This is a genomic window from Roseicyclus amphidinii (assembly GCF_030163755.1).
Lineage (GTDB): Bacteria > Pseudomonadota > Alphaproteobacteria > Rhodobacterales > Rhodobacteraceae > Roseicyclus > Roseicyclus amphidinii.
On the sequence record NZ_JASJOE010000017.1, the window covers coordinates 1 to 54,860 of the forward strand.

59 protein-coding genes (1 of these 59 running past the window's edge) are annotated in these 54,860 nt (G+C 67.9%); 17 read left to right on the top strand and 42 right to left on the bottom strand.

Annotated features, from left to right (window positions below):
• Positions 1-151 precede the first annotated feature (151 nt).
• The 25 genes from nuoN to QQK83_RS07990 form a co-directional block, all read right to left on the bottom strand.
• Positions 152-1,600 (bottom strand): NADH-quinone oxidoreductase subunit NuoN, encoded by a 1,449-nt coding sequence (nuoN, locus tag QQK83_RS07870; RefSeq protein WP_284263210.1) that lies wholly within the window; start codon positions 1,598-1,600, stop codon positions 152-154.
• Positions 1,601-1,609: 9 nt separating this feature from the next.
• On the bottom strand, positions 1,610-3,154 hold the full coding sequence (locus tag QQK83_RS07875) for an NADH-quinone oxidoreductase subunit M (RefSeq protein ID WP_284263211.1): 1,545 nt from the start codon (positions 3,152-3,154) through the stop codon (positions 1,610-1,612).
• A gap of 9 nt (positions 3,155-3,163) precedes the next feature.
• Positions 3,164-5,278, bottom strand: coding sequence for an NADH-quinone oxidoreductase subunit L (gene nuoL / locus QQK83_RS07880; RefSeq protein WP_284263212.1), 2,115 nt, complete (start codon positions 5,276-5,278; stop codon positions 3,164-3,166).
• A 7-nt stretch (positions 5,279-5,285) separates the two neighbouring features.
• The gene (gene nuoK, locus QQK83_RS07885; protein ID WP_284263213.1) at positions 5,286-5,594 is read right to left on the bottom strand and encodes an NADH-quinone oxidoreductase subunit NuoK; all 309 of its coding nucleotides are present in this window, start codon (positions 5,592-5,594) and stop codon (positions 5,286-5,288) included.
• A gap of 134 nt (positions 5,595-5,728) precedes the next feature.
• The gene (locus QQK83_RS07890) at positions 5,729-6,337 is read right to left on the bottom strand and encodes an NADH-quinone oxidoreductase subunit J (RefSeq protein ID WP_284263281.1); all 609 of its coding nucleotides are present in this window, start codon (positions 6,335-6,337) and stop codon (positions 5,729-5,731) included.
• Between the two features lie 7 nt (positions 6,338-6,344).
• Complete coding sequence (locus QQK83_RS07895; RefSeq protein WP_284263214.1) at positions 6,345-6,761, bottom strand: carboxymuconolactone decarboxylase family protein; 417 nt, start codon at positions 6,759-6,761, stop codon at positions 6,345-6,347.
• Entirely contained in the window at positions 6,758-7,252 is a 495-nt protein-coding gene (nuoI, locus tag QQK83_RS07900; RefSeq protein ID WP_284263215.1) for an NADH-quinone oxidoreductase subunit NuoI, read from the bottom strand. The genes QQK83_RS07895 and nuoI overlap by 4 nt, the downstream gene beginning before the upstream one ends.
• A 1-nt stretch (position 7,253) precedes the next feature.
• Complete coding sequence (gene nuoH, locus QQK83_RS07905) at positions 7,254-8,291, bottom strand: NADH-quinone oxidoreductase subunit NuoH (protein WP_284263216.1); 1,038 nt, start codon at positions 8,289-8,291, stop codon at positions 7,254-7,256.
• A 10-nt stretch (positions 8,292-8,301) separates the two neighbouring features.
• The gene (locus QQK83_RS07910) at positions 8,302-8,721 is read right to left on the bottom strand and encodes a hypothetical protein (RefSeq protein ID WP_284263217.1); all 420 of its coding nucleotides are present in this window, start codon (positions 8,719-8,721) and stop codon (positions 8,302-8,304) included.
• Positions 8,722-8,726: 5 nt separating this feature from the next.
• Positions 8,727-10,760, bottom strand: a complete 2,034-nt coding sequence (gene nuoG, locus QQK83_RS07915) for an NADH-quinone oxidoreductase subunit NuoG (RefSeq protein ID WP_284263218.1) — start codon at positions 10,758-10,760, stop codon at positions 8,727-8,729.
• Positions 10,761-10,839: 79 nt separating this feature from the next.
• A complete protein-coding gene (locus tag QQK83_RS07920; RefSeq protein ID WP_284263219.1) occupies positions 10,840-11,274 on the bottom strand; it encodes a DUF5333 domain-containing protein in 435 nt (144 codons plus the stop codon).
• A 145-nt stretch (positions 11,275-11,419) separates the two neighbouring features.
• A complete protein-coding gene (locus tag QQK83_RS07925; protein WP_284263220.1) occupies positions 11,420-11,674 on the bottom strand; it encodes a hypothetical protein in 255 nt (84 codons plus the stop codon).
• A 156-nt stretch (positions 11,675-11,830) separates the two neighbouring features.
• Positions 11,831-12,178 (bottom strand): hypothetical protein, encoded by a 348-nt coding sequence (locus QQK83_RS07930; protein ID WP_284263221.1) that lies wholly within the window; start codon positions 12,176-12,178, stop codon positions 11,831-11,833.
• A 123-nt stretch (positions 12,179-12,301) separates the two neighbouring features.
• Entirely contained in the window at positions 12,302-12,493 is a 192-nt protein-coding gene (locus QQK83_RS07935) for a hypothetical protein (protein ID WP_284263222.1), read from the bottom strand.
• Positions 12,494-12,520: 27 nt separating this feature from the next.
• Positions 12,521-13,816 (bottom strand): NADH-quinone oxidoreductase subunit NuoF, encoded by a 1,296-nt coding sequence (gene nuoF, locus QQK83_RS07940; RefSeq protein ID WP_284263223.1) that lies wholly within the window; start codon positions 13,814-13,816, stop codon positions 12,521-12,523.
• Between the two features lie 58 nt (positions 13,817-13,874).
• On the bottom strand, positions 13,875-14,120 hold the full coding sequence (locus QQK83_RS07945) for a DUF5337 domain-containing protein (protein ID WP_284263224.1): 246 nt from the start codon (positions 14,118-14,120) through the stop codon (positions 13,875-13,877).
• A 79-nt stretch (positions 14,121-14,199) separates the two neighbouring features.
• Positions 14,200-14,820, bottom strand: a complete 621-nt coding sequence (locus QQK83_RS07950; RefSeq protein ID WP_284263225.1) for a hypothetical protein — start codon at positions 14,818-14,820, stop codon at positions 14,200-14,202.
• Positions 14,821-14,870: 50 nt separating this feature from the next.
• Positions 14,871-15,581: a hypothetical protein gene (locus QQK83_RS19365; RefSeq protein WP_349816222.1), complete on the bottom strand. Its 711-nt coding sequence runs from the start codon at positions 15,579-15,581 to the stop codon at positions 14,871-14,873.
• 68 nt (positions 15,582-15,649) lie between these two features.
• Positions 15,650-15,892 carry a hypothetical protein gene (locus tag QQK83_RS07960; RefSeq protein WP_284263226.1) on the bottom strand — a complete coding sequence of 81 codons (243 nt, stop codon included), beginning with the start codon at positions 15,890-15,892 and terminating at the stop codon, positions 15,650-15,652.
• Between the two features lie 109 nt (positions 15,893-16,001).
• The gene (locus QQK83_RS07965; protein WP_284263227.1) at positions 16,002-17,108 is read right to left on the bottom strand and encodes an NADH-quinone oxidoreductase subunit E; all 1,107 of its coding nucleotides are present in this window, start codon (positions 17,106-17,108) and stop codon (positions 16,002-16,004) included.
• Between the two features lie 98 nt (positions 17,109-17,206).
• Entirely contained in the window at positions 17,207-18,424 is a 1,218-nt protein-coding gene (locus QQK83_RS07970) for an NADH-quinone oxidoreductase subunit D (protein WP_284263228.1), read from the bottom strand.
• A gap of 2 nt (positions 18,425-18,426) precedes the next feature.
• The gene (locus QQK83_RS07975) at positions 18,427-19,326 is read right to left on the bottom strand and encodes a sulfotransferase (RefSeq protein ID WP_284263229.1); all 900 of its coding nucleotides are present in this window, start codon (positions 19,324-19,326) and stop codon (positions 18,427-18,429) included.
• On the bottom strand, positions 19,323-19,943 hold the full coding sequence (locus QQK83_RS07980) for an NADH-quinone oxidoreductase subunit C (RefSeq protein WP_284263230.1): 621 nt from the start codon (positions 19,941-19,943) through the stop codon (positions 19,323-19,325). The genes QQK83_RS07975 and QQK83_RS07980 overlap by 4 nt, the downstream gene beginning before the upstream one ends.
• Positions 19,944-19,971: 28 nt before the next feature.
• On the bottom strand, positions 19,972-20,505 hold the full coding sequence (locus QQK83_RS07985) for a NuoB/complex I 20 kDa subunit family protein (protein WP_284263231.1): 534 nt from the start codon (positions 20,503-20,505) through the stop codon (positions 19,972-19,974).
• Positions 20,496-20,861, bottom strand: coding sequence for an NADH-quinone oxidoreductase subunit A (locus tag QQK83_RS07990; protein WP_284263232.1), 366 nt, complete (start codon positions 20,859-20,861; stop codon positions 20,496-20,498). The genes QQK83_RS07985 and QQK83_RS07990 overlap by 10 nt, the downstream gene beginning before the upstream one ends.
• 236 nt (positions 20,862-21,097) lie before the next feature.
• On the opposite strand from QQK83_RS07990, the gene QQK83_RS07995 reads away from it, so the two are divergent.
• Both QQK83_RS07995 and QQK83_RS08000 read left to right on the top strand, forming a co-directional pair.
• Positions 21,098-21,325 (top strand): hypothetical protein, encoded by a 228-nt coding sequence (locus QQK83_RS07995; RefSeq protein WP_284263233.1) that lies wholly within the window; start codon positions 21,098-21,100, stop codon positions 21,323-21,325.
• Positions 21,315-22,067, top strand: a complete 753-nt coding sequence (locus QQK83_RS08000) for an FkbM family methyltransferase (RefSeq protein ID WP_284263234.1) — start codon at positions 21,315-21,317, stop codon at positions 22,065-22,067. The genes QQK83_RS07995 and QQK83_RS08000 overlap by 11 nt, the downstream gene beginning before the upstream one ends.
• 84 nt (positions 22,068-22,151) lie before the next feature.
• Here QQK83_RS08000 and QQK83_RS08005 read toward each other — a convergent pair whose 3' ends face one another.
• From QQK83_RS08005 to QQK83_RS08055, 11 genes are all read right to left on the bottom strand, one after another.
• Positions 22,152-23,699, bottom strand: coding sequence for an AMP-binding protein (locus QQK83_RS08005; protein ID WP_284263235.1), 1,548 nt, complete (start codon positions 23,697-23,699; stop codon positions 22,152-22,154).
• Positions 23,700-23,774: 75 nt separating this feature from the next.
• On the bottom strand, positions 23,775-24,752 hold the full coding sequence (locus QQK83_RS08010) for an NADPH:quinone reductase (RefSeq protein ID WP_284263236.1): 978 nt from the start codon (positions 24,750-24,752) through the stop codon (positions 23,775-23,777).
• Positions 24,753-24,901: 149 nt separating this feature from the next.
• Positions 24,902-25,681: a crotonase/enoyl-CoA hydratase family protein gene (locus QQK83_RS08015; protein ID WP_284263237.1), complete on the bottom strand. Its 780-nt coding sequence runs from the start codon at positions 25,679-25,681 to the stop codon at positions 24,902-24,904.
• Positions 25,668-26,528 carry a hydroxymethylglutaryl-CoA lyase gene (locus QQK83_RS08020; protein ID WP_284263238.1) on the bottom strand — a complete coding sequence of 287 codons (861 nt, stop codon included), beginning with the start codon at positions 26,526-26,528 and terminating at the stop codon, positions 25,668-25,670. The genes QQK83_RS08015 and QQK83_RS08020 overlap by 14 nt, the downstream gene beginning before the upstream one ends.
• Before the next feature lie 108 nt (positions 26,529-26,636).
• Positions 26,637-27,299 (bottom strand): glutathione S-transferase family protein, encoded by a 663-nt coding sequence (locus tag QQK83_RS08025; protein WP_284263239.1) that lies wholly within the window; start codon positions 27,297-27,299, stop codon positions 26,637-26,639.
• 106 nt (positions 27,300-27,405) lie between these two features.
• Positions 27,406-29,349: an ATP-binding protein gene (locus tag QQK83_RS08030; RefSeq protein WP_284263240.1), complete on the bottom strand. Its 1,944-nt coding sequence runs from the start codon at positions 29,347-29,349 to the stop codon at positions 27,406-27,408.
• Complete coding sequence (locus tag QQK83_RS08035; protein ID WP_284263241.1) at positions 29,349-29,783, bottom strand: ASCH domain-containing protein; 435 nt, start codon at positions 29,781-29,783, stop codon at positions 29,349-29,351. The genes QQK83_RS08030 and QQK83_RS08035 overlap by 1 nt, the downstream gene beginning before the upstream one ends.
• Before the next feature lie 132 nt (positions 29,784-29,915).
• Complete coding sequence (locus QQK83_RS08040) at positions 29,916-31,514, bottom strand: carboxyl transferase domain-containing protein (RefSeq protein ID WP_284263242.1); 1,599 nt, start codon at positions 31,512-31,514, stop codon at positions 29,916-29,918.
• On the bottom strand, positions 31,511-32,086 hold the full coding sequence (locus tag QQK83_RS08045) for a hypothetical protein (protein ID WP_284263243.1): 576 nt from the start codon (positions 32,084-32,086) through the stop codon (positions 31,511-31,513). Before QQK83_RS08045 ends, QQK83_RS08040 begins: the two co-directional genes overlap by 4 nt.
• 11 nt (positions 32,087-32,097) lie before the next feature.
• Positions 32,098-32,379 (bottom strand): hypothetical protein, encoded by a 282-nt coding sequence (locus QQK83_RS08050; protein WP_284263244.1) that lies wholly within the window; start codon positions 32,377-32,379, stop codon positions 32,098-32,100.
• Between the two features lie 66 nt (positions 32,380-32,445).
• Positions 32,446-33,609 (bottom strand): isovaleryl-CoA dehydrogenase, encoded by a 1,164-nt coding sequence (locus QQK83_RS08055; RefSeq protein WP_284263245.1) that lies wholly within the window; start codon positions 33,607-33,609, stop codon positions 32,446-32,448.
• An 888-nt stretch (positions 33,610-34,497) separates the two neighbouring features.
• On the opposite strand from QQK83_RS08055, the gene QQK83_RS08060 reads away from it, so the two are divergent.
• From QQK83_RS08060 to QQK83_RS08120, 13 genes are all read left to right on the top strand, one after another.
• Complete coding sequence (locus QQK83_RS08060; RefSeq protein ID WP_284263246.1) at positions 34,498-35,364, top strand: PhzF family phenazine biosynthesis protein; 867 nt, start codon at positions 34,498-34,500, stop codon at positions 35,362-35,364.
• A gap of 40 nt (positions 35,365-35,404) precedes the next feature.
• Positions 35,405-35,854 carry a tellurite resistance TerB family protein gene (locus QQK83_RS08065; protein WP_284263247.1) on the top strand — a complete coding sequence of 150 codons (450 nt, stop codon included), beginning with the start codon at positions 35,405-35,407 and terminating at the stop codon, positions 35,852-35,854.
• Positions 35,855-35,861: 7 nt separating this feature from the next.
• Positions 35,862-36,587, top strand: a complete 726-nt coding sequence (locus QQK83_RS08070) for a PhnD/SsuA/transferrin family substrate-binding protein (protein WP_284263248.1) — start codon at positions 35,862-35,864, stop codon at positions 36,585-36,587.
• Between the two features lie 117 nt (positions 36,588-36,704).
• On the top strand, positions 36,705-37,484 hold the full coding sequence (locus tag QQK83_RS08075) for an ABC transporter ATP-binding protein (protein WP_284263249.1): 780 nt from the start codon (positions 36,705-36,707) through the stop codon (positions 37,482-37,484).
• A 43-nt stretch (positions 37,485-37,527) separates the two neighbouring features.
• On the top strand, positions 37,528-38,256 hold the full coding sequence (locus QQK83_RS08080) for a transporter substrate-binding domain-containing protein (protein WP_284263250.1): 729 nt from the start codon (positions 37,528-37,530) through the stop codon (positions 38,254-38,256).
• A 164-nt stretch (positions 38,257-38,420) separates the two neighbouring features.
• Complete coding sequence (locus tag QQK83_RS08085; RefSeq protein ID WP_284263251.1) at positions 38,421-39,302, top strand: ABC transporter permease; 882 nt, start codon at positions 38,421-38,423, stop codon at positions 39,300-39,302.
• Complete coding sequence (locus QQK83_RS08090; RefSeq protein ID WP_284263252.1) at positions 39,299-40,138, top strand: ABC transporter permease; 840 nt, start codon at positions 39,299-39,301, stop codon at positions 40,136-40,138. Before QQK83_RS08085 ends, QQK83_RS08090 begins: the two co-directional genes overlap by 4 nt.
• Complete coding sequence (locus tag QQK83_RS08095; RefSeq protein ID WP_284263253.1) at positions 40,135-41,472, top strand: glutamine synthetase family protein; 1,338 nt, start codon at positions 40,135-40,137, stop codon at positions 41,470-41,472. The genes QQK83_RS08090 and QQK83_RS08095 overlap by 4 nt, the downstream gene beginning before the upstream one ends.
• A 162-nt stretch (positions 41,473-41,634) precedes the next feature.
• Positions 41,635-42,345, top strand: coding sequence for a type 1 glutamine amidotransferase (locus QQK83_RS08100; RefSeq protein WP_284263254.1), 711 nt, complete (start codon positions 41,635-41,637; stop codon positions 42,343-42,345).
• Positions 42,342-43,712: a glutamine synthetase family protein gene (locus tag QQK83_RS08105; protein ID WP_284263256.1), complete on the top strand. Its 1,371-nt coding sequence runs from the start codon at positions 42,342-42,344 to the stop codon at positions 43,710-43,712. The genes QQK83_RS08100 and QQK83_RS08105 overlap by 4 nt, the downstream gene beginning before the upstream one ends.
• Positions 43,709-45,010, top strand: a complete 1,302-nt coding sequence (locus QQK83_RS08110) for an NAD(P)/FAD-dependent oxidoreductase (protein ID WP_284263258.1) — start codon at positions 43,709-43,711, stop codon at positions 45,008-45,010. Before QQK83_RS08105 ends, QQK83_RS08110 begins: the two co-directional genes overlap by 4 nt.
• Positions 45,011-45,118: 108 nt before the next feature.
• Positions 45,119-46,342 carry a DegT/DnrJ/EryC1/StrS family aminotransferase gene (locus QQK83_RS08115; protein ID WP_284263260.1) on the top strand — a complete coding sequence of 408 codons (1,224 nt, stop codon included), beginning with the start codon at positions 45,119-45,121 and terminating at the stop codon, positions 46,340-46,342.
• A gap of 140 nt (positions 46,343-46,482) precedes the next feature.
• Positions 46,483-47,850, top strand: a complete 1,368-nt coding sequence (locus QQK83_RS08120) for an aminotransferase (RefSeq protein WP_284263262.1) — start codon at positions 46,483-46,485, stop codon at positions 47,848-47,850.
• A 153-nt stretch (positions 47,851-48,003) separates the two neighbouring features.
• Here the strand turns inward: QQK83_RS08120 and QQK83_RS08125 are convergent, their stop codons facing one another.
• From QQK83_RS08125 to phaC, 4 genes are all read right to left on the bottom strand, one after another.
• A complete protein-coding gene (locus tag QQK83_RS08125; RefSeq protein ID WP_284263264.1) occupies positions 48,004-48,294 on the bottom strand; it encodes a hypothetical protein in 291 nt (96 codons plus the stop codon).
• Between the two features lie 27 nt (positions 48,295-48,321).
• Complete coding sequence (phaR, locus tag QQK83_RS08130) at positions 48,322-48,888, bottom strand: polyhydroxyalkanoate synthesis repressor PhaR (RefSeq protein ID WP_284263266.1); 567 nt, start codon at positions 48,886-48,888, stop codon at positions 48,322-48,324.
• Positions 48,889-49,065: 177 nt separating this feature from the next.
• Positions 49,066-49,515, bottom strand: coding sequence for a phasin family protein (locus QQK83_RS08135; RefSeq protein WP_284263267.1), 450 nt, complete (start codon positions 49,513-49,515; stop codon positions 49,066-49,068).
• 125 nt (positions 49,516-49,640) lie between these two features.
• Positions 49,641-51,416 carry a class I poly(R)-hydroxyalkanoic acid synthase gene (gene phaC / locus QQK83_RS08140; protein WP_284263268.1) on the bottom strand — a complete coding sequence of 592 codons (1,776 nt, stop codon included), beginning with the start codon at positions 51,414-51,416 and terminating at the stop codon, positions 49,641-49,643.
• A 148-nt stretch (positions 51,417-51,564) separates the two neighbouring features.
• Between phaC and phaZ the strand changes: the two genes are divergently transcribed.
• A complete protein-coding gene (gene phaZ / locus QQK83_RS08145) occupies positions 51,565-52,827 on the top strand; it encodes a polyhydroxyalkanoate depolymerase (RefSeq protein ID WP_284263269.1) in 1,263 nt (420 codons plus the stop codon).
• 6 nt (positions 52,828-52,833) lie between these two features.
• Positions 52,834-53,394 (top strand): DUF6151 family protein, encoded by a 561-nt coding sequence (locus tag QQK83_RS08150; RefSeq protein ID WP_284263270.1) that lies wholly within the window; start codon positions 52,834-52,836, stop codon positions 53,392-53,394.
• Positions 53,395-53,496: 102 nt separating this feature from the next.
• Here QQK83_RS08150 and QQK83_RS08155 read toward each other — a convergent pair whose 3' ends face one another.
• Entirely contained in the window at positions 53,497-54,252 is a 756-nt protein-coding gene (locus tag QQK83_RS08155) for an SDR family NAD(P)-dependent oxidoreductase (RefSeq protein WP_284263271.1), read from the bottom strand.
• Between the two features lie 161 nt (positions 54,253-54,413).
• A protein-coding gene (gene hisD, locus QQK83_RS08160; RefSeq protein ID WP_284263272.1) for a histidinol dehydrogenase crosses the window boundary here: on the bottom strand, positions 54,414-54,860 show its final stretch. 879 nt of this gene lie beyond the right edge of the window; only the last 447 of its 1,326 coding nucleotides appear in the window; the start codon falls outside the window, past its right edge — the gene reads right to left on this strand; its stop codon occupies positions 54,414-54,416.

Here is a 54,860-nt window from a genome sequence, read left to right on the forward strand (position 1 = left end):
CCGCCCGCGGCGGCCGCGCGCGGCGGTCTGCTGCAGCGCGCAGATCCAGGTGGGGCCGGAGAGCGAGGCCGCCTGTCGGGCGGCCTCGGCCATGGTGCTGTCGGTGGAGGGCAGGACCTGCCGGCCCACGCCCGCGGGCCAGTCCGCCACCCTAGCGGACCAGCGTCTCGGCGGCGGCCGCCGCCATCCCCTCGAGGCCCAGCAGGTTGATGCCCGGCAGCCAGGCCAGCGCGATCAGCGCGGCCATGACCATGAGCCCCGCGTATTGCAGCACGCCCATCCGGCCATCCAGCCCCTCGCGGTCTTCGCCGAAATACATCAGGTAGACGATGCGCAGGTAATAATAGGCACCGATCACCGAGGCGATCACCCCCGCGATGGCAAGCCAGGCCATGCCCGCCTCGACCGCGGCCCAGAGCACGGCATACTTGCCGAAGAAGCCCACCAGCGGCGGGACACCGGCCAGCGAGAACATCAACACCAGAAGCGCCAGTGCCTTGGTCCCCTCGCGGCTGGCGAAGGACGACAGCGCGCTGATTTCCGTGACCGGGCGGCCATCCTTTTCCATCGACAGGATGAAGGCGAAGGTGCCGATGTTCATGGTGACGTAGATCGCCATGTAGATCAGCATCGCCTCGACGCCCTGCTGGGTGCCCGAGGCCAGGCCCATCAGCGCGAACCCCATGTGGCTGATCGAGGAATAGGCCATCAGGCGCTTGATGTCGGTCTGCCCGATCGCGGCGATTGCGCCGAGGAACATGGACACCACGGCGAGAAAGGCCACGATCTGCTGCCAGTCGCCCACCGCGCCGCCGAAGGCGTCATGCACGACGCGCGCGAAGAGCGCCATGGCGGCGACCTTGGGTGCCGTGGCGAAGAGCGCGGTGATGGGGGTCGGTGCCCCCTCGTAGACATCCGGCGTCCACATGTGGAAGGGCACGGCCGAGACCTTGAAGGCAAGGCCCGCCATCACGAAGACCAGGCCGATCAGAAGGCCCACGGGCATCTCGCCCGCGGTCGCGGTCTCGATGATGCCGGAAAACAGCGTCGTGCCCGCGTAGCCATAGACCAGCGACGCGCCATACAGCAGCAGGCCCGACGACAGCGCGCCGAGGATGAAGTATTTCAGGCCCGCTTCGGTCGAGCGCACGCTGTCGCGCCGGAGCGAGGCCACGACGTATAGCGCCAGCGATTGCAGCTCGAGCCCCATGTAGAGCGCCATCAGGTCGCCCGCGGAGACCATCATCATCATGCCGATCACGGCCAGCGTGACGAGGATCGGATATTCGAACCGCAGGATGTCGCTGCGCGCCATGCGGTCGAGGCCGATCAGCAGCACCGCCGCCGCAGACAAAAGGATCGTCACCTTGGCGAAGCGCGCGAAGGCGTCGTCGACGAACATGCCGCCAAAGGCCTCGCGCGTGCCGGTGCCGGTCACGCCGATGTAGAAGGCCATGACCACGAACAGGATCGCCGTGCCCCATGTCAGCGCAGGCGCAAGCCCGTCCTTCGAGGTGTAGACCGCCCCCAGAAGCGCGCCCATGGCAAAGAGGGCAAGGACGATCTCGGGGATCAGGATGGCAAGGTCGGAACCGATCATCTGCTCACCTCAATGGGTCGCTGCGACATGGGTGTCGGGCACGTGATTGGCCAACGCCGTGTCGTAATGGGAAACGAGCGCCTCGACCGAGGGGCCGATCATGTCGGTCACAAGGCTGGGATAGACGCCCAGAAGTAGGGTCATGACGATGAGCGGCGCAAAAATCGCGCGCTCGCGCCGGTCCATGTCGGTGATCGACTTGAGGCTCTCCTTGATCAGGTCGCCGAAGACGACCCGGCGGTAGAGCCAGAGCGCGTAAGCCGCCGACAGGATCACGCCGGTCGCGGCGAAGACGCCGACCCAGGTGTTGACCTGGAAGACGCCGATCAGCGTCAGGAACTCGCCCACGAAGCCCGAGGTGCCCGGCAGGCCCACGTTGGCCATGGTGAAGAGCATGAAAACCGCGGCATAGGCCGGCATCCGCACGACGAGGCCACCGTAGGCGTCTATGTCGCGCGTGTGCATCCGGTCGTAGATCACGCCCACGCAAAGGAACAGCGCGCCCGAGATGAAGCCGTGGCTGATCATCTGGAAGATCGCGCCATCGACACCCTGCTGGTTCGCGGCGAAGATGCCCATGGTCACGAAGCCCATGTGCGCGACCGAGGAATAGGCGATCAGCTTCTTCATGTCCTCCTGCACCATCGCCACGAGCGAGGTGTAGACGATGGCGATGACCGACAGCCACAGCACCAGCGGCGCCATGATGTCCGAGCCCACGGGGAACATCGGCAGGCTGAAGCGCAGGAAGCCGTAGCCGCCCATCTTCAGCAGGATCGCCGCCAGCACGACCGAGCCCGCGGTGGGGGCTTGCACGTGCGCGTCGGGCAGCCAGGTGTGGACCGGCCACATCGGCATCTTGACCGCGAAGCTTGCGAAGAAGGCGAGCCACAGAAGCGTCTGCATGCCGCCCGCGATCTGCCAGCCCATGATCGACATCGGGCCTGCGTCGAACTGGTGGTTCAGCAGCGTCGGAATGTCGGTGGTGCCCGCGTCCACATACATGGCGATCATGGCGACCAGCATCAGAACCGAGCCGAGGAAGGTGTAGAGGAAGAACTTGAAGGCCGCGTAGATACGATCCTTGCCGCCCCAGATGCCGATGATCAGGAACATCGGGATCAGGCCCGCCTCGAAGAACAGGTAGAACAGCACCATGTCGAGCGCCACGAAGACGCCGATCATCAGCGTTTCCAGCACCAGCATGGCGATCATGTATTCCTTCACGCGATGCGTGACGCCCCAGCACGACGCGATGGTGATCGGCATGAGGAACGTGGTCAGCAGAACGAAGAGCACCGAGATGCCGTCAACGCCCACCTTGTAGGTCAGCCCGAAGAGCCACTCGCTCTCTTCGACCAGCTGGAAACCGGTGTCGTTCGGGTCGAACTGCACCAGGATCGCCAGCGAGATCACGAAGGTGAAGGAGGTGGCCGCCAGCGCAAGCCGCTTGGCGTTCAGCTGCGCCGCGGCATCCTCGCCGCGCAGGAAGACGGCAAGGATCACGGCCGCGACCAGCGGCAGGAAGGTGACGATGGAAAGCAGGTTGTCCATGGATGTCTCTCAGCCTCCTGCGCGCAGCGTGACCCAGGTGACGAGGATGACGATCCCCAACACCATGGCGAAGGCATAGGTGAAGATGTAGCCCGACTGCGCCCGCCCCGCGAGGCGCGTGAAGAAGGGGATGATCCCGAGCGCCAGCCCGTTGATGCCGCCGTCGATGATCGCGCCGTCCCCGCCCTTCCAGAGCGTGCGGCCCAGCCAGCGCGCGGGCTTCACGAAGAGGAAGTCGTAGATCTCGTCGAAATACCACTTGTTCAGCAGGAACTCGTAGAGCGGGCGCTGTGCCGCCGCGAGGCGACCGGGCAGCGACGGGTTCAGGATGTAGAACCACAGCGCGGTCAGGAAGCCGATGATCATCGCCGCGAAGGGGCTGACCTTGACCCACAGGGGCACGTAATGCGCCTCGTTCAGGATGTCGTTGTCCGGCGCGGCGTGGATCGCGCCCTCGCCCGGCGGGCTGGTGAAGACGTAGTGGTGGTCGGAGCCGTGGCTGTCGCCCTCGGTCGCGTGGGTGTCGGCGGCTGCCTCGCCGTGGGCCGCTTCTTCGCCGCCGTGGTCGCCGCTGGCATAGGTGTCGACGTATTCGACCCCGAAGAAGGTGGCGACCTGATCGGTCTTGCCGAAGAAGCTGTTGTACCAGACCACACCGGCAAAGACCGCGCCGAGCGCCAGGACAGCCAGCGGCGCAAGCATGGTCCAGGGGCTTTCATGGGCATGCTCATGGGTGTGCTTGCTGCCGCGCGCCTCGCCGAAGAAGGTCAGGAACATCAGCCGCCACGAGTAGAAGCTGGTGAACATCGCCGCCACGATCAGCGCCCAGAAGGCGAAGCTGCCCAGCTCGCCGCCGAAGGCGAAGGCCGACTCGACAACCGCGTCCTTCGAGAAGAAGCCGGCGAAGCCGATATAGGTGGTCGGGATGCCGACGCCGGTGATCGCCAGCGTGCCGATCATCATCGCCCAGAAGGTCAGCGGGATCTTCTTGCGCAGCGCACCGTAGTTCCGCATGTCCTGCTCGTGGTGCATCGCGTGGATGACCGAGCCCGCGCCGAGGAACAGCATCGCCTTGAAGAAGGCGTGGGTGAAGAGGTGGAACATCGCCACCGAGTAGACGCCCACGCCCGCGGCCACGAACATGTAGCCCAGCTGCGAACAGGTCGAATAGGCGATCACGCGCTTGATGTCGTTCTGCACGAGGCCCACGGTCGCCGCGAAAAAGGCTGTGATCGCGCCGATGATGATGATGAAATTGCCCGCCATGGGCGCGTATTCGATCACCGGCGACATGCGGCAGACAAGGAACACACCCGCCGTCACCATGGTCGCGGCGTGGATCAGCGCCGAGACCGGCGTCGGGCCTTCCATCGCGTCGGGCAGCCAGGTGTGCAACAGAAGCTGCGCCGATTTGCCCATCGCGCCGATGAAGAGCAGGAAGGCGATGGTTTCCGCCGCGTTCAGCTCCATCCCGAGGAAGGTGATGGTCATCTGCGCCAGCTCGGCCCCCATCGGCAGGATCACGTCGAACTGGATCGAATCCGTCATCCAGAACAGCGCGAAGATGCCCAGGAGGAAACCGAAGTCGCCCACCCGGTTGACGATGAAGGCCTTCATGGCCGCCGCCCCCGCGGACGGCTTGCGGTAATAGAAGCCGATCAGCAGGTAGGAGGCGACGCCGACGCCCTCCCAGCCGAAGAACAGCTGCAGCAGGTTGTCGGCCGTCACCAGCATGAGCATGGTGAAGGTGAAGAACGACAGGTAGGCGAAGAACCGCGGGCGGTAGCTTTCGCCTTCCTTGAAGTTCTCGTCATGCGCCATGTAGCCGAAGGAATAGAGGTGCACGAGCGCCGAGACCGTGGTGATCACGATCAGCATGATCGCCGTCAGCCGGTCGATGCGGATCGCCCAGTCGGTGAAGAGCGTGCCGCTTTCGATCCAGGTCAGAAGCGGGACGGTGTAGGTCTCACCGTCGAAGCCGAGGAAGATCACCCAGCTCAGCAGGCAGGACAGGAACAACAGGGCGGTCGCCGCCGCCTGTGCGCCGGTTTCGCCGATCAGCCGCCAGGTGAAGCCCGCGATGAGCGCGCCGACCAGCGGCGAGAAGAGGAGGATCGTTTCCATGTGCCGCTCAGCCCTTCATCACGTTGATGTCTTCCACCGCGATGGTGCCGCGGTTGCGGAAGAAGCAGACGAGGATCGCCAGACCGATCGCCGCCTCTGCGGCGGCCACGGTCAGGATGAACAGGGTGAAGACCTGCCCCGTCAGGTCGCCCAGGAAGGCCGAGAAGGCGACGAGGTTTATGTTGACGGACAGAAGCATCAGTTCGACCGACATCAGGATGATGATGACGTTCTTCCGGTTCAGGAAGATGCCGAAGATGCCGATGACGAACAGCGCAGCGGCCACCGTCAGGTAGTGTTCAAGACCAATCGTCATGTCGTCCCTCCGCGAGGCCCAACCGCCCCGCCTGGTCGTTCATCTCGTGCCGCGGTTCACCGCGGTCTTCATTCGAATTTTCGTACGAAAATTCGCATCATGCGATTATTCGTACGAATAATCGGAACAGCCGCTCACAGCCCCTGTCCCGGTTTCACGTCCTTCAGCTCCATCGCCTTCTTCGGGTCGCGCATCATCTGCGCGATGACGTCCTGCCGCTTGACGTCGGCGCGGTGACGCAGCGTCAGCACGATGGCCCCGATCATCGCAACCAGCAGGATCAGCCCCGACAGCTGGAACAGGAGCAGGTATTGATCGTAGATGATCATCCCCAGCGCCTGCGTGTTATGCGCCTCGGCGAGGGGAGGAATGGGGTTGCCCAGCCGCGCGTCCACACCCTCCGAGAATGTCCAGGGCCCGAAGGCCAGCACCAGCTGCATCAACAGCACCACGCCGATCAGCCCCGCCAGCGGCATGTAGCGCGCCATCTCGGCCTTGAGCGCGGCGAAGTCGATGTCGAGCATCATCACCACGAACAGGAACAGCACCGCGACCGCGCCCACGTAGACGATGATCAGAAGCATCGCCACGAATTCCGCGCCCACCAGCACGAAAAGCCCCGCCGCCGACAGGAAGGCGAGGATCAGCCACAGCACCGAATGGACCGGGTTCTTCGCCGTCACGGTCAGAAGCCCGCCGGTCACGAGGGAGACCGCGAAGAGGTAGAAGGTGAATACGCCCATGCTCATCTCAGCTCTCCCCGCCCGCGTTCAGGGCGTCGTTCGCCAGTTCCATCGCCTTGTTCATCGCCGGCACGCCGCCGAACATCGCCGCAAGGCCGATGGTCTCGGCGATCTCCTGCTTGGTCGCGCCCGCCGCCGCCGCGTGGCGCACGGTCAGGCGGATCTGCGCCTCGGCCACGGCGCCCTGGATCGTCAGCCCCAGCAGCGTCAGCAGAAGCCGCGTCTTGGCCTCCAGCCCCTCGGGGTTGAACTGGCGGCCAAGGAAGGCCTCCAGCATCTCGGCGGGCACGGTCGGCCACATCTTGTCCATCTGCGCCGGGTTGAAATTGGCCATGGCCGGGTTGACGGCGCGGACCCAGTCCTGCGCCATCTCCTGCGTCTGGCGCATCAGCGCCTCGAAAGGGTTCTGGGGGGCATCGCTCATCGGTAGGGCGCATCCAGTTCGAGGTTGCGCGCAATCGCGGCTTCCCAGCGTTCGCCGTTCTCCAGAAGCTTGGCCTTGTCGTAATAGAGCTCTTCCCGCGTCTCGGTGGCGAATTCGAAATTCGGCCCCTCGACGATGGCATCGACCGGGCAGGCCTCCTGGCAGAAGCCGCAGTAGATGCACTTGGTCATGTCGATGTCATAGCGCGTGGTGCGGCGCGAGCCGTCCTCGCGCGGTTCGGCGTCGATGGTGATCGCCTGCGCCGGGCAGATCGCCTCGCAGAGCTTGCAGGCGATGCAGCGTTCTTCGCCGTTGGGATAGCGGCGCAGCGCGTGTTCGCCGCGGAAGCGGGGCGAAAGCGGCCCCTTTTCATGCGGGTAGTTCACCGTGACCTTGGGCGAGAAGAAATACTTCAGGCCCAGCCGCATCCCCGCCCAGATATCCCCGAGCAGGAAATATTTCGTCGCGCGGTTCCAGTCGATCTGGGTCATCTCAGCCTCCGATCGCCCAGCGGGCATAGGCGCCGCCGAAAAGTTCGAATTTCGCCATGAAGGCCACGAACACCACCCAGCCCAGCGAGAAGGGCAGGAACACCTTCCAGCCCAGCCGCATCAGCTGGTCGTAGCGGTAGCGCGGCACAATCGCCTTCACCATGGCGAAGAGGAAGAAGAAGAAGGCCATCTTGGCGATCATCCACAGCGGGCTGTCGGGGATGAACGGGATGGGCGAAAGCCAGCCGCCGAAGAACAGGAGCGTCATCAGCGCGCACATCAGGAAGATGGCGATGTATTCGCCCGCCATGAACAGCAGGAACGGCGTCGAGGAATATTCCACCTGGTAGCCCGCCACCAGTTCCGATTCCGCCTCCGGCAGGTCGAAGGGCGGGCGGTTGGTTTCCGCCAGGGCGCTGATGAAGAACAGGAACACCATCGGCAGGTGCGGCAGCCAGTACCAGCCGAACAGGCCCCAGCCCGTATCCTGCGCGTTGACGATAGCGCCGAAGTTGAGCGAGCCGGTCGAGATGATCACCCCGATGATGATCAGGCCGATCGACACCTCGTATGAGATCATCTGCGCCGCCGAGCGGAGCGAGCCGAGGAACGGGTATTTCGAGTTCGACGCCCAGCCGCCCATGATCACGCCGTAAACCTCGAGCGAGGACATGGCGAAGACATAGAGGATGGCGACATTGATGTCGGCCAGCACCCAGGTGTCGTTGAAGGGGATCACCGCCCAGGCAAGCACCGCCAGAACGAAGCTTGTCATCGGCGCCAGAAGGAAGACCGGGCGGTCGGCCCCGGCGGGGATGACGACCTCTTTCACCACGTATTTCAACGCGTCGGCCACCGTCTGCAGCAGGCCGAAGACCCCCACGACGTTGGGGCCGCGCCGCATCATCACGGCGGCCCAGATCTTGCGGTCCCCGTAAACGAGGAACAGCAGGCTGACCATCACGAAGCCGATCACAAGCAGGCTTTGCGCCGCCATGATCGTCATCAGGCCAAGCGTGGTCGAAAAGAAGCCGTCCATGGGTCGTTCCCTAAACCGTCGGTATCCCCTGTTCGGCGCACGCGGCCGCCACTACTTCGGCGTCGAGCGTCTGCAACCCCCGCGGGAGCGCCGGCGAGATGGTGTAAACCGCATCTCCGACCCAAACGCCACCCTGTTCCTGCACATTTGTGCGGACATGTCGCGCAAAGCCGAAGCCGCGGATAAGTGCGTATTGCGCAGCTGCGCAGCGGGCGTAAGCGGCCACGTCGTCGCGGTCGCGTGCGCCGGTCATTTCGACGCGGAAGTTGACCAGGTCGTCGTCGAGCAACCGGGTTTCCACGCCCTCGAAGGACACGCCGGCGGGCACGGCCCGGCCAGCGGTGTTCCCGTCCGCGACGCAGCCGACCGCCGCCAAGGCGGCAAGCACGGCCGCGACCGGGCCGGGCGAAAGGACGCGCAGGCGCGCCATGCCCGTTACTCCGCCGCGATCCGGGTCTCGGCCCGCGCCTTGGCCATGGCGCTGAGTTCCGCCATCAGGCTCGAGGCGCGCGCGATGGGGTTCACGAGGTAGTGGTCGGCAACCGCCTGCACGAAGCTTGCGTCCCCCAGGGGCCCGAGCGGTAGCGCCTCGCCCTCGTTCTCGGGCACCTCGTCGATCATGGCGAGATGCGGCACCTCGGCCACCAGCGCGCGGCGCAGCTCGGCCAGGGTGTTCCAGGGCTGCGTCGCCCCGATCTCGGCCGACAGCGCCCGCAGGATCGCCCAGTTCTCGCGCGCCTCGCCGGGCGGGAAGCCCGCGCGCAGCGCCAGCTGGGGCCGCCCCTCGGTGTTGACGAACAGGCCCTGCTCCTCGGTATAGGCGGCACCCGGCAGGATCAGGTCGGCGCGATGCGCGCCCCGGTCGCCGTGGCTGCCCTGGTAGATGACGAAGGGTCGGCCATCGGCCGACGGCTCGATTTCAACTTCGTCCGCGCCGAGGTTCCAGATCACGTCCGCCCCCTCGACCGCGGCGGTCATGCCGCCCGCGGTCACGGCACCCACGTCCATCGCACCGACGCGGCCCGCGGCGGTGTGCAGGATCAGCAGCCGCGCGCCGGTTTCGGCACAGAGCTTTTGCGCATGGCCCAGAACGGCAGCGCCATCGGCCTCTCTCAAGGCACCCTGCCCGACGATGACGAGGCTGTCGCGCCCCTCCATCTTCGGATGCGCGACGCCGATCTGCGCGGCCAGCGCGGCCCGGTCGGTGCCGAGGTGATCGTAGTCATAGGTGAGGTCCACGGCCTCGCCGATCAGGCCCACGTTTGCCCCCTTCAGCCACGCCTTGCGGATGCGGGCGTTCAGCACGGGCGCTTCGGCGCGCGGGTTGGTGCCGATCAGCAGGATCGCCCCGGCGGTGTCGATATCCTCGATCGCCGCCGTGCCGACATAGCCCGCGCGGTTGCCCGCGGGCAGCTTCGCGCCATCGACGCGGCACTCGACCGCCCCGCCCTGCCCTTCGACAAGCTGCTTCAGCGCGAAAGCGGCCTCGGTCGGAACCAGGTCACCGACAAGACCCGCCAGCTTCGACGCGCCCTTGATCTTCGACGCGGCCAGCGCCAGCGCCTCGCCCCAGCTTGCGGGGCGCAGGCGGCCGTTTTCGCGGATGTAGGGCGTGTCGAGCCGCTGGCGGCGCAGACCGTCCCAGACATAGCGCGAGCGGTCGGCCAGCCATTCCTCGTTCACGCCGTCATGGTTGCGCGGCAGGATGCGCATGACTTCGCGGCCCTTGGTGTCGATGCGGATGTTCGAACCCAACGCATCCATCACGTCGATGGATTCGGTCTTGGTCAGCTCCCACGGCCGGGCGGTGAAGCTGTAGGGCTTCGAGGTCAGCGCGCCCACGGGGCACAGGTCGACGATATTGCCCTGCAGCTCGCTTTCGAGCGTCTGGCCGAGGTAGGAGGTGATCTCCGAATCCTCGCCGCGGCCGGTCTGGCCCATCTGGGTGATGCCCGCCACCTCGGTCGTGAAGCGCACGCAGCGCGTGCAGGAGATGCAGCGCGTCATCGCCGTGCCGACGAGCGGCCCGAGATCCAGCTCGGTCGCGGCGCGCTTGGGCTCGCGGTAGCGGCTGAAATCGACGCCATAGGCCATCGCCTGATCCTGCAGGTCGCATTCCCCGCCCTGGTCGCAGATCGGGCAGTCGAGCGGGTGGTTGATCAGGAGGAACTCCATCACCCCCTCGCGCGCCTTCTTGACCATCGGGCTGTTGGTCTTGACCACGGGGGGCTGTCCCTCGGGGCCGGGGCGCAGGTCACGCACCTGCATCGCGCAGGAGGCGGCGGGCTTGGGCGGGCCGCCCACGACCTCGACAAGGCACATCCGGCAATTGCCGGCGATGGTCAGGCGCTCATGGTAGCAGAAGCGGGGGATCTCGATCCCGGCCTGTTCACAGGCCTGGATCAGCGTCATCGCTGGATCCACCTCGATCTCCCGACCGTCGATGATGATCTTGCGCAGGTCGCTCATGGGGTGCGGTCCTCTGTCCGGCGCGGGGCGGCTGGTCTGATGCATTCGCCGCCCGGCGCGTTCACGGTTGCGCCGCCTTTTAGCCCCCGCGAAGCAGTCTGCCAATGGGCGAGCCCGCGGCGATTTCGTCGCGCCCCACGCGGCAGGCCCCGTCGACGTCATCCTCGCCCGTCACGCCCCTCTCGGCGAAGTAGCGCCGCGCAAGCTCGGCATAGCGGTCCTGCTCGGCCTCGTCCTCGACATAGGCCGTCACCTCGGCCCGGCTGTAGCCCAGCGACATCGCATGGGTGGCCAGCCCGAGCAGAAAGGCATTCGCCGCGAACCCGCGGCGTTCGATGGTCGGGCAGGTCGTCTCGATATGCCGCCCGATGGTGATCACCAGAAGGCCGTTGTGCAGCCGCTCGTCGGTGCGCAACGCGTCGAACCCGTCGGCGCGCGCGGCCCCGAGCGTGGTCAGAAGCCCGGTCGCCGTCACCAGCAGGGAAACGGCCAACACCTTGGCATAGGTCTTCATCGTGATGTCGCCTTCTTGTGCGTGGTCCCACGGCAGGACATGGGCGCGGCACCTGAGGTTATGCAATAACAGCGCCCGTTTTCCGCGGATCGGGCGGCGGAGGATCGCCGATCACGCCCCGCCCCGCCGCGCAGCCGTCATGCCGTCACAGGCGCACGCCCCAGAAGGTGACGATCAGCCAGACCAGCCCGGTCACGAAGACGACGGAGAGGATGCCGTAGATCGCCGCCTCCATCCGTTCGGGGGTGTTGAGCGCCATCGCAACGCCCGAGGCGACCATCGCGCCAAGCACGGTGCCAAGGATCGACCCGCCGATGCCCCAAGTGTAGCCCATCAACATGCCCGTCACGCAGCAGGCGAGATAGACCACCGCCAGCCCATACCAGTAAAGACGCACCATTCACGCTGCCCTCTGCCATGCCTCGTCCGGGCCTCGTTCGTCGGGCCCGGCATCGAAGTGTCGCAAGCATACGCAAAAGGGGGGGATGTCGCAACGCCGCGCGCGGCGTGCCGCGGCTGTCCTGTGGCCTACCTGCAGCAGCGCGGGCCGGGAAACCTAGCGTTCCGCGCAGCGTCCCGAGACGACGGGCTCGCCCCTGTCGGTGCGGCTGACGGCCCAGTCGCCGGTCGCGGGGTCGAGCACCCAGTCCACCTCGGACGAGCCGGTGCGGCCGATGCAATGCCGCGTCGCCATGAACCGCGCGCTTTCGCGGGCGTCGGCAAGCGTCGCGCCGGGCGCGCGCACGAGAACCGTGAAATCGCGCCACGTCTCGCCGGTGTTCAGTCGCGCATCGAAAGGCAGCTCCGCGGCCCGCGGGCCACGATCACTGAGCGCGGCGCAACCCGTGACAAGGAACAGGACAACCCCCGACAGGATCGTGCGTCGCATCAGTGTGCTGGTCATGGCTGCTCCGTTCACGTGGCTTCGGCGCGCTGACGCCGCCGTGCCCTGCCTGCATATCCGGCCAAAGCCCCGTGTCGCAAGCCCCGAGGCGGCATCGGCGCACCTGCCGGGCCCGGCCGGGCCCTAGACGCGCGCGGCGCGCGTGATCCCGAAGGTCGCCCGCAGGCGCGCGACGACCCCGGCCACCCCCCCGATCAGCTCGGGCGGCGGGCCATCCTCGGGCCGGGCCTCGGCCACCGTCACGGGGCGTGCAGCGCGCAGGCGATCCATCGCCTCGCGCTCCAGCGTTTTCGCATCCACCGCGGCATGGCACATCGGAACGCCCTCCCCTGCAGCCGGGCCTTACTCGGCCGCGATCTCGACCGTTCCGCCGCGCTTGACGCGGATGCGGTCCTCGATCTCGTGGCGGAAATGGCGCACGAGGCCCTGGATCGGCCAGGCCGCCGCGTCACCCAGCGCGCAGATCGTGTGGCCCTCGACCTGCTTGGTCACGTCGAGCAGCATGTCGATCTCCTCGACCTGCGCCTCGCCCTTCACCAGCCGGTCCATGACCCGCATCATCCAGCCCGTCCCCTCGCGGCAGGGCGTGCATTGGCCGCAGCTCTCGTGCTTGTAGAACTTGGACAGCCGCCAGATCGCCTTGATGATGTCGGTGGACTGATCCATCACGATCACCGCCGCGGTGCCCAGCCCCGACCGCTGCTCGCGCAGCCAGTCGAAGTCCATGATCGCGCCCTCGCGCATCACCGAGCCGGGCAGCATCGGCACCGAGGAGCCGCCGGGGATCACCGCCTTGAGATTGTCCCAGCCGCCGCGGATGCCGCCGCAATGGCGGTCGATCAGCTCGTCGAAGGGGATGCTCATCTCCTCCTCGACGACGCAGGGGTTGTTCACGTGGCCCGAGATGGCGAACAGCTTGGTGCCCGCGTTGTTCGGACGGCCGAAGCCCGCGAACCACTCGGCCCCGCGGCGCAGGATCGTGGGAACGACGGCGATGGATTCGACGTTGTTCACGGTGGTCGGGCAGCCATAGAGGCCCGCTCCCGCCGGGAAGGGCGGCTTCATCCGCGGCATCCCCTTCTTGCCCTCGAGGCTTTCCAGAAGCGCGGTTTCCTCGCCGCAGATATAGGCGCCCGCGCCGTGATGCAGGTAGAGGTCGAAATCCCAGCCCGACTTGGCGGCGTTCTTGCCCAGAAGCCCGGCCTCGTAGGCCTCGTCGATGGCGGCCTGCAGCGCCTCGCGCTCGCGGATGTATTCGCCGCGGATGTAGATGTAGCAGGCATGCGCCTGCATGGCGAAGGAGGCGATCAGGCAGCCCTCGATCAGCGTGTGGGGATCATTGCGCATGATCTCCCGGTCCTTGCAGGTGCCGGGCTCCGATTCGTCGGCGTTCACGACAAGGTAGCTGGGCCGCCCGTCCGATTCCTTGGGCATGAAGGACCACTTCAGCCCCGTCGGGAAACCCGCGCCGCCACGCCCGCGCAAACCGCTGGCCTTCATGATCTCGACGATCTTGTCGCGGCCCAGACCGATCAGGTCCTTCGTGCCGTCCCAGTGCCCGCGCGCTTTCGCGCCCGCCAGCGTCCGGTCATGCATCCCGTAGATATTCGTGAAGATCCGGTCTTTGTCCTGAAGCATCTGGCCTCTCTCGCGTCTCTCTCGGCCCGGGTCCGTCGGGCGTCACTGTCGGGTGGCGTCAGCCGTCCGAGGCATCCTCGCGCCGCGCTTTCCACACCCAATAGGTCACAAATAGCGCCCAGACCAGTGCGGCAATCGCCGCAAGGTCGATGAGGAAGGCAAAGCGCACCGGCAGGCCGAACCGCCCGCCCAGGAAACTCGCCCCCATCCACAGCACCATGGTCGATGCCATGACGATGGCCGCCATGCGGATCTGGCCGCGGCGGCGGCGCTCGGTCTCGCTGTGCTCGGGTGACTTCGGCATCTCCGGTCCCTGCGGTCTCGGGTCGCCTGTCCCCTAGCGGATCACGGGGGGCCGAGGCAATCCCCGGCCCCGCCGCGGGTCACTTCCGCGCGCGCGCCTGCCCCACGATGTCATGCCGGGCGCAGATCATGCGAAACCCCTTTTGCTGCGCATCGAGCCAGGCGATCCCCTCCTCGTCCAGCGCGGCAAGCTGGTCGTAGTGGAAGATCCCGAACTCGTTGAGCGCCGCCGCAAGCTTCGGCCCCACCCCCGCAAGCACGGTCAGGTCATCGGCCTTGCCGCCCCGCGGCTCGTCCAGCAGATGCGGGCTCGGCACATCGGCGACCAGAGCAGCCGCGGGCTCGGGCGCTGGCACCGGCACCGGCTCGGGGTCCGGGACCGCCACCGCGACCGGCGTCGCCTCGGGCGCAGCTGCCGCGTGCGGCGTGGCGGCAGGACCGGCTGTCGGTTCGACCGCCGCCTCGGACACCGGAATATCCGGCGTCATCGGCACGACGCGGGCCGTCCCCTGCGCTGCAACAGACGCTGGAGCGGCGGCCACGCGCGCCATCGCGGCCCAGAAGCTGCGCGGGGCGCTCAACCCCATGTGCAGGGTCTGCAACGCGGCGTTTCCGGCAAAGGCCGTGCTGTATCCGGTAACGTGCAGGATCGTGCGCTGCACGGCTTGGCCGCGCAGCCACATGTCTTCGGCGAAGTTCATGTCCACCTCTCGGGTTTCGTGTTCAAAAACCCTCCCGGTGGACAGTATACTCAGTAAACGTCGCCCTTGTCGACTTTTTGCGAAAACTCCGTCTGACCGCCCGAGGCCAGCAGCTTCGCCTGTTCGACCCAGGTATCGCGGCTCACGCGGCCCTTGAAGCCTTCGAGGTTCCGGTCGACCCAGACGACCTCTGCCTCGGTCCAGGCCGCGATCTGGTCGAAATGGTAGAAGCCAAGGGAATTGCACAGCTTTTCAAGCTTCGGGCCGATCCCCTTGATCTTCTTCAGGTCATCCGCCCCCCCTTCGCGCGGGGCGTCGAGCGTCGCGGGGCGGGTGCCCTCCTCGCTGGTGGCCGGGGTCGGTGCGGCCGGTTCCGGCGCAGCCTCGGGGGCCTGTTCCGGCATCGGGGCCGGGGTTTCTGTCGCGGCGGGGGCGGGTGCCGGGGCCTGGGCCGACTCCGATGCAGCCGGGGCAGCAGGGGCCGCCGGAGCGGCAGGGGCCGGCGATGCGACCTGCGCCGGGGCCTGCGCCGGGGTCGAGGCGGTCACGCTGCCCGGCTTAACGGGGCCGGGCAGCGGTTTGAGGAACAGCCAGGACAGGATCGAGCCGAGCACCAGAAAGATCACCGCCGCGGCGAACAGCGCCTGCAGCAGGGTCCAGTCCCCGAGGATCATCAGCCCCGCCATGGCGACGAAGCCCGCCGCCGAGGCGATGGCCCAGACGATGGCCAGGTTGATCAGGCCGCCGGACGTTGAATTCATGACAGTTTCCCCCGTTATGCGTATGGCACCGCATGTGTAGCCCGGAGAAAACCGTTTGTCTTGTCCCTTCAGGACGTTTTGTCGCGCCCCGTGACTTCCGCGGCGCGGGCCGCGAGCATGGCGTCGTAGTCGGTGGCGAAAAGAAGCTGGCCCAGCCAGCCGCCCACGATCGTGGTGCCCAACCCCGCGATGGCCCCCACCGCGACCCACAGGCCCAGCCAGCCCACCGCCGCCAATGCCACGGTCAGGCCCATGATCGCCGCCCCTGTCCAGACCACCATGATCGCCACAAGCTTATATCGCCCGGTCATGCCTGCTATCTCCCTCACATCGCAGATTTTTTCATGTGGCGAGCAGATAGCGGCGCGCAGCCCGGCGTCGAGGCGCGCAGGCTGCGACATATCGGCAAAAGGGGCGGGATCAGCCCTCGGCGGCGAAGCTCTTGGCTTGCCCGATCCAGTCGTCGCGCTCGATCCGACCCTTGAACTTCAGCCGGGCGTCGACCCAGGCGACCTCGGCGGGGGTCCATGCGGCGATCTGGTCGAAATGGTAGAACCCCATCTCGTGCAGCAGCCCCTCGAGCTTCGGACCCACGCCCGAGATCCGCTTGAGGTCGTCGGGCGCCTGGCCTTCACGCGGCGCATCGAGCCGCTCGGGCTCGGCCTCGTCGACCTCGGCGGCGACGGCGGGTACGCCCGTCTCGGGCTTGGCGGTGCCCTGAACGGGGGCCTCGCGCTTGTCGATGCCGGTCTTGTCGGCCGGAACGGCCTCGGCCAGCACGGGCTTTTTCGGCGTGGGCTTCACGTCGACCGCGCCCGACTGCTTGCCCCAGGGGGCGAGCAGCGGCACCTCGGTCCCGTCGATGCGCTTGATCGTGTCGCCGATGTCGGTCGCCAGCCGCGCCGAGACGTTCAGCGCGTCGCGCCCGGCCTCATGCGCGGTGAGCGAGGTCAGCCCGCCCGCCGGTTCGCTGGCATAGCGCCCGTTCTGCGGCCCCGGCGTCGGCACGCGGCCCGCGGCCATCTCGTCGATGATCCAGGCCAGCTTCTCGGCGGTCAGATCCTCGTAGTAATCCTTGCCGATCTGCGCCATCGGCGCATTCGCGCAGGCACCGAGGCATTCCACCTCTTCCCAGCTGAACTTGCCGTCGGCCGACAGCTGATGCGCCTTCGGCGCGATCTTGTCCTTGCAGACCGCGACTAGGTCCTCGGCCCCGCAGATCATGCAGGACGTGGTGCCGCAGATCTGCAGATGCGCGACCGAGCCCACCGGCTGCAGCTGGAACATGAAATAGAAGGTCGCAACCTCGAGCGCGCGGATATGCGCCATGCCCAGCATGTCCGCGACATGTTCGATCGCGGGGCGGGTCAGCCACCCCTCCTGCTCCTGCGCGCGCCACAGCAGCGGAATGATCGCGCTGGCCTGCCGGCCCTCGGGATACTTGGTGATCTGCGCCTCGGCCCAGGCCTGGTTGGCGGGCGTGAAGGCGAAGCTTGCGGGCTGGTCGGGGTGGAGACGGCGAAGCATCGGGCGGTGTCCTTGAACTTTCGAGCGCGGCGAAGGCGTTACCTGCGGGAGCCTCCGGCGGGGATATTTGAGAAACGGAGAAGCAGGGGATGCGGCATCTACCGGTCCACTTCTCCGAACACGATGTCGAGCGAACCCAGGATCGCCGAAACATCCGCCAGCTGGTGACCGCGGCACAGGTGATCCATCGCCTGCAGATGCGCATAACCCGGCGCGCGCAGCTTGGCGCGGTAGGGTTTGTTGGTGCCGTCGGCCACGAGATAGACGCCGAACTCGCCCTTGGGCGCTTCGACGGCGGCGTAGATCTCGCCCTCGGGCACGTGGAAGCCCTCGGTATAAAGCTTGAAGTGGTGGATCAGCGCCTCCATCGAGGTCTTCATCTCGCCGCGCTTGGGCGGGCTGATCTTGCCGCGGGCCATGATCTCGCCGGGGCCTTCCTCGCGCAGCTTGGCGCAGGCCTGCTTGATGATCGATCGGCTCTCGCGCATCTCGGCCATGCGGCAGAGGTAGCGATCATAGCAATCGCCGTTCTTGCCGACGGGGATCTGGAAGTCGAACTCGTCGTAGCACTCGTAGGGCTGCGCGCGGCGCAGGTCCCAGGCGAAGCCCGAGCCGCGCACCATGACGCCCGAGAACCCCCATTCCTGGATGTCCTGCTCGGTCACCACGCCGATATCGACGTTGCGCTGCTTGAAGATGCGGTTCTCGGTCAGCAGCGTGTCGATGTCGTCCAGTGCCTTCGGAAACTCGTCGGCCCACTGGTCGATATCGTCGATCAGCGCCTCGGGCAGATCCTGGTGCACGCCGCCGGGGCGGAAATAGGCGGCATGGAGCCGCGCCCCGCAGGCGCGTTCGTAGAAGATCATCAGCTTCTCGCGCTCTTCGAACCCCCAGAGCGGCGGCGTCAGCGCGCCCACGTCCAGCGCCTGCGTGGTGACGTTCAGCAGGTGGTTCAGGATGCGCCCGATCTCGCAGTAGAGCACGCGGATCAGCTGCGCCCGGCGCGGCACCTCGGTGCGGGTCATCTTCTCGATGGCCAGCACCCAGGCATGTTCCTGGTTCATCGTGCCAACATAGTCGAGCCGGTCGAAATAGGGCAGGTTCTGCAGGTAGGTGCGGCTTTCCATCAGCTTCTCGGTCCCGCGGTGCAGCAGGCCGATATGCGGATCGCAGCGCTCGCAGATCTCGCCGTCCAGCTCCAGCACAAGGCGCAGAACGCCATGCGCCGCCGGGTGCTGCGGGCCGAAGTTGATGTTGAAGTTGCGGATCTTCTGCTCGCCGGTCTCGGCGTCGGAGAAGCCCTTGGATCCGTCCATCATCATGGTCTCCCTTTTCCCGGTGCGACCCATTTTTCGGGGATGTCCGACCCGAACCGGTCGGCGAGGAATGCGTATTCGTCGGCCAGCGTCGCATGCAGCCGCCGCGTCATCTCGGGCGAGGGCTGGTCGTTGCCGCTCGTGCTCCAGATGACCTTGTTGTAGTCGCCCGGCTTGCGGGCCACGCCGAGCCAGTCGTTCAGCGCATCCATCGTCGCGTCGGTGAACAACCGCTCGTAGAACAGGTAGCAGATCTGCGCGCGCGGCACGACCTTCTCCAACTCGCGGATCAGCCGGGCGTAGGTCGAGCGCCGCTCGGCCCCGAGCTGGCTGCCCTCGAGATACAGCTCGCAGAGCTGGTCGATGCCCTGCAGCGCCACCACGGGGGCCACGTCGGTCACGTGCCGCATCCGCAGCGACGAGATCAGGCGCTTCAGCGGATCGCGCATGATGAACAGGAACTTCGCATCGGGCGCGATGCGCAGCATCTCGGCAAAGGCGTCGGCCTCGAGCGTGGAATAGGCGGGCGTGATGTCGGCCACCACCCGCTCGCCGCGGCGGCCGTTCAGCATCAGCTCGCGGTAGGCGGCGTGATCGGGGCTGCGGTCGGTGTGCATCCGCAGCAGCGCGCCCTGGTATTCGACCGAGGGAAAGGGGATCACGTCATCCTCGCGCCGCGGCTGCGCGTAACCCCATTTCTCCGACAGGGCGCGGGCCAGCATGTTGGCGCGCCGCTGCGTGGTCGCCCGCTTCTCCTCGCCGAAGATGCTGTCGAAGTAATGCATCTCCTTGACCGCCGGCACATGCACGTCGGGATGGTCGCAGAAATAGTCGTGCAACCAGGTGGTGCCCGCCTTCTGCGCGCCGAGGCAATAGAGGAACGTGGGGGCGTCCGTGCTCACGAGCCAGCCTTTTCCCCGGCCTTCTCGTCACCGGGGAGCACGTAATCGGCACCCTCCCAGGGCGACATGAAATCGAACTGCCGGTATTCCTGCACCAGCTTCACCGGCTCGTAGACGACGCGCTTGAGCTCTTCGTCGTAGCGCACCTCGGTATAGCCGGTGGTCGGGAAATCCTTGCGCAGGGGATGCCCGCGGAACCCGTAATCGGTCAGGATGCGGCGCAGGTCGGCATGGCCCGTGAACAGGATGCCGAACATGTCGTACACCTCGCGCTCGTACCAGCCCGCGCCCGGATGGACGGAGGTGATCGAGGCCAGCATCTCGTCATCGCGCAGGCCGCATTTCACGCGGATGCGGTGGTTCTGATACATGCTCAGGAAATGCCACACGACCTCGAAGCGGCGATCCCGCTCGGGGTAGTCGACCGCGGTGATGTCGATCAGGGTCGAGAACTTGCAGGTCGGGTCCGACTTCAGCCAGTCGACGAACTCGACCAGGGCTGCGGGCGCGATTTCCACGGTCAGCTCGCCATGGGCGGACACATCCGTGCCCAGCACCGCGTCGGCCTGTTTCTCGGCGATATGGGCCGCCAGTTCGTTCAGCGCGTCCACGCTCATGCCATTCTCCTTGTCGCGCCGGGGCGCGTCAGCGCGTGATGGTTCCGGTGCGGCGGATCTTCCGCTGCAGCTGCAGGATGCCGTAGAGCAGCGCCTCGGCCGTGGGCGGGCAGCCGGGCACGTAGATGTCGACCGGCACGATCCGGTCGCAGCCGCGCACCACGGAATAGCTGTAGTGATAGTAGCCCCCGCCATTGGCGCAGGACCCCATCGAGATGACGTAGCGCGGCTCGGGCATCTGGTCGTAGACCTTGCGCAGCGCGGGCGCCATCTTGTTGGTCAGCGTGCCCGCCACGATCATCACGTCCGACTGGCGCGGGGAGGCGCGCGGCGCAATCCCGAAACGCTCGGCGTCGTAGCGCGGCATCGAGGTGTGCATCATCTCGACCGCGCAGCACGCGAGGCCGAAGGTCATCCAGTGCAGCGAGCCGGTGCGCGCCCAGTTGATGATGTCCTCGGTCGAGGTGACGAGAAACCCCTTGTCCTGCAGCTCGCGGTTCAGCGCGGCGGTGGCGACCTCGCGGTCGGGGCCCGCGGTGTTGGCTCCGGTCATCACTCCCATTCCAGCGCCCCTTTCTTCCATTCGTAGGCAAAGCCGACCGTCAGCACGCCGAGGAACACCATCATCGACCAGAAGGCGATGTCTGACAGTCCGGGGAAGGCCACGGCCCAGGGGAACAGGAAGGCGATCTCGAGGTCGAAGATGATGAACAGGATCGACACGAGGTAGAAGCGCACGTCGAATTTCATTCGCGCATCGTCGAAGGCGTTGAACCCGCATTCATAGGCCGAGAGCTTCTCGGGATCGGGGTTCTTCACCGCCAGCACGACGGCGGCGAGGATCAGCACAAGACCCAATCCGATGGCAAGCGCCAGGAAGATCAGGATCGGGGCGTAGTCTGACATGAGCTCTGACATGGGTGTCCCTTGGCTCGTCCCTGGGGTGGGACCTGACGCAACAGGAGAAGCCTCCGCCGCGCGGGTCCGGTCGTTGGCCCCCGATTTACGCCCCGCGTCGCGGACGGTCAACACGGCGAGGTGCGGCAAATCGGGGGATCGTGCCGCGCCGGATGGACGCGGATCGCACACCCCCTGCCCCGGTTGCCGCGCCACATCGCACCCCGCCAAGGTCCCGCCCGGCACATGGGGATTGCATGGGGGTTGAACCGTCGCAGGATGCCGTGTTCAAGGAGGCCGAGACAGGTGTGAGGTATCGAGTTGCAGAAGACGTCCGGGACAAAGACAACGACAAAGGCGAAGCCAAAGCCGCCCACGGCGGCGAAGACTGCGGCGAAGAAATCCGCCGCACCAACGAAGGCACCGGCAGCGACGCCGCCGGCGGCAGCACCAACGACCGGGCTTCGGGTCGATGTGCGTGGTAAAAGCTTTCACGTCTCTCCGGGCCGGTTCGACGGGTTCTGGGCACGCGTCGCGGACGGACGCTGGGAACCCGAGTCGTTCGAGCTGTTCGACCGCTTCGTCGATGAACAGACCACCGTGATCGACTTCGGCGCGTGGATCGGCCCGACGGTCCTCTACCTCGCCCAGATCAGCGCGAAAACGCTCGCCTTCGAAGCCGACCCCGAGGCCTATGCCCTGCTCGCGCAGAACCTGCACCTCAACGCCGGCAAGACTTGGCACGACAGGATCGAGGCGCATCACTGCGGCATCCATCACAGCGGACTGCCGATCACGCTGGGGGCGCACAAGCAGGCCGGCGATTCCATGTCGAGCGTGTTGATGCAGGGGTCCGACACCACCTGGCAGGTGCCCACCAGGACGCTGCAAGACGTCATCGGCGCGGCCTGCGGGCCCGATGAAAAGGTCTTCGTGAAAATGGATATCGAGGGCGGCGAGTTCGAGATGCTCCCCCATCTCGGGCCGCTCCTGAACGACCCGCGGATCACCTTCTACATCTCGATGCATCCCGGCATCCTGCGCCAATCACTCGGGGAAGGCCCCGGATCGGACGAGGGGTTTCGGGACATCATCGCCCCGATCATCGACGTGCTGCCTTTCTCACGCCGCATCGAACGGCTGGATGGCCATGCGCTGAACGAGGCATGGCTGCGCAAGGCGCTTGGCCGGGGCCGGTTGCCCACGCATGACATCATCATCTTCTGAGCGTCCCGCCGGGACGCGATGAAGACGCGCACCGGCCCACATGCCACCCGCGTCGCCGCAACAGCCCTTCGAGGCACACGCCCCTTACAACCCAGCGCGCAACTCCCGCCGCAGGATCTTGCCCGACGCGCTTTTCGGCACGCTCTCGACGAAGCGGTATTCGCCGGGATGCTTGTAATGCGCGAGGCAGCCCTCGACATGGGCCTGCAACTCGGCCTCGGCCACCTCCGAGCCCGGCGCGCGCACCACGAAGGCCACCGGCACCTCGCCCGCCGCCTCGTCGGCCCGGCCCACCACCGCCGCATCGGCCACGCCGGCATGGGCGCAAAGCGCCGCCTCCACCTCGGCCGGTGCCACCTGGAAGCCCTTGTACTTGATCAGCTCCTTCAGCCGGTCGCGGATGAACATGAACCCGTCCGCGTCGATGACGGCAAGATCGCCGGTGCGCAGCCAGCCCTCGGGCGTCAGCGTCTCGGCGGTCGCCTCCGGGTTGTTGAGGTAGCCCTTCATCACCTGCGGGCCGCGCACCCACAGCTCGCCCTCCTCGCCGGGGGGCATGTCCGCCAGCGTCGCGGGGTCCACGATCCGGCACTCGGTCGAGGGCACGGCCTGCCCGCTCGAACCATGCCGCACATGGCCCGCCACCGTCATGTGGCTGATCGGCGACATCTCCGTCATCCCGTAGCCCTGCACCGCGCGCGCCCCGAACCGCGCGCCCACCGCGACCTCGGTCTCGGGGCCCAGGGGGGCCGCCCCGGAAAAGACCTCCTCGACGCTGGAGACGTCGAACTGATCGACAAGCGGATGCTTGGCCAGCGCCAGCGCCACCGGCGGCACGATGTAGAGCCGCGTCGCCCGGTGCTCCTCGATCAGGCGCAGAAACAGCTCCAGATCGAAGCGCGGCATGGTCACCAGCTTGGCGCGCTGCTGCAGGAACAGGTTCATCAGAACCGTCATCCCGTAGATGTGGAAGAAGGGCAGGAAGGCCACCGCCGTATCCGCGGGCGTGATCCCCGCCACGGCACCAGACTGGGTGACATTGGCCACCAGGTTGCGATGCGTCAGCATCACCCCCTTGGGCCGCCCGGTGGTGCCGCTGGAATAGGGCAGCACGACGACATGCTCCGCGAGCTCCACCGGCGCCTGCCGCTCGAGCGGCTGGCCCATCACGTCCTCCAGCGACAGGCATGTCTCCGCGCCGATGATCACCACGTCGCGCACGCCGGTCCCGTCACAGGCCGCGCGCGCCACCTCGGCGAAAGCGGGGACCGTGACCAGCATCACCGCGCCGGAATCGACCAGTTGGTGACGGATCTCGGGCGCGGTGTAGGTCGGGTTGATCGTGGTGACCGTGCCGCCGCCCCAGGCCACGCCGTGAAAGACGACCGGATACTCCGGCATGTTCGGCGCAAGGATGGCGACGGTGCCGCCCGGCAGCACGCCGCGCTCGGTCAGCCCGCCCGCAAGCCGCTTGACGCGGTCCATGATCTCGCCCGCCGTCACCGCCCGGCCCGTGGGGCCGTCGATGATGGCCACCTCCGCCTCTCGGCCCGCCAAGCCCTCGAACAGCATCTCGGTGATCGAGACCGCAGCCACATCCACCGTGCCGTGGCGGCTCGGGTATCCTGTCATCGGCACATCCTCCCCTCGGGGCCCCGTCGTCGCGCGGGACCTCCGTCCGACGGAAAGGCTAGCACGTCCGACCGGTCAGATGTCCAGCACAACCGTGCCCAGCTTGTCGCCCGACGCCACCAGGTCATGCGCCGCGGCGCAGTCCGCCAGCCCGCCCCCCGGCACCACGGCATGAGACAGCATCCCCGCCTCGAGCCAGGCGGTCAGCTGCCGTTCCCCCTCGCGCCGCAACCCGCCGGTCAGCTGGTAGACGATCAGCATGTGCAGCCGCACGTTCTTGAACATGAACGGGTAGAACTCCAGCCGCGGCACCATCTCGGCCGCACTCGCGTAGGAGGCGATGACCCCGCCGGGCTTCACCAGCGCAAGGCTCGTGGCCTGGTTCGCACCGAAATCCACCTCGACGATCCGGTCGACACCCGCGCCGCCCGTCATTTCCATCACCGCCCCGGCCACGTCCGTCTCACGGTAGTCGATCCATTCCTCGGCGGTGGAATGCGCCCCCTTCTCGGGCGATGAGACGGTGGCGATCACCCGCGCGCCCGCCGCCCGCGCCATCTGCACCGCGTAGCGGCCCACCGTGCCCGCACCGCCCGTCACCAGCACGGTCTGCCCCGCGACGGGCCCGTCGCCCATCACCGCGTACCAGGCCGTCATGGCGGGGATGCCGAAACAGGCCCCTTCCGCGAAGGACGTGCCGTCCGGCAGCCGCACCGCCTGCTCGGCGGGCAGCGCGACAAACTCCGCCGCCGTGCCGAAGGCACGCTGCCAGCCCGCGTTCCAGACCCAGACCCGCTCGCCGATCCGCGCGGCATCCGCCCCCGCGCCCACCGCCTCGATCACGCCCGCCCCGTCCGAATGCGGGATCACGCGAGGATAGGCCATCACCGCCCCCGGCCGCGCGCCCGCGCGCAGCTTCACGTCCGAGGGGTTCACCCCCGAGGCATGGAGGCGCACCAGCACCTCGCCCGGCCCCGCCACGGGTGCGTCCATCTCGCCCGCGACCAGCACCTCCGACGCCGGCCCGAACCGCTCGTACCATACCGCTTTCATGCCACCCTCTCCCGCTTCTCCGTTTCAAAAATATCCCGGGGGAATCCCGAAGGGATGGGGGCAGAGCCCCCCCGAATTTTCGTACGAAAATTCGCAACCCCACCGGAATTTTCGCTCGAAAATTCGCACTCCGCGCCACCCGCGCGCGCTCACTCCACCCAGGCCGGCCTGCGCTTCTCGAAGAAGGCCGCGATCCCCTCGGCGCTTTCCGCGCTTTCCCAGCGCGCGACCAGCGCCGCGATGGTCGCCGCGATCTGCGCCTCGTCCACCGGCGCCGCCAGCTCCGCCACCAACGCCTTGCCCGCCGCCACCGCGCCCGGCGCAGCCGAAAGGTAGGGCGCGATTTCCGCTTCGACCGCACCGTCCAGCGCCGCCTCCGGCACCGCGCGCGCCAGAAGCCCCAGCTCCACCGCCTCGGCCGCGCCGAAGACGCGCCCCGAGAAGAACACCCGCCGCGCCCGCGCGGCCCCCATACGCGCCACGACATAGGGCCCGATGGTGGCCGGGATCAGCCCCAACCGCACCTCGGTCAGCCCGAATTTCGCACTGTCCACGCCCACGGCCACGTCGCAGACGCTCATCAGCCCCACGCCGCCGCCGAAGGCCTGCCCCTGCACCCGCCCGATCAAGGGCTTGGGCATCCGGTCGAGCGCGCCCAGCATCCCGGCCAGCGCCCGCGCCTCGCGCGCGCGGGTCTCGGCATCGGCGGCCATCTGCGCGCGCATCCAGCCCAGGTCGCCCCCCGCGCAAAAGGACCGCCCCGTGCCCGTCAGCACCACGACCCGCACGGCGGGGTCGCGCCCCAGCCGCTCGGCCACCTCGGTCAGCTCCGCGATCATCGCGGCATCCATCGCGTTATGCACCTCGGGCCGGTTCAGGCGCAGCCAGGCCACCCCGCGCGCATCCACCTCCAGATCAAGCGTCCGCATCCCGCATCCCCCGTGCCAGTGCCGCCGCGGCCTCCACCGCCTCGAGGTCAAGCCCCGTCTCGTATCCCAAAGCCGCCAGATGCCGCGCCACCGCCTCGGTCGCCACGTTGCCTGCCGCGCCGGGCGCATAGGGACATCCGCCGAGGCCACCGACGGCCGCGTCGAAGACCCGAAGCCCGAGGCTCAGCGAGGCGTCGATATTCTCCATCGCCCGGCCGCCCGTGTCATGGTAATGCCCCGCCAGCCGCCCCACCGGCACGGCATTGCGCACCGCCAGAAGCATCCGCGCGATGCTGTCGGGCGTGCCCGCCCCGATCGTGTCGCCCAGCGAGATCTCGTAGCACCCCATGGAAAACAGCGCATCGGCCACCCGCGCCACATCGCCCGGCGCGACCGCCCCGTCATAGGGGCATTGCACGACGCAGCTGACATAGCCCCGGACCGGCAGGTCGATATGCCGCGCGGCCTCGACCACGGGCCGGAACCGCTCGAGGCTTTCGGCGATGCTCGCGTTGATATTCGCGCGCGAGAACCCTTCCGAGGCCGAGCCGAAGATGGCGATCTCTCCCACCCCCGCGGCCACCGCCGCCTCGTAACCCGTCATGTTCGGCGTCAGCGCGGCATAGCGCACACCCTCGGCCCGTGTGATGCCCGCCAGAACCTCGGCCCCGTCAGCCATCTGCGGCACCCATTTGGGCGAGACGAAAGACGCCACCTCGATCCGCCGGAACCCCGCCGCCGAAAGCGCGTCGACCAGCGCGATCTTCTCGGCCGGGGGGATGATCCGCGCCTCATTCTGCAGCCCGTCGCGGGGGCCAACCTCGAATATCTCCACGAATCCGGACATCAGCTGCGCGCCTCCCTCGAACGCCTCCGGGGCTCCGCCCGTTCGCCGCGGAAACCGTCCACCGGACGGTTTCCGAGACGCGGCTCACCCTCGAATATCTCGACGACCTCATCCATCTGCCGGCACCTCGTAGAAGTCTTGCGCGTAAAACGCCTGCGGCCCCTCGATCGCGGCCGCCTGCCGGAAGCCCTCCCGCGCCTGCAACCGGTCCCAATAGGCGCGGAGCGCCGGATAAGGCTCCATCCGCACGTAGAAGGGCGCGGCAAAGAGGTTGAACCCCATCATCGCATCCGCCGCCGAGAAGCCGGAGGGCAGAAGGTAATCCCCCTCCACCATCCCTTCCAGCGCCTGCAACGTGTCGGCCAGCCGCAGCGTGTTGAGCTTCACCACCACCGCCGAGGGCCGCGCGGGCGGCCGCAGGAACAGGTGGTTGAGGTTCAACTGCTCGATGAGCGAGGCCATGGTCTCGGCGAACCCCATCAGCTCGAGGTAGCGCACCCGCTCGGCATGCCCCGGCGCGCGGCCAAAGCCATGCTCGGGGCGGCTCTCGCAGAGATATTGCAGGATCGCCGCGCTTTCGAAGATCGACCGCCCGTCGATCTCCAGCGCCGGGATGCGCCCCGCGGGCGACAGGCCCTTCAGCCCCGGCTCGCGCATCGCGCGGCTGCCGATCCCGTAACGGATGATCTCGTCGGGTGGCATCCCCATCTCGCAGAGCAGCCACAGAACCCGGAACGACCGCCCCCAGGGCACATGGTGCAACCGGATCATCGCGCGCGCCCCGCCAGTCTCTTGCAAGAGACTGGCCTGAGCCTTGCAAGGCTCTGGCCACGTCCTTTCAAGGACGTGAGGCGCGTTTTGCAAAACGCGAATGCGCTCATGGCTCCCCCTCCTCCAGCACGATCAGCGCCGCCCCCGCCTCGACCTGCGCGCCGGCCTCCACCAGCACTTCGGCCACGATCCCGTCGCGGCCCGCCGTCAGGGCGTGTTCCATCTTCATCGCCTCCAGCACCGCCAGCCGGTCGCCCGCCGAGACGGCATCGCCCGGCCCCACGAAAACCGCCTTCACCAGCCCCGGCATCGGGGCCTCGATCCGCCCCGCGCCGCCGCCCGCCGCAGCCGCCACCGCCAGCGGATCGACCACCTCGAAGACATGGCCGTCCCCGTGGAACACCGCGACGGAGCCCTCGAGCGCCACGACCTCGGCCAACACCGGCGCGCCATCGACCCGCCAGCCCGCACCGTCGCGCACCACCTCCTGCGCCACGTCGCCCAGCGTGACGCGTGCGGCCCCGCCCGGCAAGACCTCGACCCCCGCGGCGATCTCCTCCCCCTCGCCGCGCAGCATCACCGACCGCCTGAGCGGCGCCCAGAGCGTGAACCCCTCGACCGGCCCGGCCTCGCCGGTCAGGCCCAGCGCCCCCATCGCGGCCAGCGCCCGCACCCGCGACGAGGCCACGGGCACCGCCGCCAGCGCGGCAAGGTCGCGCTCGATCAGCCCGGTATCCACATCCCCCGCGGCAAAGCCCGCATGCCCCGCCAGTGCCCGCAGGAAGCCCAAGTTCGTCACCGACCCCGCCACCTGGCAGCCCGCCAGCGCCGCGTCGAGCTTGCGCAGCGCCACCGCCCGCGTCGGCCCGTGGACGATGATCTTGGCGATCATCGGATCGTACCAGGGCGAGATCTCGTCGCCAGCCCGCACGCCGGTTTCGGCCCGCGCGCCCTCGGGAAAGCGCAGATGGCGCAACACGCCGGTCGCGGGCAGAAACCCCTTCGGCACATCCTCGGCGTAAAGCCGCGCCTCGAAGGCATGCCCGTCGATCGCCAGTTCGTCTTGCCGGGCGGGCAAATCCTCCCCCGCGGCGACGCGCAGCTGCCATTCGACCAGGTCCACCCCCGTGATCGCCTCGGTCACCGGGTGTTCCACCTGCAGCCGCGTGTTCATCTCCATGAACCAGAACCCGTCCGGCCTGAGCCCGCGCGCGCCGTCCACGATGAACTCCACCGTGCCCGCGCCGGAATAGCCGATGGCCTCGGCGGCGCGCACCGCGGCCTGCCCCATCGCGGCCCGCATCTCCGCCGTCATGCCGGGCGCCGGGGCCTCCTCGATCACCTTCTGATGCCGCCGCTGGAGCGAGCAATCCCGCTCGAACAGATGCACCGCCCGCGCCCCGTCGCCGAACACCTGCACCTCGATATGGCGCGGCTTCTCGACGTATTTTTCTATAAGAACGGCCTCGTTGCCGAAGGCCGTCGCGGCCTCGCCCTTCGCGCTCTCCAGCGCCTCCATGAAGCGCGCGGGCGCGTCCACGCGGCGCATCCCCTTGCCGCCGCCGCCCGCGACGGCCTTGATGAGAACCGGGTAGCCGATGGCATCGGCCGCCCCCGCCAGGTGCTCGGGGTCCTGGTTCGCGCCATGGTAGCCCGGCACCACCGGCACGCCCGCTTCCTCCATCAGCGCCTTGGCCGCATCCTTCAGCCCCATCGCCCGGATCGCCGCGGCGGACGGCCCGATGAAGACCAGCCCCGCCGCCTCCACCGCCTCCACGAACTCCGGGTTTTCCGACAGGAACCCGTAGCCCGGATGGATCGCCTCGGCCCCCGTCGCCTGCGCCGCCGCGATGATCGCATCGGCCCTCAGGTAACTCTCCGCAGGCCGCGCGCCTCCGATCCAGACCGTCTCGTCGGCCATGGCCACATGGCGCGCGCGCGCATCGGCATCGGAATAGACTGCGACCGTGCCCACCCCCATCCGGCGGCAGGTGTCGATCACCCGACACGCGATCTCGCCCCGGTTGGCGATCAGGATCTTGCGAAACATCAGTGCCCCTCCCCCCGATCCTGAACCAGGTCCTCGACCAGCTCGAACCGCTCCCAGATCAGCCCCATCTCGGGCGCGAAGATCCCCGCCCGCCGGTAATACCGCTCATGGCCGTCGCGCCAGCCCGCCAGCGTCTCGTCCTCCCCCTCCATCAGCGCCATCTCCTCGGTCATGTCGCAGAACCGCAGCCGGACCAGCTCCAGCGTGCGCGTCACCAGCTGCGGCACATCGTCGAAATCCAGCACGATATCGCAGCGCCCCACCTCGGGCAGCACCTCGGAGACGCCGATCTCGGCCTCGGCCGTGCAGGTCGCCCGCTTCTTGCCCGCCCGCACCAGCGCCAGAAGCGCATCCGACAGCGCGGCACTGTCCCCGAAGCGGTAGGTCTGTGCCCCCGGATAGCGCGCCCTCAGCTCGTCCAATGTCGCCCCCATGGCCTTCATCTTTCTCCAAATACGCACTGCGACGCCGCCACACGCGAGACACCCGGACACCGGGCGCACGGCCCTTGCAGGCGGCGGAGGCGGGCGGGGGCGGGTGGGTGGGACGCCCGCCTCCGCCGCCGCTCACATCCGGAACAGGCCAAAGCGCGTCTCCTCCACCGGCGCGTTCAACGCGGCTGCAAGTGACAGGCCCAACACCTCGCGCGACTTGCGCGGATCGACCACCCCGTCATCCCAAAGCCGCGCCGAGGCATAAAGCGGGTGCGACTGCCGCTCGAACATCTCGATCGTGGGGCGCTTGAACTCGGCCTCCTCCTCCGCCGACCAGGCCTGCCCCGCGCGCTCCATCGCGTCGCGCTTGACGGTGGCCAGAACACCCGCCGCCTGCGCGCCGCCCATCACCGAGATGCGGGAATTCGGCCAGGACCACAGGAAGCGCGGGGAATAGGCCCGCCCCGCCATGCCGTAATTGCCGGCCCCGAAGGAGCCGCCCACCAGCATCGTCACCTTGGGCACCGCGGTCGTGGCGACCGCTGTCACCATCTTCGCGCCATGCCGCGCAATCCCCTCGTTCTCGTATTTGCGGCCCACCATGAAGCCGGTGATGTTCTGCAGGAAAACCAGCGGGATACGCCGCTGCGAGCAGAGCTCGACGAAATGCGCCGCCTTTTGCGCGCTTTCCGAGAACAACACCCCGTTGTTCGCCACGATCCCCACATCGAGGCCCATGACCTGCGCGAAACCGGTGACGATGCTCTCGCCGAACCGCGGCTTGAACTCGTCGAACCAGCTGTCGTCCACGATCCGCGCGATCACCTCGCGGATGTCATAGGGCGTGGTCAGAGAGGCAGGCACCACGCCCAGCAAATCGTCGGGGTCAAACGCCGGGTCGCGGCCCCGTAGGCCGGGCTTCAGCCCGGCACCCCCCAGGGACCGCACCGCCCGCCGGGCCAGCGCCAGCGCATGCGCATCATCCTCGGCCAGGTAATCCGCCACGCCCGACAGCCGCGTGTGCACGTCGCCGCCGCCGAGGTCCTCGGCGCTGACCACCTCGCCGGTCGCCGCCTTCACCAAGGGCGGCCCGGCGAGAAAGATCGTCCCCTGCTCCCGCACGATGATCGAGACATCCGACATCGCGGGCACATAGGCCCCTCCGGCGGTGCAAGAGCCCATCACCACCGCGATCTGCGCGATCCCCTTGGCGCTCATCCGCGCCTGGTTGTAGAAGATCCGCCCGAAATGGTCGCGGTCGGGAAAGACCTCGTCCTGGTTGGGCAGGTTCGCCCCCCCGCTGTCGACAAGGTAGATGCAGGGCAGCCGGTTCTCCTCGGCGATCTCCTGCGCGCGCAGGTGCTTCTTCACGGTCACCGGGTAATAGGTCCCGCCCTTAACCGTCGCGTCGTTGCAGACGACCATCACCTGCCGCCCCTCGACCACGCCCACACCGGCGATCACGCCGCCGCAGGGGGCCGCGCCCTCGTACATCCCGTGGCCCGCCAGCGCGCCGACCTCGAGAAACGGCGCGCCCGGATCGAGCAGGTTCGCCACCCGCTCCCGCGGCAGCATCTTGCCGCGCGACACATGCCGCTCCCGCGCCCGCGCGCCGCCCCCCTCGGCGGCCAATGCGGCAGCCTCCTCGATCTCGGCCAGCGCAGACAGATGCGCCGTGCGGTTCGCGCGCGCCTCCTCCGACCCGGCCATGAAGGACGACTTCAATCTCATCGGCTTTCCCCTTCCCCGGGCCGCATCACCGGCGCATAGCGCGCCGCCTCGACCCATCCGGCCTCCACCGCCGGCCCCGCCGCGCCCAAGAGCCGCGCCACCTGCCAGAGCGACACCGCCTCGGCCAGTTTCCGGCTCGCCGCCCGCGTCTCGCACCACGCGGCATAGGCCGCATCCGCGCCCGCGCAATCCGGCCCCGCCGAAGACCCGCGCGCCACACCCCAGAGCGTCGGGTAAAGCCCCTCGGCCCAGACCGGATCGCCGCGCACCGCCTCGGGCGCGGGCAGGCCCGCCAGCACCGCATCGCGCAAGGCCCATTGCCGCGCGGCCAGTTCCGCCTGGCAGGCCAGCGGCGCGCCCGAGCGGTCGCAGGCCACGATGGCCAGCGTGCCGCAATACTCTATCCGCTCGCGGCTCACGATCTCGAAATCCTCGCGCTCCCCGGCCAGGCCCACCCGCGAAAACTCCATCTCGAAATGCGCCACCGCCCGCGCCAGGCAGTCCGGGTAGTCCGGCAAGCCCTCCTGCGCCGAGGCCGCCCCCGCCACCCCGAGGACGGCGCAGACCGCCATCGCCGCGCCCCTCACGTGCCCGGCCCCGCGCCGAACCCGTCCACAGGCCGCCCCCAGCGATCCAGCGCCACCGCCCAATCCGCACCACAGGTCACCACCAGCCGCACCCCCGCGATCGTGGCGGGCCGCCCCGCGCAATCGGTCCTCGACCCGCCGGTCTCCGAGACGTAACGCGCCGCGGCGGCCTCGATCATCTCCGTCTCGCCCGGCGGCACGGCGCGCAGGCCCAGCCACAGGCCAAAGGCCGCCCCCACCGTCACCAGCCCGGTGAGACCGACCCCCAGGGGCCCCATCGCACCGCCCCCCGCCTTCATCTTTCTCCAAATACGCATTCCCCGGCCCGCCGCCCCGCGCAAACCTCAGCCCATCAGCGCCATCAGCTCGCGCCCCACCAGCATCCGCCGGATCTCGGAGGTGCCCGCGCCGATCTCCATCAGCTTGGCATCGCGGAACATGCGCGACACGGCGCTGTCGTTCAGGAACCCCGCGCCGCCCATCGCCTGCACCGCCTGGTGGGCGACCTTCATCCCCTCCTCGCTGGCATAAAGCACGCAGGCCGCCGCGTCCTGCCGCGTGACCTGCCCGCGGTCGCAGGCCTTAGCGACCTCGTAGGCATAGGCCCGCGCCGAGTTCATCGCCGTGTACATGTCCGCGATCTTGCCCTGCATCAGCTGGAACGATCCGACGGGCTGCCCGAATTGCTTGCGCTCGACCATGTAGGGCATCACCTCGTCGAGGCATCCGGCCATGATCCCGATGTTGACGCCCGACAGGACCACGCGCTCGTAATCCAGCCCCGACATCAACACGCGCACGCCGCGGCCCTCCTCGCCGAGGACATTCTCGAAGGGCACCTCCACATCCTCGAAGATCAGTTCGGCCGTGTTCGACCCGCGCATTCCCAGCTTGTCGAAATGGGGCGAGGTCGAGAAGCCTTTCATCGTCTTCTCCACGATGAAGGCCGTGATCCCCTTCGACCCCGCCGCGGGGTCGGTCTTGGCGTAGACGACAAGCGTGTCGGCATCCGGCCCGTTGGTGATCCAGTATTTCGTGCCGTTCAGAACGTAGCGGTCGTTCCGTTTCTCGGCGCGCAGCTGCATGCCGACGACATCCGAGCCCGCGCCGGCCTCCGACATGGCCAGCGCGCCGACGTGTTCGCCGGTGATGAGCTTCGGCAGATAGGCCGCCTTCTGCTCGGGCGTGCCGTTCAGATTGATCTGGTTCACGCAGAGGTTCGAATGCGCCCCGTAGGACAGGCCGATCGAGGCCGAGACCCGGCTGATCTCCTCCACCGCGACGGTATGGGCGAGGTATCCCATCCCCGCGCCGCCATACGCCTCGTCGACCGTGATGCCGAGAAGGCCAAGCGCCCCCATCTCGGGCCACAATTCGTTGGGAAAGGCGTTCTTCGCGTCGGTCTCGGCGGCCAGCGGCTTCACCCGTTTCTGGGCCCAGGCGTGCACCATCTCGCGCAGCGCGTTGACCTCATCGCCCAAATCGAACGTCATCGAACCGAGGAACATGCGCGCAACCCTCCCGTTAATTGAACGCTTGTTCAATTCATAGGCGTGGCCGGGCATCCTGTCAAAGGATTCGCGGCTTCACGCTTTCTTAACGCCGCCATGGGAGTGTCCCCGGCCATGGACATGTCCCGGCGGGCCTGACACCCCCGCCGACCTTCAGGTTTCCGTCCCATGGCCCGGCAGGCCGCGGGCCGATCAGAGCCGGACACCGGGGCCGCCCCTGACAAGGGCGGCCACATGGGGACCGCCCTTGGCGGCGCCGCCATCCTTTGCCATCCCGCGCGGAGCGGACCCTCGTCCGACAGCGCAACCCCCGTCCCGAGCCGCAGTTTTCCCTGACGGGACCCGGCGGAAAACGCGTGTTTTCCGAAGGCGGCCCGCGCGCGCGGGCCGGGCACCCCATACCGGCGACGGCCCAACCCACGTGCAGCGCAACCGACAGACCGCCCTCGACCGGGCGCAACCCCTGCGCCACATCCCCACCCGCGCACCGCCTCACCACCCGCGCCGCCCTCGCCAAGGGTCCCCGCAAGGCGCGCGCCTTGCGCCCTCCATGAACCGGGCGCCGGAGGCTCCCAGCCCGACGCCCCCCTCGCGTCCCGCGCCAAAGGAGAGCGCCCAAGGCCACTCTTCCCTCCGCAACCCAGCCTCGCGGGAGCCCAACCGCGCCCGGCATTCTGCCACCGCTCCATCCCGGCACCCGCTCCGCGCCAGCCCCCATCATGGCCGGGGCACCCCGGGGAGAGGAGCGGACACCGTCAGGACAAGCGCCCCCGAAAAGTCCCGCCCAGACGGTTCCCGCTGCCGCCGGCCGGGCGCAGCGCGCCCCTTGCCCAAACGGGCGCGAGCGTGTTCGCTGCGCCCGACCCGCCGAAAGGACCCGCGCCCATGCTCCGCTTCCACGTCTACGACGTCTTCACCGACACGCCCTTCACCGGCAACCCGCTTGCCATCGTCGAAGGCGCAGACGCCCTGGGCACGGCGCAGATGCAGACCATCGCGCGGCAGTTCAACCTGTCGGAAACCCTCTTCATCCAGTCCCCCGACGACCCCGCCCACACGGCCAAGGTCCGCATCTTCTTCCCCACCGCCGAGATCCCCTTCGCGGGCCACCCCACCATCGGCTGCGCCCTCCACCTCGCCGGAGAAACGGCGACCCGCATCACGCTCGAGGAACAGGCGGGCCTCGTCCCCGTCACCCTCACCCGCGACGCCACCGGCACGCTGGCCGAGTTCACCGCCCCCAAGCTCCCGGTCCGTCACGCCGACACCCCACCACAGGCGATGATCGCCGAGGCCCTCGGCCTCACCCCGCAGGATATCGGCCCCCACGCCCCCGGCGTCTGGGAGGGCGGGCCGGCCTTCCTCTATGTCCCCGTCCCGACCCTGACCGCGCTGGCCCGCGCCCGCCCGCAGGAACCCGCCTGGTCCACCCTGATGCACGCGGCGAAGGTCGACAGCGCCTATCTCTACACCGCCACCGGCCACGGCTACCGCGCGCGCATGTTCTCGCCCACCGCGGGCATCCCCGAGGACCCGGCCACCGGCTCGGCCAGCGCGATCCTTGCCGCCCAGCTCCTGACCAATGGCGCGCTGCCCGAGGGCACCACCACGATCCCCCTGCAGCAGGGCATCGAGATGGGCCGCCCCTCCGACATCCGCCTGACCGCCCAGGTTACGGACGGCAGCCTCGCCACCATCCGCATCGCCGGTCGCGCCGTGAAGATTGCCCAAGGCACGATCCGCATCCCCTGACGGCTTTCCACCGCCGCGCCTCGGGCCTATATCAGGCGGCATGGTTCTCGATCTTCTCCGCCGCCTGACGGCCCCCGACCCCGCGCCCCTGCCCCATGACGACGCCCGCGTCGCGCTGGCCGCCCTTCTCGTGCGGCTCGCGCGGTCCGACGGCGATTACGCCGCCATCGAGAAGGCGCAGATCGACCGTGTCCTCGCCCATCGCTACCGGCTGGCCGAGGCCGAGGCGCAGGCGCTGCGCTCCGACGCCGAGGCGCTGGAGGCCGAAGCCCCCGACACCGTCCGCTTTACCCGCGCCATCAAGGAGGCCGTCCCCTACGAGGACCGCGTCCACGTGATCGAGGCGCTGTGGTTCATCGTGCTCGCCGACGGCGAACGCGACACCGAGGAAGACGCGATGCTGCGCATGATCGCCCCCATGCTGGGCATCAACGACCGCGATTCGAACCTCGCCCGGAAACGGGTGGAAGACACCCATTACCGCGACTGACCCGGCGATGATCGCCGCCCTGCCGATGTATGACCGCCCCGAGCTGCGCGCCGAAACGGACGCGCTCTGGGCCGCGCTGCGCGACGCGCTCCGCGCCCGCGGCATCGCCGCGCCCGAGGCGCTGACCCGCGACCGCGACCCGTGGGAGGTGTGGCAAAGCCCCGACCTGATCTTCGCGCAGACCTGCGGCCTGCCTTACCGCGCGCGGCTTCACGACAAGGTCACGCTGGTCGCCACCCCCGATTACGCCCTGCCGGGCTGCCCGCCGGGGCATTACAATTCGGTCATCCCCGCCCGCGGCAGGGTGATCCCCGACCATCCCCGCCTCGCCGTCAACGACGCGCTCAGCCAATCGGGCTGGGCCGCGCTGCACGGCTGGCTCACGGCGCAGGGCATCCCCCCCGGCCCGGTCACGATCACCGGCGCGCATGCCGCCTCGGCCCGCGCGGTGGCCGAGGGGCGCGCCGATCTTGCCGCCATCGACGCCCAGACCTGGCGCCTGCTCGTCCGCGCGGGGCAAGCCGATCCCACGCTCGAGATCGCCCGCACGGACCCCAGCCCGGCGCTTCCCTACATCACCGCCGCGAGGAACGACCCCGCCCCGATCCGCGCCGCCCTCGCCGAGGCGCTGGCCGCCCTGCCCGCCGAGACCCGCGCGGCCCTCGACCTCCACGGCATCGTGCAGATCGACGCGACCGCCTACCGCGCCGTCCCGATCCCGCCCAATCCCTGACCATCGCCCCCGGAAACCGGCCTCACCCGCAGGCTTACCCGTGGTCACCCTGCACAATAGCGTTGCAATTGCATCACGCTTGGGCACAAATCCCCCGACCATGACCGAGACTGACCCGTGACCGCTGCGCCCGCTCCCGTCCTTTCGATCACCGACCTGCACAAGAGCTTCGGTGCGCTCGAGGTGCTGCGCGGCGTCGATCTGGCCGCCCGCCAGGGCGATGTCGTGTCGCTCATCGGCTCGTCGGGCTCGGGGAAATCCACGCTCCTGCGCTGCCTCAACCTGCTCGAGGACAGCCAGCAGGGCGAGATCGTCTTCGAAGGCGACCCGGTGCGCTGGACAGGCACGGGCCACGCCCGCCGCCCCGCCGATGCCGAACAGGTCCGCCGCATCCGCACGAACCTGTCGATGGTGTTCCAGCAGTTCAACCTGTGGTCCCACCTCACGATCCTGCAGAACGTGATGGAGGCCCCCGTCACCGTGCTGGGCCAACCCAGGGCCGAGGTCGAGGAGCGCGCCCGCGCCTATCTCGCCAAGGTCGGCATCGCCGACAAGGCCGAGGCCTGGCCCGCCCAGCTTTCGGGCGGCCAGCAGCAGCGCGCCGCCATCGCCCGCGCCCTCTGCATGGAGCCGCGCGCGCTTCTCTTCGACGAACCCACCTCCGCCCTCGACCCCGAACTCGAGCAGGAGGTGGTGCGCGTGATCCGCGCGCTCGCCGCGGAAGGGCGGACCATGATCCTCGTGACCCATGACATGCGCATGGCGCGCGATCTTTCCTCCCATGTCGTCTTCCTCCACCAGGGGAAGATCGAGGAGGAGGGGCCGCCCGACGCGATCTTCGGCGCGCCCCGATCCGCGCGCCTGCAACAATTCCTCAGCCATGGCCAGGCGGCCTGATCTCTGAGGCAAGACCACCCGAACTCAACTGGGAGACTGCAAGATGAAACACCTGATCCTCACCGCGGGCCTCGTGGCCGTCAGCGCCGGCGCGGCCTTCGCCGATGCCCATGGCATGACCGTCCGCATGGGCACCGAGGGCGCCTACCCCCCCTACAACTTCATCGACGACAACGGCGAGATCACCGGCTTCGAGCGCGACGTGGGCGACGAGCTTTGCGCCCGCGCGGGCTTCACCTGCGAATGGGTGACGAACGACTGGGACAGCATCATCCCCAACCTGACCTCCGGCAATTACGACACCATCATCGCCGGCATGTCGATCACCGCCGAGCGCGAGGAAATCGTCGATTTCACGCAAGCCTACTTCCCGCCCGCGGAATCGCTCTTCATGGGCATGTCCGAGGACTTCACCCTCGAGGGCGCCGTGGTGGCCGCGCAGACCAACACGATCCAGGCCGGCTACATCGCCGAAAGCGGGGCCACGCTGATCGAGTTCGCCACCCCCGATGAAACCGTCGCCGCCGTCCGCAACGGCGAGGCCGACGCGGTCTTCGCCGACGGCGACTACCTGCTGCCCATCGCCGCCGAGGACGCCGACCTGATGATCGTGGGCGAACCCGTCCAGCTCGGCGGCGGCGTCGGCATGGCGCTGCGCGAAGGCGACGAACGGCGCGAGGCCTTCGACGCGGCCATCACCTCGATGAAGGAAGACGGCACGCTGAACGCGCTGATCCTCGAATGGTTCGGCGAGGAAGCCGCCACCTTCTGATCCGACCCGACAGGGGGCAGACCCGCGCGGCCTGCCCCCTTCACCTTTCATCAAGGTTAACGCGCCACCGCCCCCCTTCTCCGTTTCGGAAATATCCCGGGGGAGTCGCGGAACGCGACGGGGGGCAGAGCCCCCCAATATCGCGCCGCCCGCCAAAGGCTCACATGTTCGAGTTCTGCACAGACCCCGACACGCTCGACACGCTCCGCTGGTTCAGCTGCTACCTGACCAACGGCGCGCATTTCCTGTTCTACCAGTCCTTCCTGACCGTCTTCGCGCTGCTCGCCGTCACCGCGCCCACCGCGCTCGCCTTCGGCTTTTTCGCCGCCGCGGCCTCGCGCTCCCACATCCTGCCCGTCAGCTGGCTCGGCAAGCTCTACACCGCCATGGTGCGCGGCGTGCCCGACATCGTCTTCTTCCTCTTCTTCATCCTCGTCCTCGACCAGGCCATCGAATACACCCGCCACGTCATCGCCTGCCCCGACTGGACCGAGGACGTGCGCCAGGGCGCGAATTTCCTCGTCTGCCCCGAGGCGCGCACGCCGTCCGGCAACGCGCCGCAATGGGTCCACGAGCTCTACGGCTTCGCGCTCGCCGTCTTCACCTACGCCATCGTCTTCGGCGCCTTCTGCGGCAACGTGCTTTACGGCGCGATGCGCGCGGTCCCGCGCGCCCAGCTCGAAACCGCCGAAGCCTATGGCATGACGCGCGCCCAGGTCTTCTGGCGCGTCCTCGTGCCCCAGATGTGGATCTACGCGCTGCCGGGGCTCAGCAACATCTGGATGATCCTGATCAAGGCCACGCCGCTCCTGTTCCTCTTGGGCATCGAGGATATCGTCTACTGGGCGCGTGAACTCGGCGGCTCGCGCACCTCGGCCTATCAATACCCGCACCCCGACTGGCGGTTCTGGTATTTCCTCGGGCTTCTCGTCTTCTACCTCGCCTTCACGCGGGTCTCGGAAATCGTGCTGGCCCGCCTGACCCAGCGCCTCAGCCACGGGCAGGCCACGGCGGCCGGCGAAGAGATGCGGAGGGCCGCGGCATGATCTGCGCGGAAGCCCTGCAGGACTACGGGTTGCGCTCGCTCGGCATCGGCGAGCGGCTGCTGCCGCGCGAGGATATCACGCTCTGCGAACAGGTCGTGCTGATCGGCTCGGGGATGATCTGGAACGTCTATTTCGGAGTTCTGGCGCTCGCCTTCGGCTTCGTCTTCGCCGTGGCGCTGGCCGTGGCCAAGAACCAGCGCGCGCGGCTGATCCGCAAACCGGCGGAATGGTTCATCTTCATCTTCCGCGGCTCGCCGCTCTTCATCCAGTTCTTCATGGCCTACGAGGCCTTCGTCATGCTGCCCCGCGTCGGCGTCGAGTTCACCTTTCTCGGCGTCGAGATCGCCGCCGAAACCCGCTGGTTCGCCCGCGCCTGGCTGGGCGCGCTGATCGTGCTTTTCCTCAACACCTCCGCCTATGCGGCCGAGATCTTCTACGGCGCGCTGCGCGCGGTGCCCAAGGGCGACCTGGAAGCGGCCGATGCCTATGGCCTCTCGGGCTGGGGCAAGTTCCGGCGCATCACCTTTCCCACCACGATGCGGCTCGCGTGGCCCGCCTACACCAACGAGGCGATCTTCCTCTTCCACGCCACGGCGCTGGTGTTCTTCTCGTCCTTCCCCGCCTTCCAGCAGAAGGGCGACGCGCTCTATTACGCCAACTACTTCGCCGACCGCACCTTCAACCCCTTCATCCCCTACCCGATCGTGGCCGTCTATTTCGTCCTGCTGACGCTGGTCATCATCGGGGTCTTCGGCGCCATCAACACGCGCCTCAACCGCCACCTGCCCGCCGAACGGCGGCAAAGGCTGCGCATTCGCCCGCAAGTGATCAGATGAACACCGACTACCTCCGCGAGCACGCGGAAGTGAAATCCATCCGCGTCGCCGCCGCCGACCTCAACGGCCAGCCCCGCGGCAAGCGCATCGCCCGGCGCTACGCCGACAAGGCCATCGAGGAGGGCACGCGCTTTCCCTTCTCGGTCCTGAACCTCGACATCTGGGGCGAGGATATCGACGACAGCCCGCTGGTCTTCGAGGCGGGCGACCCCGACGGGGTGCTGCGCCCCACCGAGCGCGGCTTCGTGCCGATGCCCTGGCTCGACACGCCCACGGCGCTTCTGCCGATCTGGATGTTCCACGACGACGGCCGCCCCTTCGCGGGCGACCCGCGCCATGCGCTCGCCCGCGTGGTGGAGCGATACAAGGCCCGCGGGCTGACGCCCGTGGTGGCGACCGAGCTGGAGTTCTACCTGATCGACGACCGCGGCCGCGAGCTGCGCGTGCCCCCCTCGCCCCGCTCGGGCAAGCGGCGGCAACAGGCCGAGATCCTCGCCATGCGGCAGCTCGATGCCTGGGACAATTTCTTCACCTCGCTCTACGACGCCTGCGAGGCGATGGACATTCCCGCCGACACCACCATCTCGGAGGCCGGGCCGGGCCAGTTCGAGATCAACCTGATGCACGCCCCCGACGCGCTGAAGGCGGCGGATGACGCGTGGTTCTTCAAGCTCCTGGTGAACGGTCTGGCGCGCAAGCACGGCTTCGCCGCGAGCTTCATGGCGAAACCCTATCCGGAGTATTCCGGCAACGGGCTGCACACGCATTTCTCGATCCTCGACGAGGGCGGGCGCAACATCTTCGACGATGGCAGCGCACAAGGCTCGCAGGCGATGCGCCACGCGGTTGCGGGCTGCCTGCAGGCGATGCCGGGCTCGATGCTGATCCTCGCCCCCCACGCCACCAGCTACGACCGCTTCGTGCCCGGCGCGCATGCGCCGACCGGCGTCGCCTGGGCCTACGAGAACCGCACGACGGCGCTGCGCATCCCCTCGGGCAGTCCCGCCGCGCGGCGGATCGAGCATCGCGTCGCGGGCGGCGACATCAACCCCTACCTGCTGATCGCGGCCATCCTGGGTGCTGCGCTGAACGGGATCGAGGATGCGGCCGAGCCGCCGCCGCCCGTGACCGGCAACGCCTACGACCAGGACCTCGCGCAGCTGCCGCGCGACTGGCAGGGCGCGATCGACGCTTTCGCGGACAGCGCCGAGATCGCGCGCATCTTCCCGCCCGAGCTGATCGCCAACCTGCTGGCGACCAAGCGGCAGGAGCTGCACTACATGGCCGAACTGTCGCCCGAGGAGCAGACCGAGCTTTACCTCGACACGGTCTGACCCCGCGCCCACAGGATCTTGCAAGATCCTGTGCCAGACCCTTGCAAGGGTCTGGTCACGCCCTTGCAAGGGCGTGCGCAAACCTCTTGCAAGAGGTTTGCCCCCCTTGCCCCGCCCGCCTTGCGGGCATAGCTTCATCGCATCCGTTCACGCGAGACCCCCATGCATATCGGCATCCTGCAGACCGGCCATGTCCCCGACCAAGTCGCGGCACGGGACGGCACCTATTCCGAGCTCTTCGCGCGGCTCTTCGCGCATCGGGATTTCACCTTCACCACCTGGTCGGTGGTCGACATGGACTTCCCCGAGGGCGCGCAGGCCGCCGACGGCTGGCTCGTCACCGGCTCGCGCCACGGCGCCTACGAGGATCACCCCTTCATCCCGCCGCTGGAGGCGCTGATCCGCGCCATCCGCGACGCGGGCAAGCCGCTGGTCGGCATCTGCTTCGGTCACCAGATCATCGCCCAGGCGCTCGGCGGGCGGGTGGTGAAATTCCCCGGCGGCTGGGCCGTGGGGCGCAAGACCTACCGCATCGGCGGGCGCGAGGTGGCGCTGAACGCCTGGCACCAGGACCAGGTGGTCGCGCTGCCGCCGGGGGCCAAGGTGCTGGGCGGCAACGATTTCACCTGCAACGCGGTCCTTGCCATCGGCGACCGCATCCTGACCGTGCAGCCGCACCCGGAATTTCCCGCCTCGGTCGTCGAGATGCTGGCCGAGCACCGCGCGGCGACCGTGCCCGCGCCGCTGGTCGCGGCCGCGCGCGCGCAGCTCGACCAGCCGACCGACAGCCGCCTCGTGGCCGACTGGCTGGCCGATGTGCTGGAGGGCGCGCCCGCCACCCGCATCCCCTTTGCCCAGAAGGCCCGCGCATGAGCTCCGAGTCCGTCGCCCGGCTGCTCGACCAGCTCCCCGAGGTCGCCCGCGCCTACCTCGAAGGGCGCGCCATCGACGAGGTCGAGTGCATCGTCGCCGACCTTGCCGGCATCGCCCGCGGCAAGGCCATGCCGGGCGGCAAGTTCGCCCGCCAAAGCCATTTCTACCTGCCCAACTCGATCTTCTTCCAGACCATCACCGGCGACTGGGCTGACGAGGTCGCGGACGGGTTCACCGAACCCGACATGATCCTGACGCCGGATTACACCACCGCGACGCCCGCGCCCTGGACGGCGGACACCACGCTGCAGGTGATCCACGACATCAAGGACCAGAAGGGCAACCCGGTCCCCTATGCGCCGCGCAACGTGCTGAAGCGGGTGGTCGATCTCTACAACGCGCGCGGGCTGCAACCCATCGTCGCCCCCGAGATGGAGTTCTACCTCGTCGCGCCCAACACCGACCCCGCCCGCGAGATCGAGCCGCCGATGGGCCGCTCGGGCCGTCGCGCCGCCGCGCGGCAGGCCTATTCGATGTCGGCGGTCGACGAATACGGCAAGGTCATCGACGACATCTACGATTACGCCGAGGCCATGGGCCTCGAGATCGACGGCATCCTGCAGGAGGGCGGCGCGGGCCAGATCGAGCTGAACCTGCGCCACGGCGATCCGGTCCGGCTGGCCGACGAGATGTTCTTCTTCAAGCGGATGATCCGCGAGGCCGCGCTGCGCCACGACTGCTACGCGACCTTCATGGCGAAACCCATCGAGGGCGAGCCGGGCAGCGCGATGCACATCCACCATTCGGTGATCGACATCGCCACGGGAGAGAACATCTTTTCCACGCCCGAGGGCGCCGAGACGCCGGTCTTCCTGCATTTCATCGGCGGGATGCAGCGCAACCTGCCTGCCGTGATCCCGCTGCTTGCACCTTACGTGAACAGCTACCGCCGCTACGTCCCCGACTTCGCCGCGCCCATCAACCTCGAATGGGGGCGCGACAACCGGACCACGGGCCTGCGCGTGCCCGTGTCCGAGCCCGCCGCGCGGCGGATCGAGAACCGGCTGCCGGGGATGGATTGCAACCCCTATCTCGGCATCGCCGCCTCGCTGGCCTGCGGGCTGGTCGGGCTGATCGAGGAAACCGACCCCTCCGATCCCTACACCGGCGATGCCTACCAGCTGGAAAGCGGCGTGCCGCGCGGGCTTGGCGACGCGCTGGGGCTCTTGAGCGCGAACGGCACCATCCAGCAGGTGCTGGGCGAGGAGTTCTGCCGCGTCTATTCCGCCGTCAAGGAGCTGGAATACAACGAATTTCTGCAGGTCATCTCGCCGTGGGAGCGTGAACACCTGCTGCTGAACGTATGAACCCGCTCTATCGCAACGACAGGCGCGGCGAACACGCCCCCAGCTGGTATGCCGCCAGCCTGCCGCCCGAGCCTGCGCGGCCCTCGCTGACGGGGGCCATCGAAGTGGATGTCGCCGTCATCGGCGCGGGCTTCACCGGGCTTTGGGCCGCGCTGACGCTGGCGCGCGCGGGCCGTCGTGTCGTGGTGCTGGACGCGCATCGCGTGGGCTTCGGCGCGTCGGGACGGAACGGCGGGCAGTTGAACCTCGGGTTCAACCAGTCGCAGCGCGAGTTGGAGGCGCAGCTGGGCGAGACACGCGCGGCGGCGCTTTGGGACATGGCCGAGGCCGCCCGCGCGCAGGTGCGCGACTTCTGCGCCGCGCATGCGCCCGAGGCAAGCTACCGCCCCGGCGCGGCCTATGGCATCTATGACCAGACCGACCTTGCCGGGCTCAGGGCCGAGAGCGAGCACCTCGAGAAACGCCATGGCTACCGGACCGAGGTTCTGGGCCAGCGCGGCTTTGCCGAGCTGGTGAAATCGCCGCTCTACCGCGGCGGCATGATGGACCCCGGCGGCGGCCATGTGCAGCCGCTTGCCTATGTCCGTGCGCTCGCGCGCGCGGCGGAGGCGGCGGGCGCCGTCATCCACGAGACGACCGAGGTGACGGCGATCACGCCGCGCCCGCGGTTGGTGCTGAGCACGCCGCGGGGACAGGTCACGGCGGGCCATGCCATCGTTGCGGGCAACGGATACCTGCCCGACATCCTGCCGCAGGTGAACGCGCGGGTGATGCCGATCAACAGCTTCATCGCCGCGACAGAGCCCCTGCCCGACCGCTGGCAGGAGGTTCTGGCCGAGGATATCTGCGTCGCGGATTCGAAATTCGTGGTGAATTACTATAGGTTCAGCGCCGACCGGCGGTTCCTGTTCGGCGGGCGCGAAAGCTACGGCATGGGCTTTCCCCGCGATATCCGCGCGCCGCTGGTGGCGCGGATGGAGCGGCTGTTTCCGCAGCTGAAAGGCGTCGGCATCACCCATGTCTGGGGCGGCGCGCTCGGCATCACGATGAGCCGCCTGCCCCATGTCGCCCGCGTGGCCCCCAACATCCTGTCGGGCGCGGGGTTTTCCGGGCATGGCGTGGCGCTGTCGGGCATGGCCGGGCGCGTGATGGCCGAGGCGGTGATGGGACAGGACGAGGGCCTTGCGAATTTCGAGGCGCTCCCCGTCCCGCGCTTTCCGGGCGGCACGAGCTTGCGTGCGCCGATCCTGACGCTGGCGATGACCTGGTACGCGATGCGCGACCGCCTGGGCGTCTGAGCCACCATATCTTGCGCGACATTTGCATGACATCGCGTCACGGCGCTGGATTTCGGGCGCTTAACAGGATAAGAAATCCGAAAGAGAAGATTTCGAAAAGGTGAAATCATGGCGCTCGCACCCAATGTCTACGACGCCGAGCCGATCCCCGAGGGCGCGCGCGCCGAGATCGACCGCCTGCTGCAATCGGGCGACCTGTTCCGCTACACCGCCCCTGCCGATGCGCCCGTCGCGCTCTTGGAGCGTGAATTCGCGGACATGATGGGCGTGAAATACGCGCTCGCCGTCTCCTCCTGCTCGGCGGCGATTTTCCTGTCGCTCGAGGCGCTTGGCCTGCAGGCCGGCGCGCGGGTGCTGATCCCGGCCTTCACCTTTGCCGCCGTTCCCTCGGCGGTGGTTCACGCACGCCTGCAGCCCGTGCTGGTCGAGGTGGGCGAGAATTACCGCATCGACATGGGTGATTTCGCGGCCAAGCTCGACGACAGCATCGAGGCCGTCATCATCAGCCACATGCGCGGCCATACCAGCGACATGGACGCGATCATGGCGCTCTGCAACGCGCGTGGCATCCCGGTGATCGAGGACGCGGCCCATTCGCTCGGCACGCTCTGGCACGGGCAGAAGATCGGGACGATCGGCAAGATCGGCTGTTTCTCGTTCCAGTCCTACAAGATGATCAACGCGGGCGAGGGTGGCATCCTGATCACCGATGACGCCGACCTTGCCGCGCGCTGCGTGATCATGTCGGGCGCCTATGAGCACAACTGGAAGAAGCACAAGGGGCCGGAAGGGCAGAACGACCCCGAGCTGGCGCTGGCTTTCGCGCGCTGGCAGAACCGGCTGCCGCTCTACAACATGCGGCTGCAGAACCTCTCGGCCGCCGTCATCCGCCCGCAGCTGCCCGAGCTGGAGCGCCGGGTGCGTGACGGGCTTGCGAACCATGATTACGTGGCCGACCTGCTGAACGCCTCGCCCTGGCTGGACGTGCCGCCGCCGCTTGTGCCCGAGACGCGGGCACCGGATTCGATCCAGTTCAACCTTGTCGGTTTCGACACGGATGCCGAGGCGAAAGCCTTTGCCGCGGCCGCCGAGGCGCGCGGCGTGAAGGTGCAGATCTTCGGCCTGTCGACCGACAACGCGCGGGCCTTCTGGAACTGGCAGTTCATCCCCGGCGAGCGGCAGGAGCTGCCGCAGACCCGCGCGATGCTGATGCGCGCCTGCGACGTGCGGCTGCCGGTGCGGCTGACGAAGCCGGAGCTGGATTTCATCGCCGATGCGCTGACAGCCGCCGCCGAGGACGTGAAGGGCGCGACGCTCGCCTATGGCACCTGAGCGGCGCGGCCCGTCTTTTCGCCTGCGAAACCCCTCGGAACCCGGCGCGCTGACGCCGGGTTTCGTCGTTTTCACTGGGGCGATTGCGGGCGGCTTCGGGCCGGTCTAGCGTGGCGCAAATCCTTCGCCCGGAGACCGCCATGAAAGACCACGCGCCCAATTCCTGGGAAGCCCGCGCCGAGGCGCATTCGCTGTACGGCTTCACCGACCTGCCCTCGATCCGCGAGCGCGGCACGGTCGTGGTGACCCATGGCGAGGGGCCCTACATCGTCGACACCAACGGCAAGCGCTATCTCGATGCGAACTCGGGGCTGTGGAACATGGTGGCGGGCTTCGACCACAAGGGGCTGGCCGAGGCCGCCAAGGCGCAATACGACCGCTTCCCCGGCTATCACGCGTTTTTCGGGCGGATGTCGGACCAGACCGTCGCCCTGTCGGAGCGGCTGGTCGAGGTCTCGCCCTTTGAGCGGGGCAAGGTGTTCTACACCAATTCCGGCTCCGAGGCGAATGACACCATGGTCAAGATGCTGTGGTTCCTTGCGGGCGCGGAGGAGCAGCCGCAGCGGCGCAAGATCCTGACGCGGTGGAACGGCTACCACGGGGTGACGGCGGTCTCGGCCTCGATGACGGGCAAGCCCTACAACTCGGTCTTCGGCCTGCCTCTGCCGGGGTTCATCCACCTGACCTGCCCGCATTACTGGCGCTATGGCGAGGCGGGCGAGAGCGAGGCCGCGTTCACCGCGCGGCTGGCGCGGGAGCTGGAAGAGGTGATCGCGCGTGAAGGCGCGGAGACGATCGCGGGCTTCTTCGCCGAGCCGGTGATGGGCGCGGGCGGGGTCATTCCGCCGAGCGCGGGGTATTTCCAGGCGGTTCAGCCGATCCTGAAGAAACACGGGATTCCCCTGATCGCCGACGAGGTGATCTGCGGCTTCGGGCGGACGGGGAATACCTGGGGCTGCGAGACCTATGATTTCGTGCCCGATGCGATCATCTCGTCCAAGGCGCTGACGGCGGGGTATTTCCCGATGGGGGCGGTGATCCTGGGGCCCGAGATGACGGACCGGCTGCAGGCCGCCATCGACCCGATCGAGGAGTTTCCGCACGGCTTCACGGCGTCGGGCCACCCGGTCGGCTGTGCTGTGGCACTGAAGGCCATCGACGTGGTGCTGGAGGAAGGGCTGCTCGAGATGGTGCGCGCGGGCGCGGGCCGGATGGAGGCGGGGCTGCGGCGGATCGCGGAGCATCCCAACATCGGCGAGCTGCGCGGCGTGGGCTACATGTGGGCGCTCGAGGCGGTGAAGGATCGGGACGGCAAGGTGCCCTTCGACGGGTCGTTGTCGGTGTCGGAGCGGATCGCCAACACCTGCACCGATCACGGGCTGATCTGCCGGCCGCTGGGGCAATCGGTGGTGCTGTGCCCGCCCTTTACCATCACGGACGGGCAGATGGACGAGATGTTCGAGAAGCTCGACGCGGCACTGAAGCAGGTCTTCGACGAGGTGGCCTGAGGGCGATCGCGGCCGAATTTTCATGCGAAAATTCAGGGGGGTGCGAATTTTCGTACGAAAATTCGGGGGGGCTCTGCCCCCCGGCCTTCGGCCTGCCCCCTGGATATTTTTGAAACGGAGAAGCAGGGGGCGCGCGTTAACCTTGATGCGGGGTTAACGGGTCGCTGCCTCTGCGCAATAGGCGGCGGCAGCGGTGACGCGGTCGGTCATGTAGAAATGGTCGGGATCGGTGGGGCGGGTTTCGGCCTGAAGGCGCGCCGCGGCCTCGGCGAGGCGGGCCGCGGTGGCAGGATCGGGCGCGATCACGCAGTCGGAGAGATCGGCCATGGCGGCGCGGTAGACGGCTGCCGCGGAACCGGGCGCCGGGGGGCGCTCGATCCCGAGCAGGGCGCAGCCGGACAGGAGCGGCAGGGCGAGACACAAGAGGGCACTGATACGGAACACGGGGGCGGGCCTGCGCGCTTGTGCGGCTTACATCTTGCTGAGCTTGGATTGGAGATCGGCGAGCTGGCGCTTGATCTCGTCCAGCTCTTCGGTGGCGGAGCGGTCGCCGTCGCCGTCCTGCGGATCGGGGCCGGACCATTGGCCCGAGAGGCCGCCCGTGATGCCGCCCGTCATCGCCTTCATGAAGGCCTCTTGCTGGGCGCGCATCGCCTCGAACCCCGGCATCCGCGCCATCGGGTTCATCGCGGTCATGTTCTCCATCATCTTCGACTGGCCCTCTTTCAGCATGTCGAAGGACATGGCGAGGAAATCGGGCACGACCGAGCCGCCCTGGGTGGAGTAGCTGCGCACCAGGTCTGTGAGCACGGTGATCGGCAGCACGCTCTCGCCGCGGCTTTCATGCTCGGCGATGATCTGCAGGAGATACTGCCGAGTCAGGTCGTCGCCGGATTTCAGGTCGACGATCTTGACGTCGCGGCCCGTGCGGATGAAGCCCGCGATATCCTCGAGCGTGACGTAATCGGAGGTTTCGGTGTTGTAGAGCCTGCGGCTCGCATACCGCTTGATCAGAAGCGGTTCGCCCTCGGTCGCCATGCCTTCACTCCCTTCCCGCAGTGCAGCATGCGCCAGCCTACCCCTATGGGCGGGAATTGCAAATTCAATGTGCAGGGGCAGAAACGTGAAGGGCGAGCCGGGAGGAGGCTCGCCCTTCTGGTATTCATGCCGGTGGGGAGGACACCGGCACGAAATCCGTGCCGTGGGTCGGCGCGATTACTTCGCGGCGGCCTTCTTGGCGGCGGTGGTCACCTCGGCGGTGGCCTTCTTGACGGCGGCGGTCGCCTCTTCGGTGGCTTCCTTGCCGGCGGCCATCATCAGCTCGACGGTTTCCATCTGCACCTTCTTGGCGATCTCGGCGAAGGCGGCCATGTGCTCGGCGGCCATCTCGGCCTGGGCCGAGGCGAAATCGGTCATCGCCTTGGTGTAGTCGGTCGGCTCGGCCTTGACGGCGGTCACGTCGGCCATCTTGGCCAGCGTGTCCTTGGTCCACTTGGCCGAGAGGTCGGTCGACTTTTCGGCGGCGTCGAAGGCGACCTTCGACATCTTTTCGCCCATGGCGGCCGAGGTCTTGAACGCGTCGTTCATGGCGGTCATGTCCATCGGGAATGCACCCATCATGTCGGACATCATCTTGGTGAAATCGGTGGTCTTGGCTGCGGCCATTGGTCTTCTCCGGGGTTTCGCCCCATGACCGGGGCATTCTGCGTATGCGAGAAATATGCATGCTGCAGTGCAGCATGTCAAGGTTTATTCTGCACCGCAGCATGGGCCGGGGATTGGCAGGCGGATCAGCCGGTTACGCTTTCCGCTACGTAAGTTCCGGGGGCGTCGCAGAGCACCGGGTAGCCGTCCGAGCCGGGCGTGCGGGCCGGAATCATCTCGCCCGACCGCGGCGAGAGCCAGCTGTCCCAGTGCGGCCACCACGATCCCTCGTGATAGGTGGCCGCCTCTTTCCAGGCGGCGGGGGTGCCGATCACCTCGGGGCCGCGCCAATGGCCGTATTTCTTCTTGGAGGGCGGATTGACGATGCCCGCGATATGCCCCGACTCCGACAGGATGAAGGTCTTGTCCTTCGATCCCATCTGCACCATGCCGCGGAAGCTGTCCTTCCAGGCGGCGATGTGGTCGGTCTCGCAGGCGATGGCGCAGATCGGCAGCTTCACGTCCGAGACATGCAGCCGCTCGCCCATCAGCTCGAACCCGTCCTCGGCGAAGCCGTTGGCCTGGCACAGACCGCGCAGGTATTGCACGGTCATCTTGCCCGGCAGGTTGGTCGAGTCGCCGTTCCAGTAGAGCAGGTCGAAGGCCGGGGGCGCCTCGCCCATCATGTAGCTGCGCACGGCGGGGCCGTAGACGAGATCCTTGGCGCGCAGATAGCTGAAGGTCTTGGACATGTAGTAGCTGTCGAGATAGCCCGCCTCGTCCACCTGCCGCTCGATGGCATCCACGAAATCATCGTCCAGGAAGGGCGTGAATTCGCCCTGGTCGGTAAAATCGGTGAGCGTGGTGAAGAAGGTCGCCGAGTTCACACGGCTCTGCCCGCGCTTTGCCTTGAGCGCCAGCGTCAGCGCCAGCGTGGTGCCCGCGACGCAATAGCCCACGGCGTTCACCTGCTTCTCGCCGGTGATCTCGCAGGCGACGTCGATGGCCTTGAGATACCCCTCTTCGATATAGGTCTCGAAGCCGGTCGCGGCGTAGCTCGCATCCGGGTTCTTCCAGCTGACCACGAAGAGCGTATAGCCCTGGTCGACGATCCAGCGGATCAGCGAGTTCTGCGGCTTGAGGTCGAGGATGTAGAACTTGTTGATCCAGGGCGGAAAGACGATCAGCGGGGTCTTGTGGACCTCTTCGGTCGTCGGCGCATACTGGATCAGTTCCATCATCTCGTTGCGGTAGACGACCGATCCCTTCGCGGTCGCAAGGTTCTCGCCCACGGTGAAGGCCTTGGGGTCGGCCAGCACCGGAAGGATCTCGCCATGCCGCGCCTCGAGGTCGCGCACGAGGTTCTCGAGCCCTTTGACAAGGCTTTCACCCTCGGTCTCGACGGCGCGCTCCAGTGCGTCGGGATTGGTGGCGAGGTAGTTGGTGGGGGAAAACAGGTCGATCATCTGGCTGGCGAAGAACTCCACCCGCCGCTTGTCGCGGGGGGTGAGCCCCTCCAGCTCGGCCACCGCCTTGCGCATCGTCTCGGCCGAGATGAGATACTGGTTCTTGACGAAGTTGAAATAGGGGTGCGTCTTCCACAGCGGGTTGGCGAACCGCTTGTCACCGGGAAGATCCTCGGCCTGCTCGAGCGTCAGGTGGCCCTGGGCCAGCTCCTTCTGGACTTCCATGTACTGCGTCAGCGCCTGGCCCCAGTATTGCGCCTGCCGCTCCATCATCTTGGCGGGGTTGGTCAGCGCCTCCTGCCACATGGCCATGCCGGCCTTCATCATCAGGTCCTGGCCGGGCCCTTCGAGCCCCGCATCGCCGGGCTTTCGCGCGCCGAGCGCGGTGACGAGACGCTTCGAGAGATCCTCGATCCTTGCAAGGTTCTCGTTCAGCCGTTCGAGGTTCTCACCCACTGCGCTCTCCTTCGGGTCGTCGCGTGCCACCTTGATTTTACCTCGCAACTCGTCCAACTACACCCTAGCTGCGCCGAGGTGAGGGGGCAAAGCGACGAATTGATCCGGGGCGGTGCCAATGCCGTGGATCATATGGCAGGAGACGTCGATGCGATACATGCTCACCTACGATTTCATGGAATCCATGCGCGTGACGAACCAGTGGATGGGCTCCACGGCGCGCGCGATGTGTTCCTATCCGCAGCTCGGCCTGAGCGCGAATCCGATGATCCAGCTGACCCGCGCCTGGGGCGAGGTCACCGAACGCAGCTTTGCGCGGATGTCGGTCAAACCCGACTGGGGCATCTACTCGATCCCGGCCGAGGACGGGCGCGATCACATCGTTTCGGTCGAAACCGTGGTGCCGCGGCCCTTCGGCGACCTGATCCGCTTCAAGGTGCAGGGCCGCGCGCCCACGGGGCGCAAGGTTCTGCTGGTGGCGCCCATGTCGGGGCATTACGCGACGCTCCTTCGCTCGACGGTCGTCAGCCTGCTGCCCGATTGTGACGTCTACATCACCGATTGGCACAATGCGCGCGACATTCCGGTCAGCGCGGGCAAGTTCGACATCGAGGATTACACCCTCTACCTCGTCGATTTCCTCAAGGCGATGGGCCCCGACACCCATGTGATCGCCGTCTGCCAGCCCGCGCCGCTGGCGCTGGCCGCGACCGCCTATCTCGCCGAGGAAGACCCCGAGGCGCAGCCGCGCACGCTGACGCTGATCGGCGGGCCGATCGACCCCGACGCGGCGGCGACGGATGTCACCGATTTCGGCAACCGCGTCACCATGGGGCAGCTGGAAAAGATGGTGATCCAGCGCGTCGGCTTCAAATATGCCGGCGCGGGGCGGCTGGTCTATCCGGGCCTGCAACAGCTGACCTCCTTCATGGCGATGAACGCCGAGAAGCACGCCAAGGCCTTTACCGACCAGATCCTGCGCGTCGCCAAGGGCGAGGCAGGCGACCACGACAAGCACAACAAGTTCTACGACGAATATCTCGCCGTGATGGACATGACGGCCGAGTTCTATCTCTCGACCGTCGAGCGCATCTTCAAGGGGCTCGAGATCGCGCAGAACCGCTTTACCGTCGATGGCAAGAGGGTGGATATCGGCAAGATCACCACCGTCGCGGTCAAGACGGTCGAGGGCGGCAAGGACGACATCTCGGCGCCGGGCCAATGCGTCGCGGCGCTGGATCTCTGCACCGGGCTGCCCGCCGAGAAGAAGGCCAGCTACCTCGAGCCGAACGCCGGGCATTACGGCATCTTCGCCGGCAAATCCTGGCGCGAGAACATCCGCCCGCTGGTGCTGGAGTTCATCGACGCCAATTGCGCAGCGCCGAAAACGCCGGTCCGCGTCGTGAGCTGACCCGCCTTGGCCGAGGCGCGCTTCTCCTGCCGCTGCGGGGCGCTCACCGGGCGCCTTGTCGGGATCGACCCGCGTGAGGGGACGCATCTTGTCTGCCATTGCGCCGATTGCGCGCGCGCCGACCGGGCCTTTGGCGGGGCAGGCGACGCTGCGCAGGGCGTCGCGCTGTGGCAGACCACGCCGGACCGCGTCGTGATCGAGACCGGGGCCGCGCACCTGCGGCTGACCCGGCTCAGCCCGAGGGGCTTGAACCGCTGGGTCGCGGGGTGCTGCGGGACACCGATGTTCAACACGCTGAAAGGGCCGGGGATGCCCTTCGTCGGCGTGCTGGTCGCGCGGCTCGACAGCGCCGCCGCGCTGGGGCCGGTCATCGCCCATGGCTTCCTGGACACCCCCGGCGGCAAGAGCCGGCACAAGGGCGGGCTGACCGTGGGCGCGCGCTTCGTGAAGCGGGCGCTACGGGCGCGGATGTCGGGGGCCTGGCGGGCGACGCCCTTCTTCGATCCGGAGAGCGGTGCGCCGGTGGCCGAGCCGGAGATCCTGCCGCGGGACGCCGGGCGGAGCTGATTGCAGAAATCGGGCTTTTGGCTTGGTTTTTTTCGTCAGATCGGTGGATGTCCTGCAGATATCCGATCTATCCCCCGGTTGATCCACAGGCGCGAAAACGGCTCAACCGGCCGTCCACCCGCCGTCGATCAACAGCGCCGTGCCCGTCACCATCGCCGCCGCATCGGAGGCGAGGAAGACGACCGCGCCCATGATGTCCTCGACCTCGGCCACGCGGGGCAGCTTGATCTTGGACATGATCCAGGCGCGCTTCTCGGGGTCGGCGAAGGTGGGTTTGCTGAGTTCGGTCATCACGAAGGTCGGGCAGATCGTGTTGACCCGGATCGCCCGCGGCCCCCATTCGATCGCCATGGCCTTGGTCATCCCCTCCAGCGCGTGCTTGCTGGCGCAATAGACCGCGCGGTCGATGCCGCCGACATGGCCCATCTGGCTGGAGACCTGCAGGATCGCGCCGCCCCCCTCCATCCGCGCGGCGACGGCCTGGGCGAGGAAATAGGCGGCCTTTACGTTGATCTCCATCACCGCGTCGTAGTCGGCCTCGGCCGTTTGCAGCGCCGGGGAATGGCGGGCGAGGCCCGCGGAGTTGCACAGGATATCGACCGGCCCCACCGCATCGAGCAGCGCCGCCACGGCGGCCCGGTCAGTCACGTCGAGCGCGTGGCCCTCGGCCGACAGGCCCGCCGCCGTCATCGCGGCCACGGCCTCGGCCAAGGCCCCCGCGCCGCGCGCGACCGTCACCACATGCGCCCCCGCCTCGGCCAGCGCCACGGCGCAGCCCAGCCCGATGCCGCGGGATGCGCCGGTCACGAGCGCGCGCTTGCCGTCGAGGCGGAAGGAGGGGGTTCGGGGAAGGGTCATGGCGTCACCTTTTTGTCAGGGGCACGGCACCCACCCTATCTCTGTCCGGGAAATATGGTGGGGGGCAAGGGGGGCAAAGCCCCCCAAAAAGGGGGTCGCCATTCTTGCGCCATTGGTCCGAGCGACAATGGCGACGGGCGGGCCCACCCACCCCATGAAAATCATTCCGCCGCGTCCCGGTAAGGCGCGCCCTCGCCATAGGGCACGTTCAGACCGCCGTAGCGGCGCACCCGGATGTTGCATTGCTCGGCATGGCCCACGAAGCCCTCGAGCATGCAGAGCCGCGAGCCGTATTCGCCGACCAGCGTCGCCGCCGCGTCGGTCAGCACGCGCTGGTAGGAATGGGTCTTGATGAACTTGCCGACCCAAAGCCCGCCGGTGTAGCGCCCGGCGCGCTTCGTCGGCAGGGTGTGGTTCGTGCCGATAACCTTGTCGCCATTGGCAACATTCGTGCGCGGCCCGAGGAAGAGCGCGCCGTAATTGGTCATGTGCTCGAGATACCAGTCGTCGCGGTCGGTCATGACCTGCACATGCTCATAGGCCAACTCTTCGGAGACGCGCAGCATCTCGTCATGGTCGGCACAAAGGATCACGTCGCCATACTCCTC

What these genes read in the sequence shown, in the direction of transcription:
- nuoN (WP_284263210.1), bottom strand. Translation starts at nt 1,600, where the DNA reads ATGATCGGTTCCGACCTTGCCATCCTGATCCCCGAGATCGTCCTTGCC.
- QQK83_RS07875 (WP_284263211.1), bottom strand. Translation starts at nt 3,154, where the DNA reads ATGGACAACCTGCTTTCCATCGTCACCTTCCTGCCGCTGGTCGCGGCC.
- nuoL (WP_284263212.1), bottom strand. Translation starts at nt 5,278, where the DNA reads ATGGAAACGATCCTCCTCTTCTCGCCGCTGGTCGGCGCGCTCATCGCG.
- nuoK (WP_284263213.1), bottom strand. Translation starts at nt 5,594, where the DNA reads ATGACGATTGGTCTTGAACACTACCTGACGGTGGCCGCTGCGCTGTTC.
- QQK83_RS07890 (WP_284263281.1), bottom strand. Translation starts at nt 6,337, where the DNA reads ATGGGCGTATTCACCTTCTACCTCTTCGCGGTCTCCCTCGTGACCGGC.
- QQK83_RS07895 (WP_284263214.1), bottom strand. Translation starts at nt 6,761, where the DNA reads ATGAGCGATGCCCCCCAGAACCCTTTCGAGGCGCTGATGCGCCAGACG.
- nuoI (WP_284263215.1), bottom strand. Translation starts at nt 7,252, where the DNA reads ATGACCCAGATCGACTGGAACCGCGCGACGAAATATTTCCTGCTCGGG.
- nuoH (WP_284263216.1), bottom strand. Translation starts at nt 8,291, where the DNA reads ATGGACGGCTTCTTTTCGACCACGCTTGGCCTGATGACGATCATGGCG.
- QQK83_RS07910 (WP_284263217.1), bottom strand. Translation starts at nt 8,721, where the DNA reads ATGGCGCGCCTGCGCGTCCTTTCGCCCGGCCCGGTCGCGGCCGTGCTT.
- nuoG (WP_284263218.1), bottom strand. Translation starts at nt 10,760, where the DNA reads ATGAGCGACCTGCGCAAGATCATCATCGACGGTCGGGAGATCGAGGTG.
- QQK83_RS07920 (WP_284263219.1), bottom strand. Translation starts at nt 11,274, where the DNA reads ATGAAGACCTATGCCAAGGTGTTGGCCGTTTCCCTGCTGGTGACGGCG.
- QQK83_RS07925 (WP_284263220.1), bottom strand. Translation starts at nt 11,674, where the DNA reads ATGGTGCGTCTTTACTGGTATGGGCTGGCGGTGGTCTATCTCGCCTGC.
- QQK83_RS07930 (WP_284263221.1), bottom strand. Translation starts at nt 12,178, where the DNA reads ATGACCAGCACACTGATGCGACGCACGATCCTGTCGGGGGTTGTCCTG.
- QQK83_RS07935 (WP_284263222.1), bottom strand. Translation starts at nt 12,493, where the DNA reads ATGTGCCATGCCGCGGTGGATGCGAAAACGCTGGAGCGCGAGGCGATG.
- nuoF (WP_284263223.1), bottom strand. Translation starts at nt 13,816, where the DNA reads ATGCTTCAGGACAAAGACCGGATCTTCACGAATATCTACGGGATGCAT.
- QQK83_RS07945 (WP_284263224.1), bottom strand. Translation starts at nt 14,120, where the DNA reads ATGCCGAAGTCACCCGAGCACAGCGAGACCGAGCGCCGCCGCCGCGGC.
- QQK83_RS07950 (WP_284263225.1), bottom strand. Translation starts at nt 14,820, where the DNA reads ATGAACTTCGCCGAAGACATGTGGCTGCGCGGCCAAGCCGTGCAGCGC.
- QQK83_RS19365 (WP_349816222.1), bottom strand. Translation starts at nt 15,581, where the DNA reads ATGAATTCAACGTCCGGCGGCCTGATCAACCTGGCCATCGTCTGGGCC.
- QQK83_RS07960 (WP_284263226.1), bottom strand. Translation starts at nt 15,892, where the DNA reads ATGACCGGGCGATATAAGCTTGTGGCGATCATGGTGGTCTGGACAGGG.
- QQK83_RS07965 (WP_284263227.1), bottom strand. Translation starts at nt 17,108, where the DNA reads ATGCTTCGCCGTCTCCACCCCGACCAGCCCGCAAGCTTCGCCTTCACG.
- QQK83_RS07970 (WP_284263228.1), bottom strand. Translation starts at nt 18,424, where the DNA reads ATGGACGGATCCAAGGGCTTCTCCGACGCCGAGACCGGCGAGCAGAAG.
- QQK83_RS07980 (WP_284263230.1), bottom strand. Translation starts at nt 19,943, where the DNA reads ATGAGCGTGGACGCGCTGAACGAACTGGCGGCCCATATCGCCGAGAAA.
- QQK83_RS07985 (WP_284263231.1), bottom strand. Translation starts at nt 20,505, where the DNA reads ATGGGAGTGATGACCGGAGCCAACACCGCGGGCCCCGACCGCGAGGTC.
- QQK83_RS07990 (WP_284263232.1), bottom strand. Translation starts at nt 20,861, where the DNA reads ATGTCAGAGCTCATGTCAGACTACGCCCCGATCCTGATCTTCCTGGCG.
- QQK83_RS07995 (WP_284263233.1), top strand. Translation starts at nt 21,098, where the DNA reads ATGGGGGTTGAACCGTCGCAGGATGCCGTGTTCAAGGAGGCCGAGACA.
- QQK83_RS08005 (WP_284263235.1), bottom strand. Translation starts at nt 23,699, where the DNA reads ATGACAGGATACCCGAGCCGCCACGGCACGGTGGATGTGGCTGCGGTC.
- QQK83_RS08010 (WP_284263236.1), bottom strand. Translation starts at nt 24,752, where the DNA reads ATGAAAGCGGTATGGTACGAGCGGTTCGGGCCGGCGTCGGAGGTGCTG.
- QQK83_RS08015 (WP_284263237.1), bottom strand. Translation starts at nt 25,681, where the DNA reads ATGCGGACGCTTGATCTGGAGGTGGATGCGCGCGGGGTGGCCTGGCTG.
- QQK83_RS08020 (WP_284263238.1), bottom strand. Translation starts at nt 26,528, where the DNA reads ATGTCCGGATTCGTGGAGATATTCGAGGTTGGCCCCCGCGACGGGCTG.
- QQK83_RS08025 (WP_284263239.1), bottom strand. Translation starts at nt 27,299, where the DNA reads ATGATCCGGTTGCACCATGTGCCCTGGGGGCGGTCGTTCCGGGTTCTG.
- QQK83_RS08030 (WP_284263240.1), bottom strand. Translation starts at nt 29,349, where the DNA reads ATGTTTCGCAAGATCCTGATCGCCAACCGGGGCGAGATCGCGTGTCGG.
- QQK83_RS08035 (WP_284263241.1), bottom strand. Translation starts at nt 29,783, where the DNA reads ATGGGGGCGACATTGGACGAGCTGAGGGCGCGCTATCCGGGGGCACAG.
- QQK83_RS08040 (WP_284263242.1), bottom strand. Translation starts at nt 31,514, where the DNA reads ATGAGATTGAAGTCGTCCTTCATGGCCGGGTCGGAGGAGGCGCGCGCG.
- QQK83_RS08045 (WP_284263243.1), bottom strand. Translation starts at nt 32,086, where the DNA reads ATGGCGGTCTGCGCCGTCCTCGGGGTGGCGGGGGCGGCCTCGGCGCAG.
- QQK83_RS08050 (WP_284263244.1), bottom strand. Translation starts at nt 32,379, where the DNA reads ATGGGGCCCCTGGGGGTCGGTCTCACCGGGCTGGTGACGGTGGGGGCG.
- QQK83_RS08055 (WP_284263245.1), bottom strand. Translation starts at nt 33,609, where the DNA reads ATGTTCCTCGGTTCGATGACGTTCGATTTGGGCGATGAGGTCAACGCG.
- QQK83_RS08060 (WP_284263246.1), top strand. Translation starts at nt 34,498, where the DNA reads ATGCTCCGCTTCCACGTCTACGACGTCTTCACCGACACGCCCTTCACC.
- QQK83_RS08065 (WP_284263247.1), top strand. Translation starts at nt 35,405, where the DNA reads ATGGTTCTCGATCTTCTCCGCCGCCTGACGGCCCCCGACCCCGCGCCC.
- QQK83_RS08070 (WP_284263248.1), top strand. Translation starts at nt 35,862, where the DNA reads ATGATCGCCGCCCTGCCGATGTATGACCGCCCCGAGCTGCGCGCCGAA.
- QQK83_RS08080 (WP_284263250.1), top strand. Translation starts at nt 37,528, where the DNA reads ATGAAACACCTGATCCTCACCGCGGGCCTCGTGGCCGTCAGCGCCGGC.
- QQK83_RS08085 (WP_284263251.1), top strand. Translation starts at nt 38,421, where the DNA reads ATGTTCGAGTTCTGCACAGACCCCGACACGCTCGACACGCTCCGCTGG.
- QQK83_RS08090 (WP_284263252.1), top strand. Translation starts at nt 39,299, where the DNA reads ATGATCTGCGCGGAAGCCCTGCAGGACTACGGGTTGCGCTCGCTCGGC.
- QQK83_RS08095 (WP_284263253.1), top strand. Translation starts at nt 40,135, where the DNA reads ATGAACACCGACTACCTCCGCGAGCACGCGGAAGTGAAATCCATCCGC.
- QQK83_RS08100 (WP_284263254.1), top strand. Translation starts at nt 41,635, where the DNA reads ATGCATATCGGCATCCTGCAGACCGGCCATGTCCCCGACCAAGTCGCG.
- QQK83_RS08105 (WP_284263256.1), top strand. Translation starts at nt 42,342, where the DNA reads ATGAGCTCCGAGTCCGTCGCCCGGCTGCTCGACCAGCTCCCCGAGGTC.
- QQK83_RS08110 (WP_284263258.1), top strand. Translation starts at nt 43,709, where the DNA reads ATGAACCCGCTCTATCGCAACGACAGGCGCGGCGAACACGCCCCCAGC.
- QQK83_RS08115 (WP_284263260.1), top strand. Translation starts at nt 45,119, where the DNA reads ATGGCGCTCGCACCCAATGTCTACGACGCCGAGCCGATCCCCGAGGGC.
- QQK83_RS08120 (WP_284263262.1), top strand. Translation starts at nt 46,483, where the DNA reads ATGAAAGACCACGCGCCCAATTCCTGGGAAGCCCGCGCCGAGGCGCAT.
- phaR (WP_284263266.1), bottom strand. Translation starts at nt 48,888, where the DNA reads ATGGCGACCGAGGGCGAACCGCTTCTGATCAAGCGGTATGCGAGCCGC.
- QQK83_RS08135 (WP_284263267.1), bottom strand. Translation starts at nt 49,515, where the DNA reads ATGGCCGCAGCCAAGACCACCGATTTCACCAAGATGATGTCCGACATG.
- phaZ (WP_284263269.1), top strand. Translation starts at nt 51,565, where the DNA reads ATGCGATACATGCTCACCTACGATTTCATGGAATCCATGCGCGTGACG.
- QQK83_RS08155 (WP_284263271.1), bottom strand. Translation starts at nt 54,252, where the DNA reads ATGACCCTTCCCCGAACCCCCTCCTTCCGCCTCGACGGCAAGCGCGCG.